Origin of the sequence: Bacillus mobilis, from assembly GCF_001884045.1 — a bacterium.
Lineage (GTDB): Bacteria > Bacillota > Bacilli > Bacillales > Bacillaceae_G > Bacillus_A > Bacillus_A mobilis.
In genome coordinates this window covers 1-57,671 of the sequence record NZ_MACF01000082.1, presented here as the reverse complement: position 1 = coordinate 57,671, position 57,671 = coordinate 1, and the positions used below count along the sequence as shown (strand labels likewise).

Sequence of the window (57,671 nt, the reverse complement as noted above, 5' to 3'; positions counted from 1 at the left end):
ATTTAGGAAATGAATACATCGCAAATAACTATAATGAATTCAAAAATAAAATGCAGCAACGTTATAAAGAAAAGTCACCAAAGATTGAAATTCTTTATAAACAATCAATGGATGGTGCATTGCAAGATGTGAAAAAAGTAATTGGAGAAATCGGTTATCCGCAAGGGGCGAGCCGTGTTTCTTATAAAGCTGAACCGTATAATGCGAAAGAAGGATATTCTTTAGTGACGATTACGTTTATGTAAAAAAGCAACCTAGATTCCATGTTGGATCTAGGTTGCTTTTTTTTAACTTAATTTGACATATACAGTCTAACTGTATAAAATCAAACTATACAGTCTAACTATATAGTTTAGCTATATAGTTATCGTTACATTGGAGGTCTTTATGAATAGAGATAAAAATTTACCATTAACGGAAACAACGTATTACGTTCTTTTAGCGTTATTAGAGCCAGCTCATGGATATTTAATTATGCAAAAGGTGGAGGAACTGAGTAACCATCAAGTGAAAATCGCAGCGGGTACATTGTATGGTGCGGTTGAAAATTTATTAAAACAAGGGTTAATTGAATCGGTAAAAAGTGAAGATAAACGAAGAAAAGTGTATGTCATTACGGAACGCGGGAAAGAAGTATTGCACTTAGACTTTATGAGAATGCAGCAGATTATTGAGGTTACAAAAAGTTTATTACACGTATAGTTAGGGGGAAACGATGATGTGGAGATTGAAATTCTTTTTAGACTTTGAGAAAGAGGAAAAATGGTTAGAAGAGATGGCTTGGAAAGGCTATCAACTAGAAAGCACTACATTTGGTTATACATTCAGATATACAGAGCCGGAAGATGCGACGATTAGAATAGACCATAGAGTATTTAGTAGAAAAAGTGAATTTATTAATTACTGCACGTTATTTGAAGATAGCGGCTGGGAGCATATAGCTGGTAATCGGTGGACAGGTACGTACTATTTTAAAAAGATAAATGAAGAAAGTGAAGATGACATTTTTTCAGATCAAATGTCACGAGCAGGGAAGTATAAACGTCTATCTAAAACCTTTTTAGAATTAGCGATCTGTTATTTGCCGATATTATTTCTATTTATGTATAATAACACGATTAATGTAGAAGCATTTGTAAATCCGAAAGAACTATACTTGACACCTGGATTGTGGGATAAGCAAGGCGTATCATTTATATGGTCATTCTTATTTGAAACACCATTTGCATTAATGAGAGGATTGTTTTGGACATTTATCCCCGTTGCGACATGTATGTTTTTCATTTGCTCGTATAAAGCAAATCGGTTGTATGAAGAGAGAAGATGATAGGGGGTCCCCTTAAAGCTGATGCTTTGAGGGGATTTTTTAAATTTATAGATAGAATATTTAGTAATTTTTTACATTAATTCCTTTTCTTCATGTTTGGATGTGATATAATTTTGATAATATTCCTTAGGAGGATGATTATCATTCATATACTTTTAGGTATTATTGGAGCAATTGTTTTACTTGCATTTGTTATCCACCCCGGTGTCCCAGACAAACGTGTCCCTCTAAAAAATAAACTCGCAGTAATCCTTCCATTGATTGTTATATCCGGGTTAATTTCATTGTATATATAATTTGAAAAAGTACGTACTTTAATTTAGTAAAAACCTCACTAGAACTATCACTATGGCTTCTTCACGATAATTATAAACTAATTCTTTTTTTCGGTTCCTACGTAATATATAAGATATGCAATGTAAATTTTATTGATATGTTACACTGGCTTAGCATGTAGTTTTACCTTTAATTAATAGCTTGTTCTTTTATTAATCGCTGCATGGACTAGAAAAAGATCTAATATAAAAGACCAGCATATAAACTATTGTATTTCTCAATAAATAAAACAATTTAATGTGGTAAAATAATAGTTGGATGGGAGTCCAATATATATTATTAAAATTAAGATGGTTCAAGTCGGAGGAAGGCACCTTAAGGTGTCTTTTTCTTTTTTCTAAATAAGAGTTTTTCTTTAAAGAAGATAAATTTTCAATTGATGATTCCCATGAATATATAGATAAAGTTCATCCATATATTTGTAGAAAGGGGGAATTCAAATGAAGAGAGATGATAATAAGATTGGTCATTTTACATCTGAAAAAGGAAAAAAAGACTTTCAAATTGCCTACGATGAATCAATGGTGAGTTCTCTAGCGAAGTTAATGCCAGAATCCTTGATTTTATAGAAAAATATTCTAATGATAACTAAGTTGAAAGTGGAAAATATGTTGTAATAACAATTTTATCTATTTTCATAAATATGTATAATTACATAAAAATTCAGAGGAAAAGAGAGTATACTTTGATATTGTGTAATAAAGATAAGGCCCGCCTACGGAAATAGGTGGGCTTTTTTTTACATATAAAGAAAAGACACTCACATGAATGTCTTTCCGATAGTTTTTTAGCAGAAGCAAGCAGCTCCAACGATGATTAATAAAATAAACAATACAACTAATAATGCAAATCCTCCGGCGAAGCCACAGCCCATCATAGTTCCTCCTTTTAATAGGAGGGGAAAACTAAAGGTTCACTCATGTGTTTTAACGGATTCCATCTACTTTATGCTTTTACGAATGAATGGAGCAGGTCTTTTCCAAAATAGACTTATTTATTCTTAGAAAGAGTTCAAGGACAAAATAGGAGAATCTATATTATTCATTAAGAGGGAATAAATGAAAAACAAAATATCCAAAAATACAGATGGAAATCCGCTTTTATACCTTTCATTAAAATAATACTAGCATTATATATTATAAGGAATACTTGTCCTTAATTGTAAATGAAAGGGGGGAATTGATATGAGTTATGGCTATGGTCATCCTCCTGGAAAATGTCATAAACATCACAATGAAACTTTGTCAACGGGTGTATTACGTAGACATTCCGCTACGTTGTTTCTTACTGTGGAAGCTATGAATGTTGATCCAGATGATACTCATACAGTAACTGTTGAAATGTTTGATTGGTCATCGGGTTCTCCGGTATTGTTACCATTAGTAGACCCTTCAACACAAACATTGGCACCTAATCGATATGTTACTTTTCGTTCAGCAGCTCTTCCTCCAGGAGTTTTTGCTTATGAAGTAAGAATCATTCGTTCGAAAGATAGAGATGTTGTTACGAATGTTTTTGGTCTTAGTGCAATAGTATTTAACCCACAAGAAGGAAATAATGTTTTACAACATGATTTAGCAAAATTAGACCTTAAATAGATTTTATCCCGCGTTAACGGACAGTAAAACTCCCACCTCAAAATTCAGTTGGAGCAAAGAAGTTAGGTGGGAGTCGGGCTGTCCGTAAACGTCCGATTGGTGAGGGCTAATAATCAGTGGGGATGAAGAAAACCCCCACTGATTAAAGTTTCACTTTATAAAAATTTATTTATTGGACATGATTAAAAAAGAGTAGGATGTAATCCTACTCTTTTTTAACATCAATTATATTAGAATTTTAAAAGAAATCCTTCATCATTTTCGCATCTTTAATATTCACTACCACACCTTCAACCTTATCTTTCTTCTCATCTTTAGCAATCGTAATTTGCTCCTTATTATCAACCCACACAAGAAACTCTTTTTTCGTGTCATCTTTATATGTAACGGTAATCGTAGAATGCGCGGAGTCTCTCTTTTTTTGATCTAATGTAATTGATTTAGGAGTGCCTTTTTGGACTGCTGAAACGATTGATTGTATCATTTCTTCGTTATCTGTTTGAGATTTTGAAATGTTGTTATTTTTTGTGCTAAGTATTTCGATATCTGTAATATTTGCGGAGTTTAATTGAAAGGCACTTTGTTTCTGTTCTTGTTTAGCTTGTGGAGATTTGTCTGTAGCTGAGGTACTGGCACAGCCTATTAAAGTGAAAGATAGAGCGGTTAGAGCGCATATAGATATGATTTTTTTCATAGTATCCCTCCTTATGTTTAATTATAACAATTTTCCGTTAATTTAGGTAGTTATTGTAAGTAGATTTATTCTACTAGTTTTAGGATAGAAAAAATTCACATAACTTTTTTCATATTTTATGTTTAACATTTCGAAAATGGGTGTACTACATATAATATAACAAATAATTCATTTTAAAGGAGGAAGTTAAAGATGGAAACGAAGTATAGTAAACCTTTTGTATATGAATTTATTACGGAGAAAGAGGTCATGAATGCGGCAAATGATCTAGTGAAGAAAGGAATAGACCAAAAAGATATTTACGTATTAACACATGAAAAAGAAAGGACAGATAGAATTGCAGATAATGCAGACGTGAATACAATTGGGATAAAAGAGGAGGGACTTGGGACAAGCATTATTAACGTCTTTCAAAACACGGGAGATCAGTTAAGAAATAAGATGCAAGAGTTAGGGCTTAATGAGGAAGAAGCAAACTTCTACGAAGAAAAGCTGGATGAAGGAAAAATCTTGTTATTCGTTAAGGATTTAGAAAGAGTCGGTGAATGGTTACAAGAAAGAAGATGCATGTATACTCTTTAAATCTATAAATCTATTACGAAAAGGAGATTGTAAATATGAGTGAGAACGGACTAAAAGAACAAGTTAAAGGTAAGGTTGAAAAGACAAAGGGACAAGTAAAAGAAGGAATTGGTGAAGTTACAGATGATAGAGAGCTGAAAAATGAAGGGAAGTGGGAGAAGACAAAAGGAACTATAAAAGAAAAAGTCGGAAAAGTGAAACAAAAGATAAGTGATGGATTGGATCATAAAGAATAATACATGTTTATCAAGCTTTGGTTACACACCAAAGCTTGATAAATCCAATATAAAAATAATATAGGAGGTTTAATTGTGGGACTTATTATTACGTGTATTGTAGGTGGACTTATTGGTGCGTTAGCTGGAATGATTACAGGGAAAGACTTCCCTTTAGGTATAGTTGGTAATGTGATTGCTGGATTAATCGGATCTTGGGTAGGTAGTGCGTTATTTGGTCACTGGGGTCCTGAATGGGGAGGCATTTTCGTTCTTCCAGCGTTATTAGGTGCAATCGTCTTTATTTTAATCGTTACATTCTTTTCTAGAATGCTACGGAAAGCGTAAGTATGAGAACGAATAGTAATCTTAAGTTTATTATATATAGCTATAAAGTGAATGAACTGATAAATATACATAAAAAAGCATCCAATTAAACTAATTTGGATGCTTTTTTTATGTAATCTGCATAGGAATGAGTGGAGGATGAAGAACCCCCACTCATTAAAATTACACTTTCTATTATGTATTAAGCCATCGTTACCTTTTTACAATTATTTATTCTTACGACTTGCCTTGGTTCTATATGAGATAAGTCCTCATCATTACCTATATCAACTACAATTGTATTCGTTAGTATGTTAATAATGGAACCAACTAATTTTGTAGCATGATCGTGTCGATAAGAAAATTGAACGAAATCTCCCTTTTTAAAGTTGTGCTCTTCCATAGATAGATCCCCCTAAAAATAATGTTTATACATTATACATACACAAATTTACAAGGTTTAAACATTTTGTAGTATTTTTTAAGCATGAAGCTGGGAAAGGTGTAGAAAATTTATTTATAATTAAAAAATATGTTTAAAATTAATTTTTATGGGTAATTACATAGTAAGAGTTTGAGATAAGGGGGCGGAAATAATGAATTTGGCAGTAAATATTGTGCAAAATGATTTAGGTTATACGGTACAACTTAATGGTGAGATTGATGCGTATACGGCATCAGATTTAAAAAATAAGATCATGCCTATTGCAAGCAAGAAAGAGGTTCATATTGTAGTAGATTTTACTGAGGTAGAGTATATGGATAGTACAGGTTTAGGCGTGTTTATAGCTCTATTAAAAGCGGTTAAGAAAAATGATGGCAAACTAGAATTTATTGGTGTATCTAAAAGACTAAAAAGATTATTTGATATTACAGGGCTAACAGAAATATTAAATTTGAATTCCGATTTTGAAAAAGTAGAAAGAAGGTGACTAGGGATGATGGAGAAATTTGAAAAGATAGAAATGAAAATTCCTGCAAAGGCAGAATATGTGGCTATTATTCGTCTAACAATGGCTGGTGTTGCGAATCGAATGGACTTTGCTTATGACGATATAGAAGATATGAAAATTGCTATTAGTGAAGCATGTACAAACATTGTGCAACATGCATACAAAGAAGACGTTGGAGAAATTACAATTGTCTTTGGTCTATATGAAGATCGATTAGAAATTATGGTTGCGGATAATGGGGTTAGCTTTGATTTTAGCACTTTAAAAAGGAAAGTTGGTCCGTATGATATTAATAAACCAGTAGAACATTTGCCGGAAAATGGTTTAGGTTTATATTTAATCAATACGTTAATGGATGATATACAAATTATGCATGATGAGGGCATGACAGTTTTAATGACAAAATATATACAAAGAGAGCAGGTGGAGAATGATGGAAATCCAATCTCAACCTACAAATCTTACTAAAGAAGACGTTATTAAACTAATTGCAGACTTCCAACAAACCCAATGTGATGAAGCACAGGAAAGTTTGGTTAATCACTATAAAAACCTCGTACATTCCATTGCATATCGTTATTCAAAAGGTGGGCCGATGCATGAGGATATTATACAAGTAGGAATGTTAGGGCTTTTAGGCGCAATAAGAAGGTATGATTATTCGATAGGAAATGCTTTTGAGCCGTTTGCAATACCTACGATAGTAGGGGAAATAAAGAAGTATTTACGTGATAAAACTTGGGGCATTCATGTTCCAAGGCGAATTAAAGATTTAGGCGGGAAGATTAAACTTGCGATAGAGGAGCTAACAGATCGTTTGCAGCGTTCACCTAAGATTATAGAGATTGCGGATCATTTAGGACTATCCGAAGAGGAAGTGCTAGAAATTATGGATGCGAAAAATAATTATAGAGTATCTTCCTTAGATGATGTAGTTGAAAATTCATCTGATGGAAGTTCGGTAGCGAGAATCGAATCTGTAGGTGAAGTAGAGCAAGGATATGAAGAGACAGAAAGGCGTCTCGTTTTAAAGGATATTTTTAACGTATTAAATGATACGGAAAAGAGTGTTATTCATTATATATTTGGAGAAAATTTAAATCAAAAGGATACAGGGGAACGGTTAGGTATTTCACAAATGCACGTTTCTCGTATTAAAAGACAAGCGATAAGTAAATTGAAGCAAGCAGCATTTTTAGATACATAAAAATTTAAAAGAATTATGTTTAAAGCATGAGAAACGGGGTAGTTATTAAGTATAGGAGGAGATATAAAAATGTCACACGATGTGAAAGAACTAATCGAAGGATTGAATGAAGATTTAGCAGGAGAATACTCGGCAATTATTATGTATAACCATAATGCAGCTACAGTTTCTGGTATATATAGACAAGTTTTAAAACCTTTCTTTGAATCTGAAATTAGTGATGAACAGGGACATGCCCTATATTTAGCGGAGAAAATTAAGACGTTAGGTGGTACACCTACTACGATCCCTTTACCAGTGAAACGAGTAGAAGATGTTAGAGAAATGTTAGAAGAAGCTAGACAATCAGAATATGAAACAATTAAGCGCTATGAAACGAGAAAAGAACAGGCAGCGAAATTAAATATGACAGAGTTAGTTGTAAAGTTAGAAGATATGATCGCAGATGAAACAAATCATATGGAAGAATTTCGTCTTTTAAGTGACAAAGCAATGGTGTTAAATTAATTTATAGAGTGAAAGAACAAACTCTCATTTCTAGGGGGTTTGTTCTTTTGCTGTATAAATATGTTTGAGTAGGAAATTTTCATTTTGTAACTGAGTATGCAATACTAGAAAAATAGAAAATGATAATCGATTTATATTTTAAATAAGAAAAGGGGAAATAACTTGTGTCCATTTTAATTGTCGATGATAATCCGGTGAACATCTTTGTAATTGAAAAAATTTTGAAACAAGCCGGATATCAGGATCTTGTATCGCTTAATTCTGCACAAGAGCTTTTCGAATACATCCATTTTGGAAAAGATTCTTCCAGGCATAATGAAATTGATTTAATACTATTAGATATTATGATGCCTGAAATTGATGGACTTGAAGTTTGTAGGCGATTACAAAACGAGGAGAAGTTTAAAGATATTCCTATTATTTTTGTAACAGCTTTAGAAGATGCGAATAAATTAGCTGAAGCGCTTGATATAGGCGCAATGGATTATATTACGAAACCGATAAATAAAGTTGAATTGTTAGCGCGTATGCGTGTAGCATTACGCTTGAAATCGGAATTAAATTGGCATAAAGAACAAGAAGAAAACCTTCGTAATGAACTAGATTTAGCTACACAAGTACAAAGAAACTTATTAAGTAGCCCATTAAGGGAAGATCATATAAAAATTGAAGCAAGTTACTTACCTTCATTCAAACTAGCTGGAGATATGTATTATTGGTATAAAATCGATGAAAACCGCTACGGTATTATATTATTAGATGTGATGGGACATGGTATATCTGCTTCATTAGTTTGTATGTTTATCTCGTCTGTATTACGTGAAACGATTAAATCTTTAATCGATCCAGAACTTGTTATTAAAGACTTAAATAAATATATGACTCTTTTACATAATGAGAATGACAATATTCCATATTATTTTACAGCGATATATTTAGTAGTAGATACAGAAAAGAGAACGATTGAATATGTGAATGCAGGGCATCCTTCTGGATACGTTTTAGTTGATGAAGCGAATGTAGTGGAATTAAATCGAGGAAGTTGTGCAGTAGGATTTTTTGATGAAATAAAAGTTAAAAAGACCGTTATACCTTTTGAGAAGAACGCTCAAATCGTATTGTTTACAGATGGTGTTCTTGAAGCAATTGCAAATGATGAATTTGAGGCTGAAGAGAAATTACGTGCTTTTACAGAAAGAAAATGGGGAGATTTAGAAGAAGAGATAGAAGGGTTTTACAAGGAAGAACAGAAGAAAGCACAATCAGATGATATGTGCCTCATTATGATACAAGCGAATGCGAAATAAAAAGCGTATGAAATCCAAACAGAGGATTTCATACGCTTTTATTGTATTTTTTGATAGATTTGTTCGTTCGGATTAAATTGGATATAATGCGGCATTATATGTGAGAAACGGAGAGTTTCTTTATTTCCTAAACATAGGAATCCATTGTGACCTAAACTTTCATAAAATAGTTGCTGTACTTGGTTTTGAAGTTGACTCGTAAAGTAAATTAAAACGTTACGGCAAAGTATAATATGAAATTCATTAAAAGATTGATCAGTTACTAAATTATGCTGCGCAAAAATAATGTTTTGTAAAAGAGATGGATTAAAATAAGCGAAACGATTATCTGTTGAATAATAGTTAGAAAATGCTTGTGTACCACCAGCTTGTAAATAGTTTTTCGTATAAGTTTGCATTTTATTTAACGGAAGGATACCCTGTTTTGCTTTCTCTAACACATCTGTATTCATATCTGTTGCGTAAATAACAGCTTTTTCACTTAATCCTTCTTCGTGAAGTAAGATGGACATGGATAATACTTCTTCACCAGTTGCGCATCCAGCGTGCCAAATTCTAATTTCAGGATACTTTTTTAATTCAGGAATCACATGCTCTCTTAGTGCTTTAAAAAAGTTAGGGTTACGGAACATTTCAGTTACGTTAATGGAGAAATCATTTAATACCTGTTCTAAAAATCCTTCCTCATGAATTACTTTTTCAATTAATTTTGAAATGGTAGGGATATTAGAGAGCTGCATTCGATTACAAATTCTTCTATAAATAGATGTGCGAGCATATTGGCGAAAATCGAAGCCAGATAGTTTAAATACTGCTTCCAATAGTAATTCAATTTCTAAGTTCGTACGCTTATCCATATCTACAGATGGATCAAAATTATAATACTTATTTTCCACTTAAACTAAACCTCACTTATTTTATTAACCATACACTCATTACCGAATAGAGTTGATGTAAATTTAATGGTTTACTTATATAATCTGAAGCGCCAGCAGATAAACATTTTTCTTTATCATTTGGCATTGCTTTAGCAGTTAATGCGATAATAGGTATTTCATGTAACCCTAAGTTCATTCGGATATGTTCCATCGTTTCATAACCGTCCATATTCGGCATCATAATATCCATTAAAATAAGGTCAATATTTGTATTGTTTTTTAGTATGTCTAAACACTCTATGCCGTTTTGTGCAGTAATAATGTTGGCATGTTGTTTTTTTAATGCATTTTGTAATGCAAATATATTGCGATGATCATCATCGACAATTAAAATAGTTTTCTCTTGGAAGACGTTATTTGTTTCTGGCGTCAAGATAGTTTCCTCGACAACTTCAGCAGGAATAACATCTTCTATCGTTGCTGCGACTTCTAGGTTGGATACTTGTATATCAGTTAACCCATTTGGAAGGTTAGGAATATATACGGTGAAAGTACTGCCTTCTCCTACATTACTCTCTAACGTAATCCAACCACCTAACAATTTAGCAAACTCTTTACAAATAGATAACCCTAAGCCTGTACCACCATATTTCCGAATCGTTGCGCCATCTGCCTGTTGAAAGGCTTCGAAAATGAGTTGATGCTGTTCTTTTGCGATACCAATACCAGTATCTTTTACCGAAATTGTAATCCAATCATTACTTATAGACTGCATATCATGACTTAAATTAGTTGTTTCTATCGAATCGAAATGTAAAGAGACGGATCCTTTTTCCGTGAATTTAAATGCATTGGATAATAAGTTTTTAATAATTTGTTCAATCCGCTTTGCATCTGTATAAAACAAATCAGGAATAATATCACTGTCTTTAATAGTAAATTCGACATTTTTTTGTGCAGCTATATGTAAAAAGTTTTGATGCATATTTGCTGCCATATCACTTATGTTCGTTGCTTCAAAAATGATGTCTAGTTTGCCGGCTTCTACTTTAGATAAATCTAGTATGTCATTAATTAAAGTAAGTAAATCTTTTCCTGATGAATGAATAACAGTTGCTAATTCAATTTCATCATCGGATAAATGATTATCATGATTTTCTCTTAACATTTCGGATAATAGTAAGATACTATTTAATGGTGTGCGTAATTCATGTGACATATTTGCTAGAAATTCTGATTTGTATTTTGAGCTACGTAATAACTCACTTGCTTTTTCTTCTAATTCTGATTTAGTAATTTGTAAGTCAGCTGTCTTTTGCTCCGCCTCTTCCGTTCTAGACTCTAGTTGTTCATTCGTTGTTCTTAATTCTTCGGCTTGCATTTGTAGTTCTTCAGCTTGTGTTTGCAATTCTTCTGATTGAACTTGCAACTCTTCTGTCATTGCTTGTGATTCATGTAAAAGAGTTTGAATTCGCATACGTCCCATAATACTATGGATTGTTAAACCTAGGTTATCAACAGTTTGTTGAATTAAGTCTTGATGTAAGTCTGAAATCTCAGTTACACTTACTAACTCCATTACTGCGATCACTTCATCTTCAAATAAGATAGGGATAACTAATAGGTTTTTAGGGCGTATTTCTAATAATCCGCTAGTAACATAACGAAATTCTTCTGGTATGTCTCGAAGAATAAAACTTTGTTTTTCTAAAGCACACTGCCCAATTAAACCTTCCCCCATTTTAATGGATTGTTTTCCAACATCAGAACTTTGATCGGCGAAAGAAGCTTTCTTCACATAGTAGACAGTGTCTTCAATTTCTTCACGTACATAAAATGCACCGCAAGAAGTTTGCGTTTTTTGTATCATTCCACTAAGAATTTTGTTACCTAACATTTCAATAGAAGATACACCTTGATACTTTAAAATTAACTCTGCAAGCTCAGTTTGTAGCCACTCTCTTTTCGATATCTCGTCTAGTAAATGGTTCGTTGTATGAGCCAAATCTTTTATTTCATCATGGCTGTTCACATGAATTCTTTCCGTAATTTTTTCTTTAGAAGAAATGGATTTAATAGCTTGAATTACATTTTTAATCGTTTTTGTAATGGAATTCGAAATATAAAGTGAAATGATAATAGAAATACAAGAAAGTAAGAACAATAAACTGTATAACCAAATCTCTAATTTATTATTTTCGGTATCTAATTGTGCAGCTCTTTTCTTCGTTAGTTGCTCCTCAACACTACGAAAGTTCGTTACCTGCGATTGTAGTGACTGAATTTGAGTCGTATCGATTGCTTGTACGTTATTACTATTGTGATTTGTAATGAGTGGGTGGATCTCTTTATTAATCCAACTAGTAATGTTTTCATTAATCTGTTTTAACTTTTCTTGCTGAGAGGGGTTATCCTCTAATAGAGCTAAAAGATCTTGATAATGTTTTTCGTAATCCTTTTCCGCAGCGTTAAGGGATTGAACGTAATTTGCATCATTAGAAGTGATAAATCCTTTCGCTTTATTTTCAATTGTTAACAATTCTTTCTCCACTTGATTCGTTAAATTAAGTACTTTGAAATCGTGCTCAATAATAAAATTACGAGATTTTTGTAAATTAGAAATCTCATTGTTTAACATAATGAAAGAAATAAGTAAGAACAAAATGATAACTAAATAACCAGCCATAATTTTGTAGCGAATACTAAATTTTGCTTTCGAGTTCATTAAAAATTCCTACCTTCAAGGTTATTAAAAGTTTTCAATTGTAAAGAATAAAAAACGTAATATATATTATATCAGTTTTCGTAAGGCCAAACTAGAAATCCCCCTATTGTATTAGGGGGTCTCTTTTTGAATTGAGGAAATCATTTTGAAATATAAAATTATATATGAAAAGTAACAATCGAGGGAATAGGGGGATCATAAAACTTTTAAGAAGGAAAGAGTGTTCTTAAAGCTTTTTTTGCATCTATTCCTTCAAAGATAAATAATACAAGTTCTTTCTTTTTGACAGTAAGGAAAAAAGATACTAATGTGCTTAAGTTTTTAATGGAAGTAAGTGTTCCGTGTTTACTTATAAATAAATTCGTTTGAAAGCTTGTCATTAAAGCGTAAAAATGATGAATCTGCGTTATTGTAGGTGTTTCATTATAAAGAATAGTGGTAGATTGGATTGCATTCATTGAAATATTCCTTTCCATATAATAAGCATAACAATATAAACATACCCGTTTTAAAAAATGTTAAACATATAAATAAGAAAAAATATAATTATAGTTTTTTATGTTTAGAAAGGGTTACGAAGGGTATACATAAACTACAAAGAGATTGACTGAAGATGAATTGTAAGATTTCTAGTCTATAAAAATATACTTTTACTTTAAATAAAAAGGAGTCTGGTATACATGAATGAACTGATGATTGATATTACATTTGATTTAATTTACTTGTTAAGTAGTTCGCTTGTACTGCTTTTACTATTCGCTTTTTTCATAAATGGTTATGTTAATAAGAAGATTAGTGTATACAGAAATGAAGAAAGATAAAGATACATGATATAAAACTTTAGGAGGTTAATAGTTATGAATGTAGATAGAAAAATAGTAGGTGTTTTTAGAACCATCGATGATGCGGCATTCGTTATTAATGAATTAAGTGATAAAGGATATCCAGCTGATAATATTTCAGCTATTGCAAAGGATCAAAAGGAAATTGAACATCTGGAAGAAAAATCGGGTGAAAAAGTGAATCATGAAACCGCACATAAAGCGGATATCTTTTCAGCGACAGGACTTGTGGCAGGAGGAGTAGCAGGCGGACTCGGAGGTTTATTAACAGGTCTTGGTGTACTTGCCATTTCTGGAATGGGTCCAATCGTAGCGGCAGGACCTATCGCAGCAGCTATTGGAGGAGCCGGTATTGGCGGAGGAGCTGGAAGTTTAATAGGAGCATTTATCGGCTTAGGAATCCCTGAGGAACATGCTAAGAAATATGAAGAATACATTTATGATGGAAATATATTAATTTTAGTAGATGCAAAACTAGATGATAAGTTAGAAATTTATAAAATATTTGATAAGCACAATGCGTATAACTCGGATTTCTTTAAATAATATGTACGTCACATATTAAACATAGTGAATATCGTTTTTTGATCTTACAACTTTGGCGCGGCCGAGGAGTCGTATGACTATAAGAGAGGAAGGGCTTATAGTAAAAGATCAAGTTCTATTACGTTACCCCGCTATTTGTGGGCAGTAAGCCCCCCACTGATTAAAGTTTCACTTTATTGAAAAGGAAAGAGGTGTCTTTTCGTGATTGTAAAAATAGTAAAGGATAGTAGTAATAGTTTCCTTTGTACGGTTCAAAACAAAAATGGAGAGAAGTATGTGAAGAAATGGTTTAATAAACAGGAAAATAAGGGGGAATTAGGGCGACCAACTTTTAAAGAAGTAGAAAAGGATTGGAAAGAAAATAGAGAATCGTTTATGTATCCAAATATTAAAGCGCTTTATTAAACATAATAGACGTTTTATTCTTACAAAATTGTCACACTCCTGTAAGGTAATTCAATAGATTAGATACTTTTTCCATGGCATAATAAAGACATAAGAAAGCTTATTCAAACTACAACTTATTAGGAGAGTGTCAGTCATGATTGTAACAACAACGTCTGGAATTCAAGGTAAAGAAATTATTGAGTATATCGATATTGTAAACGGTGAAGCTATTATGGGTGCAAATATTGTCCGCGATTTATTCGCTTCTGTTCGTGATGTTGTCGGTGGTCGTGCTGGTTCTTACGAAAGTAAGCTAAAAGAAGCTCGTGATATCGCAATGGATGAAATGAAAGAACTTGCAAAACAAAAAGGTGCGAACGCTATCGTTGGTATTGACGTAGATTACGAGGTTGTTCGTGATGGAATGTTAATGGTTGCTGTAAGTGGTACAGCTGTACGTATATAAGTAAATAAAAAACAGGCTCACCCCTTGAAGCTTATGCTTTGAGGGGTTTTTTTTGTTTTATGACTAACGTTGACAAGAAATTATAATTACATATGTTCAAAGTGGGCAAAACGTTATTGTAAAAAATGCTAGGATTGCTCCTAGCATTTCGTGAGGGGGTATTGCACGGGAATTTAGGTAATAAGCAGACACACTTGCTTATTTCAAATGTAGTATATATTGTTTTCAAAGGGAAAAGTAAGAAATACAACAATCTTTATATATGTTTAACGAAGGTGCTAATTATATGACAAATAATAAAATTGTTATTTGAGGTAAGAAAAGGTGTATAGGATGTGGAAGGTAAGTTGATAGCATTGATGCAAAAATAAAGGACAGTACATATTGTATATGACTACTATGTACTGTCCTGATTATTCTTTTTGGATTATGAAAAGTTATCTCCTGTCTTACTATAAATTTCATAGGCGAAATAACCAAATAAATAGCCTATTCCAGATCCTAAACTAACTGAAAGCAGGGAGAAGTCCGGGAAAAACATGCCGAAAATCAAACCGATTATACAGCCGACAAGCATTCCTATAGGTATGAGACTATCTAATAAGTTTTGAGCTTCTTTTGATTTTTTCTTACCTAATTTTCCGTTCTTATATTTATGTTCCAATCTTTTAATTACAAATACTACAATTCCTCCTACTATTAAAACAGGCGCAATTGCCGTAATGAGCCACATGTTAGAAGCTCCTTTCGTTTTTAATTAAATTATACCATATATTAACATTTAGAATTTAAGCGGAGACAAGATCTTCTGCATTTCTTTTCCTTTTGTTCATAGCTAAAGTTAATAGGAATAAAATGAAGCTTAAAAGTGCCATTATAATAAAAACTTGCGTATAACCATTAAAGTAGTCACGAGCGATTCCTGCTAGGACAGGAATGAATCCGCCCATAATATATCCTCCTGACTGCATCATAGCAGTCCATGCACTTGCATCTTCTGAAGTTTTTGTTTCATATAGCGGCAGCATGAGAGCGAGTGGAAATACGCCACCGAGCCCGATGCCTAGTAGGATAGAAGGGATCCATGGTGTAGTTAATGGGTAAATCATAAGCAATAAACCTACGAGTACAAAGCATATACTCCCTAATAACCAAAGTGTTCGGTTTTTATAAATATCCGCTAATGTTGGAATTAAAAAGCTACATATCATTTGGATCACTGTAAAAACAGTTATAAGAGTACCCGCTTGTTCGCTGCTCACACCCATACTTTGATTTGCTGGCGCAAGCCAAGTCGTAATGGAATAAAAGATTCCTGATTGTAGCCCGAAAAAGATTGTGAATAACCACGCTTTTTTATTTCTTAAAGGTAAGCTATTATTCTTTTTATTTTGTGTACTCGTATTCTTTTTTCGTTTCATAACAGGATACCAAAACATAATAGCGACAATAGTTAGTACACCCCAAAAAGCGAGTGCCATATTCCAAGATCCTTTTAATACATGTTGTAAAGGAATCGTTAACCCTGCACTTAAAGAAGCACCAGTTCCCATACCTACTGAGTATATGCCAATCATTAAGCCGATTTTCGTAGGGAATTTTTCTTTAATAAACCCTGATAGTAACGGACCTGCAAGTGCAATTCCAATACCGATAAATAAAGCGCTCACGAATAATGTGGAAATGGAAAAGGTAAAAGCTCTCACACATGTTGCCAAGCCAATTAAAATAAGACAAGCCATAATTGATTGTTCTGCCCCGTATTTTTTAATTACCTTCCCAGTCAGTAAGGCGAATGTCCCCATACAAAAAACAGGAATAGCTGTTAAAAAACTAACGGAGAAATTGCTTATGTGTAAGTCTTGTCGGATTGTTTCTAGTAAAGGTGAAACAGATGTAATTCCGATACGTAAATTAATGGAAACAAAAAATAGTGCTAGTATATACAAATAAGTTCGTTCTTGATGTTTCAATTTCATTTTCTCCTCTCTTAAACATCAGATGTTATTGGGTATATCATCTGATGTTTGTGTGTAATAGATAAGGAGCTTATTTCAGCTCCAAATTTTGAATAGCGTATGTTCGTGCCTCTTCAGTATTTTGTTTTAAAATAGCTTGGAATAACTTTTCATGAATGTCAGAGTTATCTTCATAGTTCGCTGTATTTAATATGAATTGGCTTAAAATGTGGCGAAGGGCAGGTACGAAGGATTGATACAAATCAAGTAGAACTTCGTTTTTACTCGCCTTTGCAATGGCTAGATGAAACTGAATGTCTGCATCTATGTATGCTACATAATTTCCTTCTTGAAGGGCATTTTTTCTTTTACTCAAATGTCCTTTTAAGTATAAAAGATCCTCGTCACTTCGGCGCTGTGCCGCTAACATTGCTACTTCTTTATCTAACATATTTCGTGCTTCATACACATGATGTATATTAGCTGCTTGCAGTCGTTTTTCAAATGAATCTTGCGTTGTATTGAGTGAGATAATACGAGTGCCTTGTCCTTGTCGAACTTCTAATATGCCAGCATGTACTAATATCTTTATGCTTTCTCGCAGCGTTGAACGCCCTACCCCTAACTCTTCCATTAATTGCGGCTCTGTAGGGAGGCGATCGCCAACTTCATACTCGCCAGAAAAGATTTTCTCTTGTAGACGTTCCAACACTTCATCGACTAATTTCCGCCGAGAAACTTTTGAAAAAGATTTCTTTTCGTTCATATTCATCTGCTCATCTCCTGTTATATTCGTTTTTATGATAACCAATTTAAGTTCGGTTGACAATGTTATTTTTTAGGTAGTTGAAGTCAGGATACTAAAGTAGGATTTATTAGACATAAAAAAATCTATTTTGAGAAAATCAATCAAAATAGATTCTTCAATTGCATTTAATAACTAGTCAAAAACACTTTCCCTTTCATTTTCTCAGCAGACTGCACAACATCAACTGCCGCTTTCACATCCGCTAAGTCATATGTAGAATGGACTTTCATAAAACATAATTGCTTATTTTCCACTAAGCGAATTAAGTGACGAAACGTTTCTTGCCATTTATATGGTGACACTTCATTATTCCAATGTCGTAAATGAAATATGTTCGCGTGCACTTTTGCTTTCGTGACAATCTCTGCCCAGTTCACTTGTATTCCTGATAGAAGACCGATCGTTAAAAAGTGACCGTTTGGACGTAAGGAGAAAGCTAATGCATTTCCATCTGGTCCTCCGATAGAATCAATCGCAGCATCTGCACCAATCCCGTTTGTTAATTCCATAACGGTTTCGTAAAGCGGGGCAGTGGAAGTATCAATTACATGTGCAGCACCAAGGCGCAGTAACTCTTCTGTATGCTTATTATTTCTTGTAACAGCAATTAATCGGAAGTTTAAAATTTGTGATAACTGCGCAAATAGATGTCCAATAGCGGACCCACAAGCATTCACTAATAAAACGTTATTACTCTGTAAGTTTAGCGTTTCTGTACATGTAACCCACGCCGTAAGAGGATTAATATACATTTGTGCCGCTGTGAAATCATCAATGGAATCTGGAATAGGGACTACAAAATCAGCTGATGTCTTCACATACTCTTGCCAAGTACCTTCTCCGCGTAACGGTAAAACACGTTTACCGATAAGGTCTCTCGTAACGCCCACACCTATATCTTCTACAATACCAACACCTTCATAACCAGGTATGTTAGGTAACGGAATTCTATGTGCGTACGCTCCGGTGACCGGAATTAAGTCAGATGGATTAATCGGCCTAACTAGCATACGGACTAAAACTTCATTATCTTTTAATGGTTCTATATGTTTATGTTCAACTTGTAATACATCTTTTGGGTTGCCAAACTTGTGAAATTGAATGTGTTTTCCGTGCACGATAAATGTTCCCCCTTAGTGTAGTTAAGTGTATTATAGCATTTGTATTTCAATTGCTTATTTAATTTGAACGAATGAATTTCGATTAGGAGAAATGTTTGGTGCTCTCGTATTCAAGATAATTCACCCTTTACTAGTCGGATTTATGAGAAAATATCGTTTAGTTAACGCCTTTTGAGACGGATACTTTTTTGTTGTTATTCGACAAGATATGACAAAGGGAAGATAGCACATCTGATATGATGAAATTGTAAATCTTACATATTATCATTAATAGAAATGTTTAATAGGTAAAATTTTTGATTTTGGGATTAATTGCTTTAATTTTAGTTTCATGATGGAAAAGGAAGTTAAATTAAAAGCTGAATAGTTAAAAGCACTCAAATGAGTGCTTTTATTTTGCCTTCCCAAATACAATTTAACAATTACGCATAAATGGAGGAATCAGCATGAACAAAAAGGTAATCGGAGGAATTTTAGGTGTTATTGTAATCATCATAGCTCTTGTGAGTATGAACGTATTACAAAAAAACGCTAAAGAAGCCGAAGAAAAAAAGAAGCGTGAAGCTAGTTATGTTCAAGCAGCGGCGGAATTTTATGATAATATCGGACTAATGGGATTTGTTGCTGATCATGTTTTACCACAATATTCACAGGCCTGGTCTAAAGCTATTGATGATCGCCGAGATTTTAATATAGCTGTAAATGCTAAGAAAAAATCAAATGATACAATAATTTCCCAAGCATCTGTAATATATAATGATATGGAAGGGCAATTAAAAACTGTTTCTGAAGCTGCAAAAGAAAATCCAGATAAGTATAAAGAACTTTATGATGAATACAAAAAGATGTATGGAACCATTACATCTTTAAAGGAACAAACTGAATCACCTAGTGGGACCTTAATGACATTTAACCAAAATGCAAATATGTTATTTCAGGAATACAAGAAGTATAAAGGAAATATCGATGTGGTTGTATCTGAGGATATAAAAAGTGAAGTTGAAAAGTTAAAAGAAAAAAACAAGAAATAATTAAAATCGTAATTGAAGTTTTCAAAAGCAAGAAGCTACTTTAAAAGTAGCTTCTTCTATTTTTTATTAAGCCGAAGCTTTCTTCATTCTCTCAAGTAAACTAGATAACACATGTGTACGATATGATTCTAGTTTTTTACCTTCGTAAGTACGAATACCTAATTTTTTAAGTTCTTTTACATACCAACCTTTGCTTCCGAAATACATGTGATCACTCCCCTTCAACTTTGTTTTTATTTGTTCTGATTGTACTTGGAGGTACAGGTAATATAATGAAGGAAATGAATTTCGCGCGAAAATGGTTAACTTTGTTGCAAAAGACATATATACTAAGGATAGTATATAACGAGGTGGGCAAGATGTGATTATAGAGAAGCACGAAATTCAAATTGACCAAATTACGAGCGGTAAAGTGAATATCTTTACTTTCTATAGAAATAGAAAGCAAGTTGATGATTATTTTTTACGATTGCAAGAACCATCGCTTACAGCAAACTACTTCTTCCATTTTCATTTTGATGCAGAGAGCTTACATCTACTGCAGGAAGAGTTTCCAAGCGTATATCCGTACGACGGTAGTGAAACGATTCACAACTGGACGGAAAAGATGAAAGCAGAATTGCAACATCAGATCCAAACAGGAAAATGGAATAAGCGCGTACGTATCGGTAATCGCATTCTAGATGTGGCGTTTACGTGGTGTGACGAAGATATAGTAGAGTGAAAAAGAAGCGGATGACGCTTCTTTTTTTAGCGCTGGAATAAAACGAGCTTACCTGCAGAAGATGTGCAGCGATGTGTTTTTTCATACAATCCTTTTTCTTGTAAAATAGATTCACCTTTTGCTTTCGCTTCTTTTTCAGTTGCCGCCTCGAATGATTCATCTAATGCTTTAGAACCATCTTTTTCAAAGACTGTTAGAACGTATACTCCCATGAAAATTCCCTCCAATAATAAAAATCAGAATCTTATAACTATTTTGGCATAAATCACTAGAATATGCAAAGAAATATATGACATTGCGTGGTACAATAAGGTGAAACTTTAATAAGCGGGGGTGTCTATTCATTCCTACTTATTAAAGTTTTCAGCAATTTTAATGTTGATAAAATGAAACTTTTGAAACATAGAAAGGATCGTTATTTGTGAAACAAGTGAAGTTTATACATGCGGCTGATTTGCATTTGGATAGTCCGTTTAAAGGAATGGAGATGAATGTTGCGCAGTCTGTTTGGGAAAGAATGAAGCAAAGTACGTTTGAATCGTTCGAACGTATTGTTGATAAAGCGATTCAAGAGCGCGTTGATTTCGTATTACTAGCCGGGGATTTGTATGATGCGGAGACGAGAAGTTTGAGAGCGCAAGTGTTTGTGCGCGAGCAAATGAAGAGACTTTCGCAGTACGATATCCCTGTTTTTATTATTCACGGTAACCATGATCATTTAGGGGGAAGCTGGGCAGCAATTGAGTTTCCGGAAAATGTTCATGTGTTTACGGAGCCTTATGTAGAAGAGAAATCGTTTTATAAAAATGGTGAGCTAGTAGCTTCTATTTACGGGTTTAGTTATTTGCAGCAAGCGGTAACGGATAATATGACAGCGCAGTATACGAAAATGAGTGATGCGCCTTTTCATATTGGCATGCTTCACGGAAGTGTGGAAGGAGATGCAGAGCATAATCGCTATGCACCGTTTCAAATTCGTGAGCTAAAAGAAAAGCAGTTTGATTATTGGGCTCTCGGCCATATACATAAACGTGAAATTTTATCAGAAGAGCCGTGCATTATTTATCCAGGAAACATACAAGGGCGTCATCGTAAGGAGACAGGGGAAAAGGGTGCGTACTTGATTGAACTTACGAAACAAGGAACGCAATGTTCATTTTTCCATACGGCAGATGTTTTGTGGGATGAGATAGAAGTGAGTATCGATGGGATTGAAACTGTCGATGAACTTATGACTGTGATATCAAGTGCGATGAATGAATGCCGAAGAGAAGAAGAAGGGACGCTTTTAACTGTCGTATTTACAGGGCAGGGACCACTTTCTCCTTATTTACGTGATGAAAAACGTGTAGAAGAGATTTTTCATATTTTAGCAGCTGGCGAAGAGCGAAAAGACTTCGTATATGCGATGAAATGGAAAAATGAGACGGTTTCGTTTGCAGAAATCGAGCGTTTGAAAGAAGAAAATCATTTCGTCGGTAGTGTGCTAAAAGAGTTAGAAGCTTTCACTAATATGGATGGCGTGTTGCGCACAATTTGGACATCTCCTGTAGCGCGTAATAGTATTGAATCTTTTACAGAAGAAGAGAAGAAAGAGATTCAAAAGGAAGCAGAAAATATTATTTTAGAGCAATTATTCCAGCAAGAGAGGGATAAAAAATGAGAATTGAAAAACTCCATATTTATGGGTACGGAAAATTAGAAAATGTGGAAATGGATCTTTCATTGCTGACTGTTTTATATGGTGAAAATGAAGCGGGGAAATCGACAATTCGCTCATTTATGAAAAGTATTTTATTCGGTTTTCCGACGAGAGGACAGCGCCGTTATGAGCCGAAAGAAGGCGGAAAGTATGGCGGTGCGATGACTGTGCAAACAGAGAAGTATGGCCGTTTGAAAATTGAACGATTGCCAAAGACGGCAGCTGGTGAGGTGACCGTTTATTTTGAGGACGGGAAAACGGGCGGCGAAGAAATTTTACACGATATATTAAGCGGGATGAATGAAAGTTTATTTGAATCGGTCTTTTCATTTGATATGCACGGCCTTCAAAATATTCATCAGCTCGGCGAAGCGGATATCGGAAATTATTTATTTTCAGCAAGCGCAGTCGGAAGTGATGCGTTATTACAGCTAGATAAAAAGCTAGAAAAAGAAATGGATCAGCGCTTTAAGCCGAGTGGTCGTAAACCTGAAATTAACGTGTCACTGCAAGAGATGAAGAAGCTTGAAGAGAAGATGAAAGAATGGCAAGGGAAAATTGGCACGTATGAAAAGCAAGTGGAGCAGTTAAAAGAAAGTGAAGAGAAACTTGCTGCTGTTCGCTTTGAAAAAGAGAGTGCAGAAAAGCGAAAGCAAGATTATGAAATATTAGCAGTGCTCGAACCACTCGTTATTGAAAAGCGTGCGCATGAGAAAGTGTTAGAAAACGAGAGCGGGCAGTTTCCTGTAAACGGGATGGCACGTTATGAAGCGATTAAGGCGAAGATGGAGCCGCTTCAATTACAAGTGGATTCACTCTATAAAAAAATAGAGACTGTGCAATCGGAAATGGAATCGATTCAAATAGATGAAGCGTTTTTACAAAAAGAAAGTTATGTAGAAGAACTTCGTATGCAGCACATGTCTTATGAAAATGCACGTCAAGAAATGCGTGATGTGACAGGAACGATTACGAATATAAAAGAAGAGCTGGCAGAACTAGAGCAACAAATCGGTGCTACGTTTGAAAAAGAAACAGTCCTGTCGTTTGATATGAGTTTGGCAACGAAAGAGTTAATTACGCAAGCAGTGCAAAAGGCGCGTGAATTAGAAACGCAAAAAGCACAGCTCGATGATCGTTTTAAAGTAGCGCAGGAGCAATTAGAAGAACAAGAAGAAAACATAAGACAGATTAAGCAACAAATGTTAGCAGATGAAGAGCGAAATGCGTTAGCTGAGAAAGAGAAGTCGTTCCAAGATGCGGCATTTATCGGCATGGGCGCAGAGAGAATGAAGCGTAAGTACGAGGAAAAAGCAGGAGCGGCTATGCAAAAGAAAAAGCAGTGGCAAAAAGTTTGTCTTCTGTTACTTCTTATTAACACAGTCGTTTTATTCACAAGCTTATTTATAGACAATCGCCCGCTCTTATTTATTAGTGTCATTATTTTTGTGGGAATTGTTCTTGCCCTCGTTTTATATAAAGATCCGTCAAGTGGATTACAAGAAGAGCTTCTTACTCTTCAGCAAAGTGCTGGCGGGAGACATAGTGAAGAAGCGATGTCTGTGCGCTATGAGTTAGAAAAAGATGAAGAGATTCGTAAGCTATTTGAGCGTGAGTCATATAAGTTACAACAAATGGAGCGAGCGTATGATAAAGTCGTTTCATCCTATGAGGAGTGGGAGCGAGAAACGTTCCGCATTAGCGAACAAGTAAATGTGTATAAAATGCGCTATACGTTCCCTGAATTTTATACGTATGCGCACATATTGCCGGCGTTTGAGCGTATGGAAAAAATGCAGCAATTATATCGTGATTTAGAGAAGAAAAGTGAGCGCAAATCTTCATTATATGAAATGATTTCGCATTTTGAACATAAACTAGAAACTGTTATCGGTAGTGCAGAGTATAGTAAGCTGCACGAGGCACAAATCCGTATGCAAAATGAGAAAGAAAAGCGCCAAACTTGTAAGCAGCTAAAAGAGAAGCTCACGGAATGGCAAGAAGAGTATGAGTTCATGCAAGAGCAATTAAAACAACTGTTAGTAGAACGAGATGGATTATGGCATATCGCACATTCTACAGATGAAGAGATGTTTTTAGAAGCGGGTAAACTATCGGAAAAACGTGAAGATGCTGAGAAGCAAGTAGGGCGTTTATTACCGCAAATTGATCTATTAGAACAGCGTTTAACGAGTTTATCATTAGCTGAACATTATGAGGCTGACGGTTATGATGAGAAATTAAAGCAAGAAATGACAGCCGCGCAAAACTGTCTTACAAAGGAAAAAGAACTGACAGAGCGCATTGCGAAGCATCGTATGGAAATTGCGAATTTAGAAGAAGGAAGTACGTACGGTGATTTAATGCACGAGTGGGAAATGAAAAAAGCGCAAGTGCGTGAACAAGTGAAGAAGTGGGCTGCGTATGCGGCCGCAAAGACAGTGTTAACGAAAACGAAGCAATATTATCACGAAGTACATCTTCCTCGTATTTTACAAAAATCAGAAGAGTACTTTGTGTATTTAACAGGCGGACGATATAGTAAAATCTTTTCACCGTCAGAGGCAGAGCCGTTCATCGTTGAACGTAACGATGGTATGCGTTTTTACAGTCATGAGCTAAGCCAAGCGACAGCGGAGCAGTTATATTTATCGCTGAGATTTGCATTAGCGAAAACATTTGAGCATGATTATCCGTTTATTATTGATGATAGTTTCGTGCATTTTGATGCGGTAAGGACGAATCGTACGATTGAGCTAATAAAGGAAATTGCGAAAGACAGACAAGTCATCTTCTTTACATGTCATGCGCATTTACTAACGTATTTTACAGAAAAACAGATTATAAAATTAGTGCGTAAGCGTAAAGAAAATGAGTTGTAGTGTGCTATACTAAAAGTAACTGATATGGTGGAGGAATTCGAATGAAAAAGAAAATTGCAGAATATGAAGTTGGTGAACAAGTCGATGTTTTCTTGTTAATTAAAACAGCGACAAAAGGTCTAGCAAGCAATGGAAAGCCGTTTTTAACAGTAATCTTACAAGATCCAAGTGGAGATATTGAAGCGAAGCTATGGGACGTATCACCAGAAGTTGAGAAACAATATGTAGCGGAAACAATCGTTAAAGTAGCTGGTGACATTCTAAACTACAAAGGACGTATTCAATTACGTGTGAAACAAATCCGAGTTGCGAATGAAAATGAAGTAACGGACATCTCAGACTTCGTAGAAAAAGCGCCAGTGAAAAAAGAAGATATGGTCGAGAAGATTACGCAATACATATTTGAAATGAGAAATCCAAATATTCAACGTCTAACAAGACATTTATTAAATAAGCATCAAAATGAATTTTTAGAATATCCAGCAGCGACAAAGAATCATCACGAATTCGTATCTGGATTAGCTTATCACGTCGTATCGATGCTTGATTTAGCGAAAGCTATCTCAAATCTATACCCATCTTTAGATAAAGACTTACTATATGCGGGTGTTATTTTACACGACCTTGGTAAAGTAATCGAATTATCTGGCCCAATTTCTACAACATACACGTTAGAAGGAAATTTATTAGGCCACATTTCTATTATGGTGAACGAAATTGGTAAAGCGGCAGATGAGCTGAACATCGATGCAGAAGAAGTATTAATTCTTCAACACATCGTCCTTTCTCACCACGGAAAAGCAGAATGGGGTAGCCCAAAACCACCGTTAGTAAAAGAAGCAGAAATTCTGCACTACATCGATAACTTAGATGCAAAAATGAATATGATGGACCGCGCATTAGGACGCACAAAACCAGGCGAATATACTGAGCGTGTCTTTGCACTTGATAATCGTTCGTTCTATAAACCGACGTTCCATAATTAATAATGTGAATCAAATGGCCTCATTAAGTGTTAATACGCTTAGTGGGGCTGTTGTATAATGATAATAAAGTTATTGAATTTTGATTATTAAAAAGCTAAGAGCCTTACTACATTCTACGTAGCAAGGCTCTTTAAAGTTGTTTCAAATTACATCCATCTGTCCGTTTAAGTGTAACTATTCGTAATTATTTGATATTATACAGGTGAATAGAAAGATATATTAAAATTTAGTTTCGTAGTTGTAAAAGGAGGTTATTTATCCAACATTAACGGGCAGTAAAACTCCCACCTCAAAATTTGGCTGGAGCAAAGAAGTTAGGTGGGGCTCGGGCTGCCCGTAAACGTCCGATTGGTGAGGGCTGATTATAGGTTCACTTTATATTATTCTCTTATAATTTTCCAAAAAGGAGAGTTTATGAAAAAGATTATTGTTTTTGTATTAACGATATTTATATTAATCTCAGGATTCGCAACACAAAGTTATGCGTTGTCAGATTCGCAATCTGCGGCAATACAAGCGTTGCTAGATGATGCCTGTCGTATATCAGGTGTGCCGGGAATGTCAATCTCAATACTTGCTGATGATGAAGTGTTCTACTTTTCTTCAGGGTATGCAGACCGTGAAAAGGGGTTGTCTACAAGTGAAAATACACTCTATGAGTTAGCCTCGGTCAGTAAAGCTTTTACCGGTATGGGTATTATGCTATTGGAAGAGCAAGGGCTGCTCTCAATGACTGACCCTGTCCAAAAATATTTACCTTGGTTTACATTAAAGTATCAAGGGAAACCTGTTGATATGCAAAGTCTTACACTAAATAACTTTCTTCACCATACCAGTGGTCTAACAAATATTAGGCATACTCAAAATATTCCACAAGGCAATACACCGGATATGTTGCAAAAGACTGTGGAAATGCTCGTGGATGCTGAATTGGCGTTCCCTCCCGGTGAACAGTATAACTATGGAACCGTTAATTATGACGTATTGGGTTTGGTTATTGAGATTGTGTCGCGACAAAGCTATGAAGACTTTATGAAGGAGCAGGTATTTCAGCCGTTAGGTCTTCACCAGACGTATGTTTATAAAGAAGATGCTCAAGCCACTGGACAGTTGGCACAGGGCTACCGTTCTTCCTTTTTTATGACAACTCCATTTAAAGCTCCGGATTATGCTGGGAATAAACCCGCAGGCTACATCATTTCTAATACAAAAGATATGGCGCGTTGGATGGGCATACAGATGGGTATCGTGCAGGACATACCCGAAATATTTCACACGGTTATCGAAAAATCACATAGGGGTGATATGTCTGTTTCGGCTGTCAACGGTATGTATTATGCGGCAGGCTGGTCCGTAAACGCCGAACAAACGATTATAGAACACACTGGGGGCAATCCAAATTTCAGAACCGAAGTAGTCATACTGCCAAATGAACGAACAGCCGTCTCCTTGCTGAGCAACGGCACAAATACCAATACAAACATGGTACTAAAAGTTAAAGATATATTAGAAGGCAATCTAACTCAGTCATATGAAATAAGCGGCACACAGCTTTTGGATATCATTTTGTCGTCTATCACAATTATTCTTTGCCTATTGGCCGTTTTGCTATTTCTCTTAGGATTACGCAGAAGGAAAACGAATAATCAGCAGCCAATGACAAAAAAGAGAATAACCGTAACAGTTATTTTCCTGACCGCTACGATTGCCCTGGGTATACTGTGCTGTGCTTTCGATTGGTCAACAATACTTATGTGGCAAACATATAGTCTTCTTACAGCTTTGATTTCGTCAGCATTATTAACAGCAAGCATTACATGGTTTGTGTACACTCACCGATAAAATACCTCGCTCCTAAGATAAGCATAATGTTAAGTAATTAAATTTCGATTTATCCCGCTTTAATGAGCAGTAAGACCACATCTCCAAATTCAGCGAAAGCAAAGAAATTAGGTGGGGGATCAACTGCCAAACCCCCACTGATTAAAGTTTCACTTTATTTAATATTAAAAGTTTGTTTACCTAATTTATCGCCACCAACGCCTTGTGTAGCAATTAATGTTACAGGTGTTTCTGAATCATCTAATTCATAAGCTATTGCATTTTTAACTGTACCATCTTTTTTTATTGTTTCTAATTGAGAATCGAGAAATTGGTCATCTGGAAGTCCACCAACTTCAAGAGTATTGACTGCATTAGGATTATTGTCTTGTACTGCTTTAAATACTGCCACCCATCCAGTGGTAGGGTTAATTTCTTTATCACTTAAATTAGTTGTTTCATACCAAATTGCAAATACAGGTTTTTTACCATATTCATTTCCTTTTTCACCAACTTGAATAACTTTAGTTTCTGTAATTTTAATTTTTAAGTCATTTAATTTTGCTTCATTATCTTTGAAATAAACTTTATTATTCGTCTCTTTTTTTTCATTTGTATTTTCTGTAGTTGCTTCTTTATTTGCAGAATTAGAACCATTTTTCGTTCCTTCGTCTTGATTGCTACAACCAGCAATTATAGATAGTGTTAGTGCAGAAGTTAATATTAAAGCTTTTTTCATCATGTTACATTTCTCCTTATGTTTTAATTTGATTATTATTAGTATAACTCGTTTTCTGAATGTAGATTCAATGTTTTTTATAATGTCTCCAAACCAAGAACTTCGTGTATTTTTAGTCAAAAATGTTATCCAATAAAAAAATATCTCGAATTTGAGATAAATTACTTGCTTTTTAATCACTTGAGTTGTAAAGTGATAGTAACGAAAGCGATTGAGTCATATGAAAAACATATACTCAGTTGCTTTCGATTAAAAAAACGAAGTAACTTATTCAGTAAAAACTAAGATGAATTTACAAAAACATAATGAGAATAAATTGAAAAGCTAAGAAGCATATTATTTTTTAGATATCACTTGACTAGTAAAATGAAACGGAGGAATTATCAATGTATGAAATTAAAGGGCATCATCACATTTCAATGGTTACAAAAAACGGAAGTGAGAATAATCATTTTTATAAAAACGTACTTGGTTTACGTCGTGTGAAAATGACGGTAAACCAAGATGATCCATCGATGTATCACTTATTTTACGGAGATAGAACAGGAAGCCCAGGTACGGAACTATCATTTTTTGAAATGCCTTTAGTAGGAAAAACGTACCGTGGTACGAATGCAATTACTCGAATCGGATTACTCGTTCCTTCAGAGGAAAGCTTATATTACTGGAAAGAACGATTTGAGAAATTTGATGTAAAACATAGTGAAATAACAACATATGCAAATCGTCCTGCTTTGCAATTTGAGGATGCGGAAGGTCTTCGTCTCGTGCTACTCGTTTCAAACGGGGAGAAAGTAGAGCACTGGGAAACGTGGGAGAAATCAGAAGTTCCTGCACAGCATCAAATTCAAGGAATGGGTTCAGTGGAAATGACAGTGCGTAGACTTGATAAACTGGCGAGTACACTTACAGATATATTTGGTTATACAGAGGTTAGCAGAAGCGATGAAGAAGCGATTTTCCAATCTATTAAAGGAGAAGCCTTCGGAGAAATCGTTGTGAAATATTTAGATGGTCCTACTGAAAAGCCGGGCCGTGGTAGCATTCACCATTTAGCAATTCGTGTAAAAAATGATGCAGAGCTAGCTTATTGGGAAGAACAGGTGATACAAAAAGGTTTCCATTCTTCAGGCATTATCGACCGTTTCTACTTTAAAAGCTTATACTTCCGTGAATCAAATGGAATCTTATTTGAAATTGCGACAGATGGACCAGGATTTACAGTCGATGGCGATGTAGAACATTTAGGAGAAAAACTTGATTTACCGCCATTCTTAGAAGATCAGCGAGCAGAAATTGAAGCGAAATTAGCACCTATTGAAGAAAAATAATAGAAGAGAAAATATAAATTTAAAAACCCACTGGAGGAATATAAAATGAACCAATTAAAAGGAATTCACCACGTTACAGCAATTACAAGTAGTGCAGAAAAGAACTATGAGTTTTTCACTCACGTTTTAGGAATGCGTCTAGTTAAAAAAACAGTAAACCAAGATGATATTCAAACGTATCATTTATTCTTCGCAGATGATAAAGGTAGTGCAGGAACAGATATGACATTCTTTGACTTCCCAGGTATTCCGAAAGGGGTACACGGTACAAATGAAATTTCAAAAACTTCATTCCGCGTGCCAACTGATGAAGCATTACAATATTGGGTGAAACGTTTTGACCGTCTTGAAGTAGAACATACAGGCATTAAAGAGCAATTTGGTAAGAAAACTCTTTCTTTCGTTGACTTTGATGATCAACACTATCAATTAATCTCAGATGAATTAGATAACGGGATAGAATCAGGTACACCGTGGCAAAACGGTCCAGTTCCATTAGAATATGCGATTACTGGCTTAGGACCTGTATTTATTCGTATCGCAAACTTTAGTTTCTTTAAAGAAGTGTTAGAAAAGGTTCTATTATTTAAAGAGGTCGCGCAAGAAGGAGAATTCTATTTATTTGAAGTAAACGAAGGTGGAAACGGTGCTTCTGTCATTGTAGAACATAATACGGTTCTTCCAGAAGCAAGACAAGGTTTTGGTACAGTGCACCATGCTGCATTCCGCGTAGAAAATCGTGCTGTATTAGAAGAATGGATTGAGAGAATCGGTAGCGTTGGTCTTCCGTCATCTGGATATGTAGATCGTCACTTCTTCGAATCATTATACGCAAGAGTAGCACCGCAAATTTTATTTGAATTTGCAACAGACGGCCCAGGATTTATGGGAGATGAGCCATACGAAACACTTGGTGAAAAATTATCATTACCTCCATTCCTAGAGCCAAAACGTGAAGAAATTGAAAAATTAGTTCGTCCAATTGATACAGTAAGAAGCACGAAGGAATTTATTAAAGAGTAACAATAGAGATAATAGGTAGGAGAGCAAGTAGTTTTAGCTGATCGCTGGAATTGCTTGCTTTTTTTTATTTTCGCTTTATAAGTATTTTGCTAAAATGAATGTAAAACTGATGGAGGAATAGAATGACGAAAATAAGTGGGTATACTTGTAGATGCTGCGATACATATCATGAAGAAATTCCAACGAGCTATGGATCAGCAGCTCCTTTTTATTATTATGATGCTGAACCTGAAGAGCGAGAAGATAGATTTGAAATGAACGATGATTTATGCGTGATGGATGGAGAACACTTCTTTATGAGAGGGAGTATTGAAATTCCTATCATTGGTACAGATGAACATTTCATATGGGGGGTATGGGTTTCATTAAGTGAGGCGAATTTTGATAAGGTGAATGAATTTTGGGATAAACAAGAACTGTTAGAGCCAATGTTTGGGTGGCTTTCGACGGATTTACCATATGAGCTGGAAACAGTAAGTTTAAAAACGATGCTTCACCCAAGAGCCGATGGCATTCGTCCTTATATTGAACTGGAACCGACAGACCATCCTCTAGCTGTGGAATTTAGAGAAGGAATAACGATGGAACGGGTCCAAGAAATAGCGGAACAACTGTGTGTAAATAACGAGGATGATGAGGAAGAGTGCTGATATTTGTTCAGTGCTCTTTTTATTATATGGAATAAAATAATTGACTTACTTTTCGTTCGTAACTATAATGGTTACAAAGAAACTGTTAGTAATAGCAGTGAGTAATATTTTTTTAATATAATTGTAACTATTATAGTTACAATTAAAATTAATCATAAAACAACCAAATAATGTAAAAACTTTAAATAGCAACAAGAGAAAGGAGACGGGAATGTTGAAACGGTTTAAGTTTTATTTAGTTAGCGGTATTGTGCTCGTTTTGTTAATTGTATGTAACTTCGTTGATAAGCCGATTGCGAAGGTTGGAGAAGTAAAAAACACTGTTATGATGAAGCTGAATACGAAAGAGAGTATGGCGCAGATTGATGGACAGACGATTTATTTTAAGCAAATTGGTGAGGGGAAGCCGCCGTTACTTATGCTTCACGGGTTTGGTGGTTCATCTGATGGGTTTAGTGACATTTACCCGGAACTTGTAAAGGACCACACGATTATAGCAGTTGATATTTTAGGATTTGGACGTTCTTCGAAGCCCGTTGATTTTCAATATTCGTTTCCTGCGCAAGTGAATTTATATTATAAGTTAATGAAGAAACTCGGATACGATCAATTTGCAGTACTTGGTCATTCGATGGGCGGAGAGATGTCTCTAAATTTAGCGTATTTATATCCGGATGCAGTAACGCATCTCATTTTAGCGGATTCTACAGGGATTGAGTCTTTCCAGCAAAAAGAAAGTTATGAAGTGCCGCCGCTATCAACAGACTTACAAACTGTAACAGAGATTACGGATTATAATAAAAATGCAGTGAAAAATAGTCGCGACGATAAAGAACATTATGATCAGTTGACGAAGATGAGAGAGCGCCGCATCGCGATGGAAGCAGACAAAATTAAGGTGCCGACTTTAATTATATGGGGACGTCACGATAAGAGCGTTTCTTGGAAAAATGGTGAACTGTATCATCAACTATTTACGGATAGTACGTTCCATATCATTGAAAAAGGATACCACGCACCGTTTCGCCAGGAACCAATAGAGTTTATGGAATATGTGCAAGCGTTCTTCGCGAAGAATCCACAATAAAGTGAAACTTTAATCAGTGGGGGTTTTCTTCATCCCCCCACTGATTATCAGCCCTCACCAATCGGACTTTAATGGGCAGTTGATCCCCCACCTAAATTCTTTGCTTTCGCTAAATTTTGAGCTGGGGGTCTTACTGCCCATTAAAGCGGGATAAATTTTAAGCATAAATCCACTTCTTTCCTCATACAGTGAAACTAATAAGGCTTGTCTAAGGAAAGGAATGAAGTACAGTGGAAACTTTACCATGGTGGGTGTATCTTGTAATCGTCGGGATCGTATTAAGTGGCTACATGGTTTTATATACTTCAAGAAAAGAGCAAGAGATGGATAATGAGTTTATCGAAAAAGAAGGCGAAGTGTATATGAAGCGTTTAGAAGAAGAGCGAGAGAAGCGGAATCAGGATAGTGATAAAGATTCGGTATTGCTTTAATAGAAATTTTGAAAGACTACCATCTAGTAGAACTTTACATCTAGGTGGTAGCCTTTTTTCTTTTTGGGGAGCATGTATACGAAATTCATCATGAACCTTTACTGATGGTATTTATATATTTTTTTCTCATAAGAATGGAACTAGCGCGATATTTACTGGGGGGGATTAACAATGCATAGGGATGAAACATCATTACATCCTGATACAGGTGTTACGTCTGTAATGTTTGTTGAGCGTTCATTAAATGAAATTCGTTTTTGGTCTAGAATCATGAAGGAGCATTCTTTTTTTCTTCGCTTAGGGTTTAGATGCGAGGATACGCAACTAATCGAAGAGGCGAATCAATTTTATCGATTGTTTGAACATATTGAACAAATAGCGCATTCCTATACAAATGAAACAGATCCTGAGCAAATAAAAAGATTTAATGCAGAAGTACAACAAGCCGCGACTAATATTTGGGGATTTAAACGAAAAATTTTAGGGTTAATTCTCACATGTAAATTGCCAGGACAAAATAACTTTCCGCTGTTAGTTGACCATACAAGTAGAGAAGCTGATTATTTTAGAAAACGTTTAATACAATTAAATGAAGGGAAATTAGATGCTCTTCCTGATGCTATTATTAAAGAAAATGTTTTCTTTTTAAGGATTATGGCAGATCACGCTAAATTTATTGGTCATCTTCTTGATCCATCGGAAAGAAAGCTTGTAGATACAGCTCGGAATTTTAGTAATGATTTTGATGAATTGATGTATCAAGCAATTGACTTAGAATCTATGAAACCACAATCCCAAACGGTCCCTCTTTTAGATCAATTTTTAGATCAAAATCGTGTGTCGGTTACATCTCTTCGGGATTTTAAGAAAACAGCACGCGATTTAATTGAGCAATGTAAAATAAAGAGTATCATTCATCCGTTATTAGCAGACCATGTTTTCCGTGAAGCTGATAGATTTCTTGAAATCATTGATATGTTTGATGTTCATCTTACAAATATTCAATCCCAAACTAGATATTAGAAGATAAGGAAAGATACTATTTTACTTTCAGCTGAGAAGTTAACAATGTATTGTTAGCTTCTTTTCTTTGTGATTAAAATTTCTTTTCGTTTAATAAATTTCCCTGTAAAGACTACATAAATCCCTTTGACCAAATATGTAATTCTCTGTAAAATGATATATGGAAAGATTATGAATATACAGGAAATATACGGATAGTAGATGCTGATAAATTATTTGGGAGAATTTATTAGTTAAGTATATTAACTTGTTTGTACTACATTTTACAAATAAAGGGGTATTAGTAATCATGAAAGCAAAGAAATTAGTAAGTTTAGCGTTACCAGTTATGTTATTGAGTGGTTGTATTACAATTGAAACGGATGGTAAGAAAGCTGAACCAAAGAAAGAAGAAACGCAAAAAGTAGAGAAAGAGAGTAAGACTGCTGAAAAAGAGAGTAAGTCAACTGATAGCAAGAAAGAGGATAGCTTATCTGTAGCGAAAGGTGAAGGTACAGATAGTAGTTCATCAAGTAGTCAACAAAGTTCTTCTTCAAATAATTCAACTGCTTCTAGTTCTTCAACTGGTAAGGTAACTGGCTCAGATGTTGAAAGGTACAAGGCAGATATTATAAACAGTGCTACTCAAATTGAAGATACAATGAAATTAATTGAAGGAATAGCAGGTTCAGATGTAAAGTCATACAAACAAAAGAAAAGTGAAGTACAACTGAGTTTAGGTGGAGCAAAGGCAACAACGAAGAAACTGAAGAATCTACAAGCACCTCCTGAATTACAGGGAGAACAGGCGAAGATAAAGCAATCGATGGAACTGTATGCGGATTGTTTCCAACTTCTCTTTGATGCATTAGACCAAGAAGACGAGAGCAAAATGCATCAATCATTAAGTAAAGCACAAGAAGGTTCAAAACTGTTTGAAGAGGCAGCGAAGAGTATCGGTAGTAAAACTAACTAAGAATAAATGACTTAAAGGGGTATGAGGTATGAAAGTAAAGAAACTAATAGCTGCTGCAGTTCCAGTTGCCATATTATTAAGTGGCTGTGTTACAGTAAAAGATTCGGCAAATAAAGAAGAAAAGACAGAAGAAACAAGTAAATCTAAGGCTGCTGAAACGAAAGAAAAATCAACTAATTCGAAAGAAGAAAGTAAAGATGTTCAAAAGGTTCGAGTTTTAGATGAAGATTATGCACAGTATTTATTAGACATTGAACAGGATATGTTAAGACGATTTGATTACTATGATGCTTCTGTAAAAGATTTGAGAAATGGAAGTAAATCAAAAGCTGAGGTATTAGATAGTATTAAAGACATCTATAAAGTATTTGATAAGATAGAGAAGATTTACGCACCGCCAAAACATAAAGAAGATCAAAAAGAGATTGAAAGAGCGACAAGTAAACTAAGAGAAACATTCAGTGAAATAGAGAAGTTATTCAACGATAAAGGATTCAGCTTAGAGACTGATAAGGAAATCTTAAATAAAGCAAATACAAAGCTAGAGGAAGCAAAACGTATTTGGAAACCTACATTCGATAAGTTAAGATCCGAAATAAAAGGTGATACAGCCAAAGAAAAATCTACTAGTACAACAAGTGATTCTACATCGACAAACCCAACTACTGGTAGTCAGGCTCAAACAGATAAAAGCCAAGCTAAAACGGGAGTATTTGTAGGTACAGTTGGTACAAGTGAAGAGTTAGGAATTAATTATGGAAACATGGAGAAAAACATCAAAGATGGTACTGAGATTATTGGGAATTGGGGTATTGATTACGGTAGTGGCATAAAAACTACGTTAGTACTAAAAGGTGATAAAACATTTGAGTCCTATGCGAATGGTTCTTATCCGAATAAAGATAACTACTTAACAGGAACATATGCGGTAGATGTTCCGTCATTCCAGTTATCTTTAAAAGTAACAAAAGCAGTTAAAGACGGTCAAGAAGTAAAGTTAACAAATGATAGTATGATGTATAAATTACAAAACTATGATGGAAACACATTACAAATTTATCATATGGACGATAATGTTCGTATTCGTTATGCGAAACAATAAATAATTGGCAAAAAACCCTGTAATAAAGTGAAACTTTAATCAGTGGGGATTTTCTTCATCCCCCACCGATTATTAGCCCTCACCAATCGGACTTTAATGGGCAGCTGATCCCCACCTAACTTATTTGCTTTCGCTGAATTTTGAGGTGGGGGTCTTACTGCCCATTAAAGCGGGATAAATTTTACAGGGGTTTTTGTTCGTTCTAATTTTATCTCTTCATTATTTTCCCTAGTGCTATCCATATTAGTATAAGTTGAGAAATCAACAAAACGATTTGAATGATATAGATTCGGTTTTATTATAACTAGAGAAAAGTGGATAACGTATTGTTATCCACTTTTTTATTTCCTAAAATATATCAACGATTTTTCAAATATATCGAACACAACTGGGAATATATCAACGATTTTTTCAATATATCGACGATTCGACATAGAATATCGACTTACCGACACGAAACGACAATATTAAGAAGCACAATTATTGTTCGGGAAATTATTATAGAAGAAAAATATATAAAATCGAAACACTACATAGCGACATTACAACCTGTAACGCACAAGTTGCACCACCTACGCAACGACAACTCGCTTTACTCTTCAACAGTTATTTGATCATACTAGGCATAGAGAGGTGATAAACACAGTATGATTTTTAGTGAACGTTTAAAAGAAGAACGAGAAAAACGAAATTGGTCGCAACATGATTTGGCTGAAAAAATTCATGTAAGTAGGCAATCTGTTTCGAAATGGGAGACGGGAAAGAACTATCCGAGCATTGAAATTATTATTCATTTAAGTGATTTGTTCGGTATTACAATTGATGAACTGTTAAGGAGTGATGAAGAGTTGACGCAAAAAGTAATTGAAGATAGTAAAAAGTTAGCGTATCCAAAATGGAAGGTGTTTTTCGATAGTCTATTCATGCTAGGCGTATTTTTGTTTCTTACCAAAATCGTTGTATGGATGTTAAATAAGTTTGCCGGGGTGAGCATTACACTTGTAGCAGATGCACCGTATGTAATGAATTTTTTACCTCTCATCTTAATGGTCATAGGTGGTATGGGATCTGATAAGTTGAAGAAAATATATAGATAGAGGAAATAATTCCCCGCACTAGCTGTTCTTTCTACTCAAATTGTGTACTATAAAGGATAGGATGACATAAAGAAGGGGACATATAGAATGGAATTTCATGAACAGAAGATTTTGCCGGCAGTGAGGCAAATTAAAGATTTGGAGAAGTTGTTACATAGTTCGTATGAGTATATCGTTATTTTAGATATTCATGTCGGTCAATTGAGAAGTGTTATATCACTTGCGAAGCAATATTGTAAAAAGGTATTTTTACATGTGGATTTAATTCATGGTTTGCAGAGTGATGGGCATGCGACGGAGTATTTATGCCAAGAGTTTAGACCGTACGGGTTACTTTCGACAAAGGCGAGTGTAATTATGAAGGCGAAGCAAAAGGGTGTTGTTTCCATTCAACGCATCTTTTTAATTGATTCTAGCGCGATGGAAAAGAGCTGTAATTTGCTAGAAAAAACGAAGCCGGATTATATAGAGGTGCTTCCAGGTGCGCTAACGGATGTGATTGCTGAAGTGAAAGAGCGTACTGGTGTCCCGATTTTAGCGGGTGGTTTCATTCGTACTGTGGAAGATGTTGAAAGAGCGTTAAATGCTGGTGCGACAGCAATTACGACATCAAAACGCGAACTATGGAAACATTACCAAAAAAAGTGACGAAAATGTGAAAAAATTCTGTTGACACCGCTTTCATGAGAGGTTAACATTATAGACAAGTTAATAAACGTGACGGAGAAAAGAAGAGATCCACATTTCATTGTTTCTATATAAATTTATATAGAAGCGTGCAAAGCTGTGGGTCTTTTTCTTTTTACAAAAACGAATGGCCATTCATTTTACCTCTATCACATTTGGAAGCGTTTAAATTGATTGTGGAGGGATACTATGTCAGCATTTTTAGGAGAGTTAGTAGGGACTGCGTTGTTAATCTTACTTGGTGGCGGCGTTTGCGCTGGTGTAAGTTTAAAGAAATCGTTTGCGAAAGATTCTGGTTGGATTGTCATTACAATGGGCTGGGGCTTAGCAGTAGCGGTTGCAGCGTATGCAGTTGGATCAATTAGTGGGGCACATTTGAATCCGGCTTTAACGATTGGGCTTGCTTTTAAGGGAGCGTTCCCATGGAGTGACGTACCAGGTTATATCGCAGCACAAATGATTGGGGCAATTATCGGGGCAGTTCTTGTATATTTACATTACTTACCACACTGGAAAGAAACAGAAGATCCAGGAACAAAATTAGGTGTATTTGCAACAGGTCCAGCAATTCCGAACACATTTACAAACCTTTTAAGTGAAATGATTGGAACATTCGTTTTAGTATTTGGTATATTAGCAATTGGAGCAAATAAATTTGCAGATGGTTTAAATCCATTTATCGTAGGTTTCTTAATCGTAAGTATTGGTTTATCATTAGGTGGAACAACAGGATACGCGATTAACCCGGCTCGTGATTTAGGTCCGCGTATCGCACACTTCTTCCTTCCGATTGCAGGAAAAGGCGGTTCAAACTGGAAGTATGCATGGATTCCAGTAGTTGGTCCAATTTTAGGTGGATCACTTGCAGGATTATTCCATCAAGTTGTATTTGAAGGAAAACAAAATGCAGCACTTATTTATGTGATTATTGCAACTGTGATTGTACTAGCAATCTCTTATATGACAAGTAAAAAAAGTGAAAGCAATACAAATAGTAGAAAAGTAGCATAGGGGGAAACCGATATGAAAAAATATATTCTTTCTTTAGACCAAGGAACAACTAGTTCACGTGCAATTCTGTTCAATAAAAAAGGTGAAATTGTTCATTCAGCTCAAAAAGAGTTTACACAACATTTTCCAAAGCCAGGTTGGGTAGAGCATAACGCGCAAGAAATTTGGGGATCTATTTTAGCAGTTATCGCAACTTGCTTAAGCGAAGCAGATGTAAAACCAGAACAAATCGCTGGTATCGGTATTACGAACCAACGTGAAACAGCGGTTGTTTGGGATAAAACGACTGGAAAACCAATTTACAACGCAATCGTATGGCAATCTCGTCAAACAGTTGAAATTTGTGATGAGTTAAAAGAAAAAGGGTATAGCGAAATGGTTCGCGAAAAAACAGGTCTTTTAATTGACGCATACTTCTCTGGTACGAAAGTAAAATGGATTTTAGATAACGTTGAAGGTGCAAGAGAAAAAGCAGAAAACGGCGATCTATTATTCGGAACAATTGATACGTGGCTTGTATGGAAACTATCTGGCGGTAAAGCGCACGTAACAGATTACTCAAATGCATCACGTACATTAATGTTTAACATTCACGACTTACAGTGGGATGATGAGCTTCTAGATATGTTAACAGTGCCAAAGAGCATGCTTCCAGAAGTACGTCCATCATCTGAAATTTACGGAGAAACAATTGACTATCACTTCTTCGGTCAAAATGTACCGATCGCAGGTGTAGCTGGTGACCAACAAGCAGCATTATTTGGACAAGCTTGTTTCGGTGAAGGTATGGCGAAGAACACATACGGAACTGGTTGCTTCATGTTAATGAACACAGGTGAAAAAGCAGTAGCTTCTGAGCATGGCCTATTAACAACAATTGCATGGGGAATAGATGGTAAAGTGAACTACGCATTAGAAGGAAGTATTTTCGTAGCAGGTTCTGCAATTCAATGGTTACGTGACGGAATGCGCATGTTTAAAGATGCAAGTGAGAGTGAAGTGTACGCATCACGCGTTGCATCAACGGAAGGTGTATACGTTGTACCAGCATTCGTAGGTTTAGGTACACCGTACTGGGATAGTGAAGTACGCGGCGCTATGTTTGGTGTAACGCGCGGTACGACGAAAGAGCACTTCATTCGTGCAACACTAGAATCTTTAGCATACCAAACGAAAGATGTATTATGCGCAATGGAAGCAGATTCAGGTATTGAACTGAACACATTACGCGTAGATGGCGGAGCTGTTAAAAATAACTTCTTAATGAAGTTCCAAAGTGATATTTTAGATGTTCCTGTAGAGCGTCCAGTGATCAATGAAACGACAGCTTTAGGTGCAGCGTACTTAGCTGGTCTTGCGGTTGGATATTGGAAAAACCAAGATGAAATTAAAGAACAGTGGCATATGGACAAACGCTTTGAACCAACGATGGAAGCGGAAACAAGCGAAGAGCTATATGCTGGATGGAAAAAAGCAATTGAAGCAACAAAAGCTTTCAAATAATCATAAACAGTGTTATAATGGTGACAAGTTAATAATTCGGTAGGAGATTTGGAGAGACCACAACGCGCTATAGAGGCGAAATCTATAGCGGAGTTTGTGGTCTCTTTTTTCGTTATCAAAGGGAGGAATTACCATGAAATTTTCAAGTAAACAACGTAAAGACGTATTAAACGGAGTAAATAAACAAGAGTTAGATGTGATCGTAATTGGTGGAGGTATTACTGGTTCTGGTATTGCATTAGATGGAGCAACACGCGGGTTATCAACAATTGTGTTTGAAATGCAGGACTTTGCAGCAGGTACATCAAGTCGTTCAACGAAGCTTGTACACGGTGGTCTACGTTATTTAAAACAACTTGAAGTGAAAATGGTAGCAGAGGTGGGGAAAGAGCGTGCGATCGTATATGAGAACGGTCCCCATGTAACAACACCAGAGTGGATGTTACTTCCGTTCCATACAGGCGGTACGTTCGGATCATTCAGTACATCAATTGGTCTTCGTGTATATGACTTCTTAGCAGGCGTAAAACGAAGCGAGCGCAGAAAAATGTTTAACCGTGAAGAAACATTAAACAAAGAGCCTCTTGTAAAACAAGAAGGATTAAAAGGCGGCGGTTACTACGTAGAATATCGTACAGACGATGCGCGTCTTACAATTGAAGTAATGAAAGAAGCAATTGAACACGGTGCGAAAGCTGTTAACTACGCAAAAGTAGACAGTTTCTTATATAAAGATGGAAAAGTATGCGGTGTACGTGTAATCGATTTACTAGATGGAGAAGTATATGAAGTGTACGGTAAGAAAATTGTAAACGCAGCTGGTCCTTGGGTAGATACACTGCGTGAAAAAGATAACTCGAAAAAAGGAAAAGTACTTCAGTTATCAAAAGGTGTGCATTTAGTAATTGACCAAAAACGTTTCCCGTTAGGCCAAGCGATTTACTTCGATACACCAGATAAACGTATGGTGTTCGCGATTCCTCGCGGCGGAAAAACATACGTAGGTACAACAGATACGTTCTATGATAAAGACGCAGCTGTACCGCACATGACAACAGAAGATCGCACATACATCATTAACGCGATTAACTACATGTTCCCGAGCGTAAAAATTACGGAGAAAGACATTGAGTCAAGCTGGGCTGGTGTACGTCCGTTAATTTATGAAGAAGGTAAGAATGCATCTGAAATTTCTCGTAAAGATGAAATTTGGACTTCTGAATCTGGTTTAATTACAATCGCAGGTGGTAAATTAACTGGATACCGCAAAATGGCTGAAATGGTAGTAGACTACGTAACGAACCTACTACAAAAAGAAGGTCATAGTGCATATCCGAAGAGCGACACGAAACATATGCCAATCTCTGGTGGACATGTAAGTGGTTCACACGGATTCCCAGCATTCGTTGCGAAAAAAGCAGACGAAGGTACGAAATCTGGTTTAACGAAAGCACAAGCAGAAGAATTCGCGAAATTCTACGGCTCTAACGTAGACGTACTATTCGACTTAGCGAAAAAACATAAAGACGAAGCGAAAGAATACAACATGCCGCTAGACGTTCTAATCCCACTTGTATACGCAATGGATTACGAAATGACAGCAAAACCAGTTGACTTCTTCGTACGCCGCAGAGGCGCTGTGTTCTTCAACATCCACTGGGTATACGAGTGGAAAGAAGCAGTAATCAACTACATGGCTGCGAAACTTGGCTGGAGCAAAGAAGAGCAAATGAAATACACAGCAGAACTAGAAAAAGCATTAACAGACGCTGTCATTCCTGTAGATCAACAAGAACAAGCAGCTGCGTTAGCGTAAAATAGAAACCACCTGAAGGGGAGCCTTTAGGTGGTTTTTTTGTGTGTTATGTATCGGTTTTGATATAATCAAGCCATTTTTGTATGGTCATGAAATATTAGATTTTTTAAGTGAGCGTTAGAAAGAAGGAGGATTCGATTAAATCGGTTCTCTTTTTAATGTAGCGATGAGGGGAATTTTGACGATAGAAAACTAAGACACAACCCTTATTGCAAACTTAAAAAGCGCCTTGGGAGAGAGGCGCTCTTTAAGTGAATGTATTGTAACGACTATTCGGTTTATTATATGTAATTTGCTGAGGAAATGTTTTATAAAAAATGTTAATTTAAAAAGAAAAGGGCAGCTGATGGGAGTAAGAACTCCTACGGTTACTGGTTAATTAATCACGTATTTTTTCAATGGTCGCATCAGGTGCAATTGGTGGTGTAGATTTAGTCGTTACTCCGAAAGATATAGCGAGTTTATCCCCTGATTGATAATTCTTATTTTTTTCTATTGGAAGTTTTAATAGTTTATTTGGAATAAATTTCATTGCTTCCATCTCTGAGTAGGAAAGGGCTTCCTTTTTTGTAGGGGTATCTGCAACGAGTATGTATACAGTGTCAATTGAAATAACATATCCTGTGAAAGTCTCCGTTTTTAGGGGAGTAGTACTAGTTTGGTTGGGGGAATCTAGTGCTACTGTGCATCCGCAAGCTAATGTTAAGGTGGTTAGTAAAGTTATGATTTTTTTCTTTGGCATTATTATTTTGGGCCTCCGTATAGTACATCTTTCGTATTATGATATTTGAATGTCTAGAGAAATGAAATTATACCATGAGAAAGTGAATGTAAGTTATATATAGTATAAGTGCGATTTAAAATATTATGTGGAAGTGAAAATGAGCTTGAACTTTTAGATGGAGATGGAGTAGTACTTATAAATAAGTGACTGTTTCCCATGCAGAGTTTAAAGGGCTACATGGATTTTATCCCGCATTAACGGGTAGTAAAACTCCCACCTCAAAATTCGCTTGGAGCAAAGGAGTTAGGTGGGAGTCGGGCTGCCCGTAAACGTCCGATTGGTGAAGGCTAATAATCAGTGGGAGATGAACAAAATCCCATTGATTATAGTTTCACTTTATGAAATCAAGAGTACTTGAAATAAAGGTTAAACAAAACGGCACGGACATTGCCATCCTTATTTTTTATAAATTTATAAAACTTTTCCATACAGTGCGTCGTCTAATATATGGGAAGGAGGAAATGATGTGGATGAATTAACGGTAGAAGCGTTTGAAATAGAAGATAAGGAACTCCTTATCGATGAAATTATGAACAAATATGGACAAGAAGTCTTACAGCTTGTGTATTCATATGTGAACAATAAAGAGGTTGCAGAGGATGTAACGCAAGATATATTTGTGAAGTGTTATAAATCTCTTCATACATACAAAGGGAAGTCGAATGTGAAAACGTGGTTATGGAGAATTGCGATTAATCAATGTAAGGACTATATAAAAAGTTGGTATAACAAAAAGGTGATCGTGACAGAGGATGACGCTGCTTATATGGGGGTTCAAAATGATAGTGTCGAACAAACTGTCATTCAAAATGCGGAGGACCGTGAGCTCGCTTCTGCAGTAATGAATTTACCGATAAAATATCGAGAAGTCATTTATCTATTTTATTATGAAGAATTATCAATTAAAGAGATTGCTATTGTAATAGACGTGAAAGAGAACACGATAAAAACGAGACTGAAAAAAGCGAAGGAGCTTTTGAAGAAAGGATTGGAGGAATAATCAAATGGAAGATCGATTAAAAGGCCTGCGAAAATCAATGGAGAATACAACGTTTAAACATTTGAGTTTTTCTGATCAACATCGAAAGCAGGTGCGCGAAAAAATCAATGCTTCAAACGAAAAGGAAGAGGACATCTCTTTAGCAATTTTACAACTCCTCAGTAATGAAAAAACAGGATACGAATTGTCACAGCTGCTACGAGGGCGAGGGATTCGGAAATTCGAAGGAAATGAAGGGTTTTTATATACCGTATTACATCGTCTAGAGCAGAATCGTTTTATCCAATCTAGCTGGGATCATGCAGGAGCGAAATATTATCAATTAAATGATAAAGGAAGAAAGATGCTGCGAAAGGCAGAAAAAAATGCTACGAAGGCACAATTTATATTAAAAGGCTTAGTACAGGAGTGAGGCGAAATTGAATAAAAGAGGGGATCGTTTTGTAAGCGAGGTTACGAATCATATTAAATCAAAAGAAGCAAAGAGATTTGTAGCAACTGAACTAGAGTTTCACTTAAAACAGGCGAAGAACACATGGATAGAAAAAGGTTTAAGTGAGGAAGTTGCTGAAAATAAAGCTGTGGAACAAATGGGAAGTCCGGTTAAACTAGGGCAGGAACTTAATAAACTGCATAAGCCAAAGGTGGATTGGTTCTTACTTATTTTATTGGTGGCTGCGATGGGATTAGGTTTTTTGCCGGTTATAGCCTTTGGATATATGAATGATTTACTAATGGATAAGGTGATAGCTGTTGTTCTTGGCATTGCAACAGCTGTAGGGATGATGCTGATTGATTATCGGAAGTTAGAGAGATTTGGGTGGTTGTTTTATACAATTGGGGTACTTATTTTGTTAATACTATACGGCTTTCCGAATGCTGGGATGCTTGGAGAACCGATAATAAAAGTTGGTCCTATTGCAATTGACCGTTTAATGGCAGTGCCGTTCTTTTTTCTAGCTTGGGCTTCTTTTTTCAATAATAGTAGGATAAAAGTAATGCATCTTGTGGCTCTGTATTTATTTTCTTTGTATTTATTCTTAATTGGCGCAGCTTTTTCAGTGATTTTTATTTATATCACGATGGTATTCGTTATGCTTTGGTGGAGTAAGTTAGGAAAGAAAACGGCATTAATTATTACAATTGTACCAATCTGTTTATTGATTATAAGGGCGTCTTTTTCCTGGTCCTCAGTAAAAGGATATCATTTGGATAGATTTTTAGGGTATTTGAATCCAGAGCGTGATGCACAGGGCGCAGGCTTTATGTATATACGTTTAAAAGAGGTAATGTCGTCAGCAGGTTGGTTTGGTACATATGGAGATGTAAAGAGCATCCCTAATCCGGATACTGATTTTGTATTTGCAAGTTTGACTTATTATTATGGATATGTGCTAGCACTGATTCTTGTCTTAATTCTTTCTCTTTTTGTAGCACGGTTAATGTTCATATCTTATACAATAAATGACCGGTATGGTAAATTGCTTCTCGTTGGAGGAATGACTCTTTTCGTAGTTCAATTCATTTATAACGTTGGTATGATTTTAGGTTTATTACCGATTACTGCTATATCACTACCTTTTATTAGTTATGGATTAACACCAACTGTATTTCATGCGCTTGTAATGGGAATCGTACTAAGTGTATATCGACGTAAAGACATTCCAGTGAGAAAATCAGCTTAAAAAACAAACCACCTAGTCCCTATATTTTTTAGGGTGTAGGTGGTTTTATTTACACACTTAACAAGTTTTTCCGTTCTCAACTTCTCCGCATGAATCTGGAATTTGCTTATCTTTTATTAATTGTAATAAAAGCTCAAAAAACTGTTCACGTTGCTCTAATGTGAGGTTTTTCAGAATATCGTCTGCGACTTTGTCTTGGAAAGCGAGCGCTTTTTCCATATTAGAGTGCGCGCGTTCAGTAAGTTGAATTAATGTAGCCCGGCGATCAGTTGGATCTTGTATACGAATGAGGAGCTTGTCTTGTTCGAGTGCATCAATAAAATCGGTAACTGTACGTGCTTTGACACCTAGTTTAGCAGCTAATGCATTCATTCGAATCGGGCCGTTTTCAGAAACGGTAGATAGAACGCGTAGCCTTGGTCCTGTTAGATGGTAAGGTGTGTCAAGGGATGATAATTGGGATTGAAATTCTCTTTGAACATAGTTGGTCGATTGCATTAAGGTGTGGATGACATCTATTGCAGCTGGATAATTTGATTTCATGAGTGGAATGACCTCCTCAGTATTTTTTAGTTCATTTTTGCACGTTTCATAAATCTATTGTATATTATTAGTGAGTAACCTCTCTATATTATGAACAATTAGTGAGTAACCTGATTATATCGCATGCTCATAATGTGTAATTGCCGATAATTCGAGAATCATTACCATTATAACTGATGCTGGGATCTATAGAAAATGATTATAGAGCGAGGTGGATCTATGTAAGTCGTTTCATGATTCAATAGCAATACTTTAAAAACATATATAACGGAGGATTGTACATGACTATTGTAGCACTAGTACTTCAATGTTTATTAATTTTTGCATTTTTCTTTTCAAGTGTTAGTAAAATTGCGGGAGCAAAAATGCAAGTGGAAGCTTTCGCTCATTTAGGTTTACCGCAATGGTTCAGAATTGCGACAGGTTGGATCGCTTTAGCAGGAGTGGTTGGATTAATTTTTGGTTTTTGGAATGAGGTAATACTCGTTTTAGCAGCATTATGGATTGCTTGTATTATGTTAGGAGCTGTATTGTTCCATATTCGTGCTAAAGATTCAATCGGTAAAATGATGCCGGCAGCAGTGCTTATGATTGTAGCGCTAATTGTTGCGTTCGTTCATTCTTCAGCATTAACAGGACTTTTGTAAAACGAATTGTAGATTAGTAGATTCGGTTGAGTAGAGGCAGAAACTGAGCATGTACGATGAAAATGATATCCTCATTATAATAAAATAGTGAGGATATTCATTATGTTGATACTCATTTAATTTTGTATAGATTACCGGAAAGAAAAAAGGAGGTCTACACTATGGTAGATAAATCATCACAAAACGCGGATAAATTGCTAGGGGTTTTAGTCGTTACGCTAATATTCTCGGTTATGAACGGTACGATGTTTAATGTAGCTCTTCCTGAGATAGGTAAAGAATTTAACCTTGTTCCTTCAGAGGTTAGCTGGATTATGACTAGTTATATGGTCGTTTATGCTGTTGGTTCCATCGTGATGGGAAAACTGGCGGATACATATCGGCTAAAGGATCTATTAACGTATGGATTACTTATTTTCGCTCTAGGTTCCTTGCTTGGTCTACTTGCTACTGAGTATTGGGTTATCATTTTGGGGCGTATCATTCAGGCAGCAGGAGCTTCTGTTCTTCCTGCAACAGCGATGATTATTCCGGTGAGGTACTTTGCGCCAGAGAAAAGGGGGCGTGCGCTTGGAACTTCAGCAGTTGGTTTAGCACTTGGTAATGCTTTAGGTCCAGTTGCCGCTGGATTAATTACGAGTTTTGGAAGCTGGAGACTCATGTTTGTTCTTTCTTTACTACCGCTTCTGACGCTACCTTTCTTTAGAAAGTATTTAGACAATGCAAAAGGGAAGGCGGGGCGTATTGATATTCTTGGTGGAGGTCTATTAGCTGTGTCAGTCGCGTTCTTCTTACTTGCGATTACGCAAATGCAAGTATTGCTATTCCTTGGAGGGGGTGTTATGTTAACCCTCTTTATTCTTCGGATTAGAAAAACTACGGAACCTTTTATTAAACCGGCTCTGTTTAAAAATAAGAATTTTTCGATTGGGTTGCTCCTTGCTTTTATGACGACAGCAATGAGTTTTAGTATGACATTCATGACGCCGCAATTTCTATCGGCAGTAAATGGATTGACTCCTTCGAATATCGGCTTTGTTCTAGTTCCAGCAGCAATTGCTTCGGCGATTATGGGCAGAAAGGGAGGGAGGATCGCTGATACGCGAGGCAATTTCGCGCTTGTTTTTATTGCTTCGGTATGTATATTCATTGCTTTTTCATTATTATCTACTTTTATTGGAGTTTCGGCTTTTGTCATTGCATTTATTTTAATTTTTGGGAATGTAGGACAAACCTTTATGCAGATTTCGATGTCTAATACGATTTCACAAACGTTGTCAAAGGAGGAGACAGGTGTTGGAATGGGGTTACTGTCGATGGTTAATTTCATATCCGGCGCGATGGCTATGAGTGTTGTCGGGAAATTACTTGACCGTGGTTCTATTTCACTGCAGCTCAATCCTTTTATTGCAAATCATGCTGCAAATATGTATAGTAATATTTTCGTCGTTATGTCAGTGCTGATTATAATTGTAGTTGCACTGTATCGTTTTCAATTTGGTACGGGTGGTTCTACTTTAAATATGACTAGCAAAGGAAATACGAATTTGTAAAAGAATACGAGGAGGTTTATGTATGAATACCCAAACTGCGTCTGTTTCTTCGCAGTCAAAGGAGTTTGACAATGTGAAAAGACTCCCAATTTTAATATCGATGATCATTGGAGCGTTTTTCACTATTTTGAATGAAACATTATTGAACGTTGCTTTTCCGCAATTGATGATTGAGTTGAATGTAACACCGTCGACTCTTCAGTGGCTTTCAACAGGGTACATGCTTGTAGTTGCCGTACTAATTCCAGCTTCTGCTTTATTAGTACAATGGTTTACAACAAGACAAGTATTTATAGGGGCTATGGTAGTCTTTACTTTAGGTACATTTGTAAGTGCAATTGCACCTGGATTTTCTATATTATTGCTTGGTCGTTTGTTACAAGCAGCAGGTACAGGATTAATGATGCCCGTCTTAATGAATACGATTCTCCTTCTATATCCTCCGGAAAAGAGGGGGGCGGCAATGGGGAGTATTGGGCTTGTAATAATGTTTGCTCCTGCCATTGGACCGACACTTTCAGGTATTATTTTGGAAACGTTGAATTGGAGATGGCTATTTTATATCGTCCTTCCGTTCGCAATTTTTTCCATTGTTTTTGCGTTCATTTATTTAAAAAATGTCTCTAAGCCTACGAAACCAAAGGTAGATGTGTTATCTATTCTTTTATCTACAATTGGATTTGGCGGGATTGTGTATGGATTTAGTAGTTCAGGTGAAGGTTGGGATAGTTTCCAGGTGTATGGAATCATCCTAATTGGTCTTGTAGCAATTCTCTTCTTCGTACTCCGTCAATTGAAATTGAAAGAGCCATTACTAGATCTTAGTGCATTTAAGTATCCGATGTTTACGCTAACGACAATTTTATTGACGATCATGATGATGACGATGTTTTCTACAATGACGTTGTTACCATTTCTATTTCAAGGTGCTTTAGGTTTAACGGTCTATGCAACTGGTCTTATCATGCTTCCAGGTAGTCTGTTGAACGGTATGCTTTCCCCGGTTTCAGGGAAGCTCTTTGACAAATTTGGTCCAAGAGCACTTATTATTCCTGGTACGATATTATTAGCAGGTGTAATGTGGTTCTTTACGCAGGTAACGGCAGATACGTCTAAGATGGCTTTCATCTTATTACATGTCAGTATGATGGTATCCATTTCAATGATTATGATGCCGGCGCAAACGAACGGTTTGAACCAACTTCCGCGAAGGTTTTATCCGCACGGAACAGCTATTTTGAATACTTTATCGCAAGTAGCTGGTGCGATAGGAGTGGCTTTCTTTATTAGTGTTATGACTTCCGGACAAAAGAAATATTTAGAGGCGTCTTCAAATCCAACTGACCCAGCTCAATTAACTGAGGCAATGGTTTCAGGCGTGCATAACGCTTTTACGATTGGCTTTGGTTTGGCACTACTTGCGGTCGTGGTAGCTTTGTTTATAAAGCGTTCGGAGACCTCAGATAGTTAATAGAAGGTTTTTGCTAATTGATAAACAAGATTTTAATCTATTTTTTGTTCAACATTCATTTTTCGAGGGTTATGATAAATAACCCTCTTTTCGTGTTTAAATAAGTGTACTAGCCATAGATTGGAATTCCTAACATTTATATTGATGAATGGAAAGTATTTTTCGGTAGGATTATCAATGGTTTTAAGATAATATTTCACTTAGAAGCTATTTCATCCGTGTTTATAGATAGAGGATAAGTTCCTCCGGAAAAGCATAATAAAATGAGTAGGAGTAAGATATGGAAGATATTTTTTTTATGGTACTTTGTTTTTTTATATCCTGTGGAATTATATTATTTGGGATTAAAATAGATAAAGAAACTTTTAAAGAGCATCGTATGAATTCACTCATATTCTCTTTATTAACACCGTTTCCAATAGTACTGTCTTTAAGTTTTTATTTGTTTAAAATTTTTGCGATCGGTGTGGGATTAGCGATATTATATTCAATTTTTTATGATGTTTATAGTTATTTTTGGTTTTAAGGTGTAAATCCTGCACAAAAAAAGAAACACCTTGAATCATCAAGGTGTTTTCATTATAACCTCAAAACTCTCCGAATCAGCCCCAAGTATAAAAGGACTAACCTCGCCAACGCTATAAAGTTGCAATTCGTGCATTGCGCGCGTACAAGCTGTGTAGAACAATCTACGGACGCTCTCGTCGCTGTACACATCTTTAGAAGCATTGTAAATAATAACAGCATCAAATTCGATACCTTTCGCTAAGTAAGCAGGGATCACGACAATGCCTTGCTCATACTCGGCCGAGTTACTTTTCACAAGTTTAATATTCTCGATATGACGAAGTGCTTCGTAGGCAGCGGCGCTTTCAGCTGCAGATTTACATATAATTGCGATCGTATTATGCTGCTCTTTTTGTAGTGCAGCAACTTTGGCAGTAATATGCGCGTGCAGTTCGCTGTCACTGGATACTTTCGTCACTGTAGGTTTCTCGCCGTCACGTTCAAAGGCGTGAATGTTCTTGCCTTCCGGTACGAGAGCACGTGTAAATTCAATAATTGGTTTTGTTGAGCGATAGCTACGAGTTAAGTTGATGCCGTTCGTTTCATCTGGTCCGTATAAGCTAGTAAGTGTGTTGAAATTCACTGCTTCACTCGCATGGGCAAATATCGCTTGGTTAAAGTCTCCGAGTACAGTCATTCTTGCAGCAGGGAAGAGACGTTTTAAAAACTCAAATTGAAACGGTGAGTAATCTTGCGCTTCGTCTACGAGTACGTGTTTAATCGATCTATTCGTTTGGAAGCCTTCAATTAATTCTTTTAGAAGCAAAAATGGAGTCGCATCCTCGTAATATAGCTTTCCTTCATCAAGCATGTTTACTGTTAATGAGCAAATGTCATCCCACTCTTTCGGTCTTTCCCCAGTAACCCACGATGCATCTGTGAAGAGTTGTTTATATATGCCTGTGAAATTGATGAAGCGTAATGTTTGAACGCCTTTACGAAGTGGCTTCAATTTTTTACGGACAATCATACGTCCAAGTACTTTCGTTTCTTTCTCAAAATCATGAAAGGAGTTGTCGTCAAACTCGCCTTTTTTCTGTAAATATTTATAAGCCTTTTGGTATTCATCTTTACTAAGTAATTCAATTTCTTCTTCTACCCAAGGTTTTTTTAGTTCTGCTTTTTCAATTGCATCTATTTGTTTGTTTAGCCAATCCGTTAACTTTTCAATTCGATTATGGAAGCGGAGGGAGGAGTCAGTGTTATAAAACTGCTCTGTAATTTCTTTAGCAGAAACAATTAATTTTCCTCTAAATTTCATTCCTCTAAATAGCATGCCTGAAGATTCAAGAGATTGTCTGTACGTTCTAATCATCTCAAAAAATTGAGTAGATGCTTTAAATCGAATGCTCGCATTTCTCGTTTTATAGGTAGGGCTATCCGTTTCCGTTAACATATATTCTAATTGTTCATAAGGATCTTCAACGTCAAATGACTTGCTTAGTCTATGGTTTAAATATTCTTGGAATGTCACTTGCTGCATATTTTCTTCACCGAGTTCAGGTAGTACGTTAGATACGTAGCTGTTGAACATAGAGTTAGGGGAGAAGAGAATAATTTGATCAGCTTTTAGCCATTCACGATATTTATATAGTAAGTAGGCGATTCGCTGCAGGGCAGCTGACGTTTTACCACTGCCAGCAGCTCCTTGCACGATAAGGAGTCGGCCTTCATCGTGACGGATAATTTCATTTTGCTCGCGCTGAATCGTAGCAACGATACTTTGCATATGTTTGTTCGTACCTTTTCCGAGCGCTTGTTGCAAAATTTCATCACCAATTGTAAGACTCGTATCGAACATAGAATCAATCTCGCCATTTTGAATAATATATTGTAATTTTTTCTCCACATTACCGTGAATTACGCCGCCTGGTGTACTGTATTCAGCTGGTCCTGGTGGATAATCGTAGTACACACTCGAAATAGGTGCGCGCCAGTCATATATAAGAAAGTTTTCTCCGCTTGCATCAGTAAGTGTAGCGACGCCGATATAAATTTGATCCGCAGCAGATTCTCCTTCTTCTTTGAAATCAATTCGTCCGAAATAAGGTGCTTTATGCATACGTCTTAATGCGGCAAGTCGATTAAAGGTGTGCTTATGGGTAATTTGTGTGACAGCTAGTGACTGAGCTTGTTGTCTTAAGTTGATAACTGTTTCAAGATAATCATCGAAAGTATCAGTATTCACTTTCACGTCATCCCAAAAGTGTTTACGAATATGGATTACTTCTGCCCGGCGTCTGCCAGTTTCGTTTTCCAGTTTATCAATTTGCTCCGTAATCGTTTCTATTACGGTATCCAATCGCTTTTGCTCTAAATCAAGTTTTTTGTTCATACGTAAGCACTCCTTTAAAAGTGAAAAATAGAGGTTGACTGAAGATGTATTTTGGTGTACAATTAAGATACGGATAAATACGTTCTCTGCATTTTATAAAACGTGTTTCTGTACTAATTTAACATAGTTTTTTCATTTAATCAATGATTAATGAGACAAGACTCTAATTTCCTGTATAGTTTGAGGAGGTTAGGGTCTTTTTTGTTTTTTAGTGGTTGTATTCTGCATTAAATGCACGTACAATCCTGATTGGTGCTGCTAATGATGAGGGGACAAAGCTCACCTGATTCAAGGGTCACTTTATTGTATGTTCGAGTACTTAGTTATATTTTTTTTTGTAAATAACATTTTGTATTCTTTATATATGGAAAGATAGTTTTATTGTTAAAAATATAAAAAAATAGCTTATTAAAATTAAATTCCTATTATATACTAAAATATGTATGGAAATGTAATATTTATTTTATACAAGGCTTGCCTTGGGAGGAGAGAGAGAAGTGAAAGAATGTCCAATATGTTTAGATGGGGTGGAATATCCTAAAAATGTTGGGGAATGTCCGAAGTGTAAAAACTTTTTAAGGATGAAAACAAAATCAGCGAATACTACGGTAAATGATGATTTTGCGGATGTATTTGATAATACTTTTTATGAAGAAAAGAAGCCCACACCCCCTAATAAAACAACTGACCCATTTGAATCTACATATACGGAGCAGCAAACAAGTGCAGCGAGAGAAACAATAAAAGTAAGTAAGGCTAAAAAGAATGGATCGATAAAAGGGCAGGTAAGTAATTTTCAGGAAGATGTAATACCAGGTAAAACGCTTGGAAGATGGTTTGATGCATGTATAAAAGGAATTCCATTTATGAAGGATGGATATATGAATACATTCCAAGTGTATGATCAAGATGGTGAAGGACATGAAGTAGTTGTATATGGAAAAATTGTAAGAGGGAAGATTGGAGATCATAATTTAGTTCAAGTGTTTGGAAAGCGAGATCGTCATGGGACAGTAGTAGCTAAGCATATTGAAAATTTAAATAGCAACACGACAGTTTCAGTCAATAGTGGTATGTCAGCAAATAGTGTAAGATTTTTGACGGCAATTATTATGTTTTTATTATATTCTATTATTAATTTTGTTATTTCTTTTGACTGGATTGGGCTTGTTAATTTAGTTGTATCTGTCATTTTGACTTTCTTATCAAATATATTTGTTGCCATATTACCGTTAATCATTGCTCTTTTTGGAATTTGGATAATGATTAAAAAGGTTTTTCGTTAAATAGATTATGAAAATGAGCACTCAAAAGTATGAGTGCTTTTTTATGCAATCTTTAGTTTATTAATGGGGGGATTTCTTTGCGCTTACATAACATAGATACAGTAGAAATAAGAGAAAAAGATCATTTACTGAGAAAGTCTTATTTGGATAAATCGAATTTAAATCCGGATTTAAATATGGAATCATTGGGACAACTTAGTTTCGTTAAAATAAAAGGTCTTGCAAATTTTTGGGAGGGAAAGGACGAAAAGGATTTTGACTTTGATGCCATTATGAGCGATGTGCTTAGTGGTTTCTCATCTTTACAGTCAACATTTACATTTTTACTGATTGGTAGTCCGAAAGAAATAGGCGTTTATGTTGGAACGGATCAATCCAATCAGTCCATTTTATCTTCTTCATTGCACGCTTCATATCCTTATGCCAAATTGCAAGAAGTTGAAATGGATGAGATGTCACAGAAGTTACGTTCCATCGGGAATAACGGAGGAATTATTACAGGTATCCCGACTAATAAAACTTTTGGGGAAAGTAAGAGTCAACAAATTGAACGTTTATGTACCGGGATGTATGGGAGTTCTTGGGCGTATATTGTGGTTGCGAAGTCGATGAGTCCTTTTCAAGTAACGTTAGCGCATGAAAGGGTATTGAATGAAATTGATAACGTAAGTAAGTTTATTAAAGTATCAGAATCAGGTGGAAGTCTAGGTAAGGAATCTTGGGAAGTAACGAACTTCACCATTCAAAAGTACGTGGATAACCTTAATTCATTAGAAGAGAGCATGGATAGTGGAAGAACGATGGGAATGTGGAGAGTTGCTGGATACTATTTGGCGGATCAATTCATAAATGCAACGAAACTACGAAACTTAATTACTTCTGTTTATAATGGTGAACAATCCAAACCGGAAAAAATAAGAACTTTACCTGTAGATAACATTTTATACTATGCGTCTAATTTTCAATTTCCAGCGAATGAATTACCACGCCAGAAGGCTATGAAGCATCCGATAGGAGTATGGGATTTACATGGTGAAGGAATTACGAAGGAGGTTCATTGTTATAAGTACTTGTATCAAACGATTTTGCCGACCGGAGAGCTTTCAACTTTATGCCAAATCCCACGGAAAGAAATGCCAGGTTTTTATATTGATCAATATGTGGAGTTTGATGTTGCGAACCGTCGTTCAATCCAGGATGAAAGTAATAATTTTACAGTAGGGAAGATTATTAATGGTAATGAAGAAATAAAGTCGTATGAAAAATTAGAGCCAAGTAATCTCATCTATGATATGGATTTAATGGATTTAAGTCGACATGGTTTAATTGTAGGAATTACTGGTGGAGGTAAGTCCAATACGTCTAAAGGGCTACTTCGTAATTTATGGAATAAGCACCACATTCCTTTTATGGTAATTGAATCAGCTAAACGGGAATATTGGGAAATGTATAATATGGAAGGTTTTGAAGATGTATTAGTCTTCACCTTGGGAGCGGAGGATGAAAATTCTGTTCCGTATCGAATTAACCCATTTGAAAAAATAGAAGGTGTTCCATTACAGACTCATATTGACTATGTGCTATCAACTTTTAAGGCGAGTTTTGAGCTTTATGCACCAATGCCGCATGTTTTAGAAACTAGCATTTATCAAATATATGAAGATCGAGGCTGGGACATTTTAAGTAATCGAAATAAATACGGTGCAAATGTTTTTCCGACTTTAGATGACTTATATTACAAAGTAGATGTTGTTGTTGATAATTTAGGGTATGATCAACGCTTGAAATCAGATATTACAGCAGCACTTAAGGCAAGAATTCACTCATTACGTGTTGGTGGCAAAGGTGCCATGTTAAATACAGATAAGTCTATTCCAATTGCAGATCTATTGTCCCGACCTGTCATTTTGGAACTAGAAGATATAGGCGATGATGATGTGAAAGCATTTATGATGGGAATTATTTTAGTTCAATTGTATGAATATAGAAGGACGAAGCTTACTAGAAACAAAGGATTTGAACATCTTATTTTAATTGAAGAAGCTCATAGATTGTTAGCTAATGTATCAAGTGGTGGGGAAGGGAATGTTCGTGCGAAATCAGTAGAATTTTTCACGAATTTATTAGCCGAAATTCGTAGTTATGGACAAGGTTTTTTAATTGCGGATCAAGTTCCGACGAAACTAGCACCGGATACATTAAAAAATACAAATTTAAAAATTGTACATAGAATTGTTATGCAAGAAGATCGGGAATTAATTGGACAATCTATGAATATGACACAAGAACAAATTGAATATATTAGTTCTTTAAGAAGAGGATTTGCTGCTGTTTATGCAGAAGGAGATATGCGGCCAAAACTTGTACAAATGCCTTATATAAAGGAAGATTTTGATTATCCAAGAAGAACTGTTATTCAAAATGTGAAAGATACAGTGAAAAATGAATTTCATCACTATGATAGAAAATATGATTTTGGGCCTGCTTGTGCTTTTTGTATGGATAAGTGTAATCGCCGTGAAGAGATGGGGAAAATAAAGGAATTTATTGTGAAGCAAAATTGGTTAAGCGACATGTTAGATGACGCTAAAAATGCAGAATTTAAACCAGATTGGTTTGAGGGCTTGTTTGAAATGTTAGAAAAGAATGGAATGAGCTCACTCCGAAATTATCATACGAGATTATGTACTTTAAATGTCTTTTTAGGTAACAGGGATTTAGAAGAAAGCTATAAACGAGAAGCTGTTATAAATTATATGAAACATAATCTATTAAAGGATGAATGAATATGAAAGATTTCGATCGAAAAGACCATGTTGATAAAGTAGAGGAAGAAGACAAACTTGAAGAAAAGAAAGAAAAAAGTATAGAGGAAGAAAGCAAGAAGGAGCAGGCTTATAATTTTGATAAATATAATGAACGATTTGAGGGGCGTAAGCAGGAAATAATTGAAGATGAACTTGCTGAAAATAATCGAGATATTAGTTTTGATAAATATCAAAAGCAATTAAATAAGGACATAACAGAACAACAAAATGAACAAGATGAAATAAATCCTGAGGTAGATTCTCCGGAAGTTATGGAAGCCAAAAAAGTTGAAAAGGAAAATGTTGAGACCGAAAAGCGACTTGAGAATATGGAAGAAAATGCGGAAGAAATAAAGGAAGCAAAAGAATCTCTAGAAGAAACAGATGAAGGAAAGAATCCAGAGCGAGTAGAAGAAAAGCCGAAGCAAGAAGAAATAGATGAAGACAAGAAACTTGATCAGTTGGAAGAAACAACAGAAGAAGCTGGAGAAAAGAAACCAGAACAAGTAGAAGAAAAGCCGAAGCAAGAAGGAGCAGATAGAGAAACCCAACTTGATCAGGCAGGAGAAACTGGAGGGAAGAATCCAGAGCAAGTAGAAGAAACGCTG

60 protein-coding genes and 2 pseudogenes (1 of these 62 running past the window's edge) are annotated in these 57,671 nt (G+C 35.7%); 46 read left to right on the top strand and 16 right to left on the bottom strand.

All coding sequences use genetic code 11. The annotated features are described in order from the left end of the window. The 4 genes and pseudogenes from BAQ44_RS14830 to BAQ44_RS14815 form a co-directional block, all read left to right on the top strand. Positions 1-245 carry the end of an S-layer homology domain-containing protein gene (locus tag BAQ44_RS14830; protein ID WP_071722119.1) on the top strand. The gene continues 1,492 nt to the left of window position 1, outside the view, so only the last 245 of its 1,737 coding nucleotides appear in the window; its start codon lies beyond the left edge, outside the window; the stop codon is at positions 243-245. Positions 246-387: 142 nt separating this feature from the next. Then, positions 388-702, top strand: coding sequence for a PadR family transcriptional regulator (locus BAQ44_RS14825; protein ID WP_071722117.1), 315 nt, complete (start codon positions 388-390; stop codon positions 700-702). 13 nt (positions 703-715) lie between these two features. Further along, positions 716-1,327, top strand: coding sequence for a DUF2812 domain-containing protein (locus BAQ44_RS14820; RefSeq protein ID WP_071722115.1), 612 nt, complete (start codon positions 716-718; stop codon positions 1,325-1,327). Between the two features lie 776 nt (positions 1,328-2,103). Further along, positions 2,104-2,187 (top strand): annotated as a pseudogene (locus BAQ44_RS14815) (carboxylesterase); the annotation flags it as partial. A gap of 263 nt (positions 2,188-2,450) precedes the next feature. Here the strand turns inward: BAQ44_RS14815 and BAQ44_RS14810 are convergent. Next, entirely contained in the window at positions 2,451-2,540 is a 90-nt protein-coding gene (locus BAQ44_RS14810; protein WP_071722112.1) for a YjcZ family sporulation protein, read from the bottom strand. A gap of 307 nt (positions 2,541-2,847) precedes the next feature. Here BAQ44_RS14810 and BAQ44_RS14805 point away from each other — a divergent pair, with 307 nt between their 5' ends. After that, positions 2,848-3,261, top strand: coding sequence for a hypothetical protein (locus tag BAQ44_RS14805; protein ID WP_000120201.1), 414 nt, complete (start codon positions 2,848-2,850; stop codon positions 3,259-3,261). Between the two features lie 238 nt (positions 3,262-3,499). Here BAQ44_RS14805 and BAQ44_RS14800 read toward each other — a convergent pair whose 3' ends face one another. After that, the gene (locus BAQ44_RS14800; protein ID WP_071722110.1) at positions 3,500-3,955 is read right to left on the bottom strand and encodes a lipoprotein; all 456 of its coding nucleotides are present in this window, start codon (positions 3,953-3,955) and stop codon (positions 3,500-3,502) included. 192 nt (positions 3,956-4,147) lie between these two features. Between BAQ44_RS14800 and BAQ44_RS14795 the strand changes: the two genes are divergently transcribed. The 3 genes from BAQ44_RS14795 to BAQ44_RS14785 all read left to right on the top strand — a co-directional run bounded on the left by BAQ44_RS14795 (position 4,148) and on the right by BAQ44_RS14785 (position 5,100). Beyond that, positions 4,148-4,537 (top strand): YflT domain-containing protein, encoded by a 390-nt coding sequence (locus tag BAQ44_RS14795; protein ID WP_063260039.1) that lies wholly within the window; start codon positions 4,148-4,150, stop codon positions 4,535-4,537. Positions 4,538-4,572: 35 nt separating this feature from the next. Further along, positions 4,573-4,773, top strand: a complete 201-nt coding sequence (locus BAQ44_RS14790) for a CsbD family protein (RefSeq protein WP_063260038.1) — start codon at positions 4,573-4,575, stop codon at positions 4,771-4,773. Between the two features lie 75 nt (positions 4,774-4,848). Next, positions 4,849-5,100, top strand: a complete 252-nt coding sequence (locus BAQ44_RS14785) for a GlsB/YeaQ/YmgE family stress response membrane protein (RefSeq protein WP_000522903.1) — start codon at positions 4,849-4,851, stop codon at positions 5,098-5,100. Positions 5,101-5,281: 181 nt separating this feature from the next. Here the strand turns inward: BAQ44_RS14785 and BAQ44_RS14780 are convergent, their stop codons facing one another. Further along, positions 5,282-5,482: a hypothetical protein gene (locus BAQ44_RS14780; RefSeq protein WP_063260037.1), complete on the bottom strand. Its 201-nt coding sequence runs from the start codon at positions 5,480-5,482 to the stop codon at positions 5,282-5,284. Between the two features lie 193 nt (positions 5,483-5,675). Between BAQ44_RS14780 and BAQ44_RS14775 the strand changes: the two genes are divergently transcribed. The 5 genes from BAQ44_RS14775 to BAQ44_RS14755 all read left to right on the top strand — a co-directional run bounded on the left by BAQ44_RS14775 (position 5,676) and on the right by BAQ44_RS14755 (position 9,053). Then, positions 5,676-6,011 (top strand): STAS domain-containing protein, encoded by a 336-nt coding sequence (locus BAQ44_RS14775; RefSeq protein WP_071722108.1) that lies wholly within the window; start codon positions 5,676-5,678, stop codon positions 6,009-6,011. Positions 6,012-6,017: 6 nt separating this feature from the next. Continuing rightward, positions 6,018-6,500 (top strand): anti-sigma B factor RsbW, encoded by a 483-nt coding sequence (gene rsbW, locus BAQ44_RS14770; RefSeq protein ID WP_000970213.1) that lies wholly within the window; start codon positions 6,018-6,020, stop codon positions 6,498-6,500. Beyond that, entirely contained in the window at positions 6,463-7,239 is a 777-nt protein-coding gene (gene sigB / locus BAQ44_RS14765; protein ID WP_071722106.1) for an RNA polymerase sigma factor SigB, read from the top strand. Before rsbW ends, sigB begins: the two co-directional genes overlap by 38 nt. A 69-nt stretch (positions 7,240-7,308) precedes the next feature. Then, positions 7,309-7,746, top strand: a complete 438-nt coding sequence (locus BAQ44_RS14760; RefSeq protein ID WP_071722104.1) for a ferritin-like domain-containing protein — start codon at positions 7,309-7,311, stop codon at positions 7,744-7,746. A gap of 164 nt (positions 7,747-7,910) precedes the next feature. Further along, on the top strand, positions 7,911-9,053 hold the full coding sequence (locus BAQ44_RS14755) for a fused response regulator/phosphatase (protein ID WP_071722102.1): 1,143 nt from the start codon (positions 7,911-7,913) through the stop codon (positions 9,051-9,053). Between the two features lie 38 nt (positions 9,054-9,091). Here BAQ44_RS14755 and BAQ44_RS14750 read toward each other — a convergent pair whose 3' ends face one another. From BAQ44_RS14750 to BAQ44_RS14740, 3 genes are all read right to left on the bottom strand, one after another. Continuing rightward, on the bottom strand, positions 9,092-9,949 hold the full coding sequence (locus tag BAQ44_RS14750) for a CheR family methyltransferase (RefSeq protein ID WP_063260031.1): 858 nt from the start codon (positions 9,947-9,949) through the stop codon (positions 9,092-9,094). A 16-nt stretch (positions 9,950-9,965) separates the two neighbouring features. Then, on the bottom strand, positions 9,966-12,656 hold the full coding sequence (locus tag BAQ44_RS14745; RefSeq protein WP_071722100.1) for an ATP-binding protein: 2,691 nt from the start codon (positions 12,654-12,656) through the stop codon (positions 9,966-9,968). Between the two features lie 206 nt (positions 12,657-12,862). Next, positions 12,863-13,114 (bottom strand): hypothetical protein, encoded by a 252-nt coding sequence (locus tag BAQ44_RS14740; RefSeq protein WP_071722098.1) that lies wholly within the window; start codon positions 13,112-13,114, stop codon positions 12,863-12,865. Between the two features lie 222 nt (positions 13,115-13,336). Between BAQ44_RS14740 and BAQ44_RS31060 the strand changes: the two genes are divergently transcribed. The 4 genes from BAQ44_RS31060 to BAQ44_RS14725 all read left to right on the top strand — a co-directional run bounded on the left by BAQ44_RS31060 (position 13,337) and on the right by BAQ44_RS14725 (position 14,897). Continuing rightward, positions 13,337-13,477 (top strand): hypothetical protein, encoded by a 141-nt coding sequence (locus BAQ44_RS31060; RefSeq protein ID WP_081110292.1) that lies wholly within the window; start codon positions 13,337-13,339, stop codon positions 13,475-13,477. A gap of 36 nt (positions 13,478-13,513) precedes the next feature. Further along, complete coding sequence (locus BAQ44_RS14735) at positions 13,514-14,044, top strand: general stress protein (protein ID WP_061678684.1); 531 nt, start codon at positions 13,514-13,516, stop codon at positions 14,042-14,044. Positions 14,045-14,245: 201 nt separating this feature from the next. After that, on the top strand, positions 14,246-14,449 hold the full coding sequence (locus BAQ44_RS14730) for a DUF4028 family protein (RefSeq protein ID WP_071722095.1): 204 nt from the start codon (positions 14,246-14,248) through the stop codon (positions 14,447-14,449). 136 nt (positions 14,450-14,585) lie between these two features. After that, positions 14,586-14,897: a YbjQ family protein gene (locus BAQ44_RS14725; RefSeq protein ID WP_000637510.1), complete on the top strand. Its 312-nt coding sequence runs from the start codon at positions 14,586-14,588 to the stop codon at positions 14,895-14,897. 427 nt (positions 14,898-15,324) lie between these two features. Here the strand turns inward: BAQ44_RS14725 and BAQ44_RS14720 are convergent, their stop codons facing one another. From BAQ44_RS14720 to BAQ44_RS14705, 4 genes are all read right to left on the bottom strand, one after another. After that, positions 15,325-15,630: a hypothetical protein gene (locus BAQ44_RS14720; RefSeq protein ID WP_071722090.1), complete on the bottom strand. Its 306-nt coding sequence runs from the start codon at positions 15,628-15,630 to the stop codon at positions 15,325-15,327. Positions 15,631-15,685: 55 nt separating this feature from the next. Continuing rightward, positions 15,686-16,876 carry an MFS transporter gene (locus BAQ44_RS14715; protein ID WP_071722088.1) on the bottom strand — a complete coding sequence of 397 codons (1,191 nt, stop codon included), beginning with the start codon at positions 16,874-16,876 and terminating at the stop codon, positions 15,686-15,688. 70 nt (positions 16,877-16,946) lie between these two features. Beyond that, positions 16,947-17,627, bottom strand: a complete 681-nt coding sequence (locus tag BAQ44_RS14710) for a FadR/GntR family transcriptional regulator (protein ID WP_071722086.1) — start codon at positions 17,625-17,627, stop codon at positions 16,947-16,949. A 161-nt stretch (positions 17,628-17,788) separates the two neighbouring features. After that, a complete protein-coding gene (locus tag BAQ44_RS14705; protein WP_071722084.1) occupies positions 17,789-18,784 on the bottom strand; it encodes a zinc-dependent alcohol dehydrogenase family protein in 996 nt (331 codons plus the stop codon). 446 nt (positions 18,785-19,230) lie between these two features. On the opposite strand from BAQ44_RS14705, the gene BAQ44_RS14700 reads away from it, so the two are divergent. Beyond that, positions 19,231-19,815: a hypothetical protein gene (locus tag BAQ44_RS14700; protein WP_071722082.1), complete on the top strand. Its 585-nt coding sequence runs from the start codon at positions 19,231-19,233 to the stop codon at positions 19,813-19,815. Positions 19,816-19,881: 66 nt separating this feature from the next. Here the strand turns inward: BAQ44_RS14700 and BAQ44_RS14695 are convergent, their stop codons facing one another. Next, positions 19,882-20,022 (bottom strand): YflJ family protein, encoded by a 141-nt coding sequence (locus tag BAQ44_RS14695; RefSeq protein WP_000273536.1) that lies wholly within the window; start codon positions 20,020-20,022, stop codon positions 19,882-19,884. Positions 20,023-20,176: 154 nt separating this feature from the next. Here BAQ44_RS14695 and BAQ44_RS14690 point away from each other — a divergent pair, with 154 nt between their 5' ends. Beyond that, positions 20,177-20,539, top strand: a complete 363-nt coding sequence (locus BAQ44_RS14690) for a hypothetical protein (RefSeq protein WP_071722080.1) — start codon at positions 20,177-20,179, stop codon at positions 20,537-20,539. A gap of 26 nt (positions 20,540-20,565) precedes the next feature. Here the strand turns inward: BAQ44_RS14690 and BAQ44_RS14685 are convergent, their stop codons facing one another. Beyond that, positions 20,566-20,751, bottom strand: a complete 186-nt coding sequence (locus BAQ44_RS14685) for a YhzD family protein (RefSeq protein WP_000539551.1) — start codon at positions 20,749-20,751, stop codon at positions 20,566-20,568. Positions 20,752-20,960: 209 nt separating this feature from the next. Here BAQ44_RS14685 and BAQ44_RS14680 point away from each other — a divergent pair, with 209 nt between their 5' ends. The 4 genes from BAQ44_RS14680 (at position 20,961) to BAQ44_RS14665 (ending at position 27,951) form a co-directional block, all read left to right on the top strand. Then, positions 20,961-22,202, top strand: coding sequence for a metallophosphoesterase family protein (locus BAQ44_RS14680; protein ID WP_071722078.1), 1,242 nt, complete (start codon positions 20,961-20,963; stop codon positions 22,200-22,202). Further along, a complete protein-coding gene (locus BAQ44_RS14675; protein ID WP_071722076.1) occupies positions 22,199-25,123 on the top strand; it encodes an ATP-binding protein in 2,925 nt (974 codons plus the stop codon). Before BAQ44_RS14680 ends, BAQ44_RS14675 begins: the two co-directional genes overlap by 4 nt. Before the next feature lie 41 nt (positions 25,124-25,164). After that, positions 25,165-26,109 (top strand): 3'-5' exoribonuclease YhaM, encoded by a 945-nt coding sequence (gene yhaM, locus BAQ44_RS14670; RefSeq protein WP_000726650.1) that lies wholly within the window; start codon positions 25,165-25,167, stop codon positions 26,107-26,109. A gap of 414 nt (positions 26,110-26,523) precedes the next feature. After that, a complete protein-coding gene (locus tag BAQ44_RS14665; RefSeq protein WP_071722073.1) occupies positions 26,524-27,951 on the top strand; it encodes a serine hydrolase domain-containing protein in 1,428 nt (475 codons plus the stop codon). A 154-nt stretch (positions 27,952-28,105) separates the two neighbouring features. Here BAQ44_RS14665 and BAQ44_RS14660 read toward each other — a convergent pair whose 3' ends face one another. Beyond that, complete coding sequence (locus BAQ44_RS14660) at positions 28,106-28,672, bottom strand: DUF5067 domain-containing protein (RefSeq protein ID WP_071722071.1); 567 nt, start codon at positions 28,670-28,672, stop codon at positions 28,106-28,108. 383 nt (positions 28,673-29,055) lie between these two features. Here BAQ44_RS14660 and BAQ44_RS14655 point away from each other — a divergent pair, with 383 nt between their 5' ends. The 13 genes from BAQ44_RS14655 (at position 29,056) to glpD (ending at position 42,385) form a co-directional block, all read left to right on the top strand. After that, a complete protein-coding gene (locus tag BAQ44_RS14655) occupies positions 29,056-30,000 on the top strand; it encodes a ring-cleaving dioxygenase (RefSeq protein ID WP_071722069.1) in 945 nt (314 codons plus the stop codon). A gap of 45 nt (positions 30,001-30,045) precedes the next feature. Then, positions 30,046-31,023 (top strand): ring-cleaving dioxygenase, encoded by a 978-nt coding sequence (locus tag BAQ44_RS14650; protein WP_071722067.1) that lies wholly within the window; start codon positions 30,046-30,048, stop codon positions 31,021-31,023. A 122-nt stretch (positions 31,024-31,145) separates the two neighbouring features. Next, positions 31,146-31,673 (top strand): DUF2199 domain-containing protein, encoded by a 528-nt coding sequence (locus tag BAQ44_RS14645; protein ID WP_071722065.1) that lies wholly within the window; start codon positions 31,146-31,148, stop codon positions 31,671-31,673. Positions 31,674-31,887: 214 nt separating this feature from the next. Next, on the top strand, positions 31,888-32,760 hold the full coding sequence (locus BAQ44_RS14640) for an alpha/beta fold hydrolase (protein ID WP_071722136.1): 873 nt from the start codon (positions 31,888-31,890) through the stop codon (positions 32,758-32,760). Between the two features lie 230 nt (positions 32,761-32,990). After that, positions 32,991-33,191: a sporulation YhaL family protein gene (locus BAQ44_RS14635; protein ID WP_063262039.1), complete on the top strand. Its 201-nt coding sequence runs from the start codon at positions 32,991-32,993 to the stop codon at positions 33,189-33,191. Between the two features lie 171 nt (positions 33,192-33,362). Beyond that, on the top strand, positions 33,363-34,214 hold the full coding sequence (locus tag BAQ44_RS14630; RefSeq protein ID WP_071722063.1) for a DUF2935 domain-containing protein: 852 nt from the start codon (positions 33,363-33,365) through the stop codon (positions 34,212-34,214). A gap of 289 nt (positions 34,215-34,503) precedes the next feature. Continuing rightward, positions 34,504-35,169 carry a DUF7018 domain-containing (lipo)protein gene (locus BAQ44_RS14625; protein WP_071722061.1) on the top strand — a complete coding sequence of 222 codons (666 nt, stop codon included), beginning with the start codon at positions 34,504-34,506 and terminating at the stop codon, positions 35,167-35,169. 28 nt (positions 35,170-35,197) lie between these two features. Next, positions 35,198-36,271, top strand: coding sequence for a DUF3994 domain-containing protein (locus tag BAQ44_RS14620; protein ID WP_071722059.1), 1,074 nt, complete (start codon positions 35,198-35,200; stop codon positions 36,269-36,271). Positions 36,272-36,918: 647 nt separating this feature from the next. Then, complete coding sequence (locus BAQ44_RS14610) at positions 36,919-37,368, top strand: helix-turn-helix domain-containing protein (protein ID WP_071722057.1); 450 nt, start codon at positions 36,919-36,921, stop codon at positions 37,366-37,368. 87 nt (positions 37,369-37,455) lie between these two features. Beyond that, a complete protein-coding gene (glpP, locus tag BAQ44_RS14605) occupies positions 37,456-38,016 on the top strand; it encodes a glycerol uptake operon antiterminator GlpP (RefSeq protein WP_071722055.1) in 561 nt (186 codons plus the stop codon). Positions 38,017-38,244: 228 nt separating this feature from the next. After that, positions 38,245-39,066 carry a glycerol uptake facilitator protein GlpF gene (gene glpF / locus BAQ44_RS14600; RefSeq protein WP_060629826.1) on the top strand — a complete coding sequence of 274 codons (822 nt, stop codon included), beginning with the start codon at positions 38,245-38,247 and terminating at the stop codon, positions 39,064-39,066. 12 nt (positions 39,067-39,078) lie between these two features. Beyond that, positions 39,079-40,569: a glycerol kinase GlpK gene (gene glpK, locus BAQ44_RS14595; RefSeq protein ID WP_063262033.1), complete on the top strand. Its 1,491-nt coding sequence runs from the start codon at positions 39,079-39,081 to the stop codon at positions 40,567-40,569. Positions 40,570-40,702: 133 nt separating this feature from the next. Further along, positions 40,703-42,385: an aerobic glycerol-3-phosphate dehydrogenase gene (gene glpD, locus BAQ44_RS14590; RefSeq protein WP_063262032.1), complete on the top strand. Its 1,683-nt coding sequence runs from the start codon at positions 40,703-40,705 to the stop codon at positions 42,383-42,385. A gap of 379 nt (positions 42,386-42,764) precedes the next feature. Here glpD and BAQ44_RS14585 read toward each other — a convergent pair whose 3' ends face one another. Then, a complete protein-coding gene (locus tag BAQ44_RS14585; protein ID WP_071722053.1) occupies positions 42,765-43,127 on the bottom strand; it encodes a DUF3221 domain-containing protein in 363 nt (120 codons plus the stop codon). A gap of 508 nt (positions 43,128-43,635) precedes the next feature. On the opposite strand from BAQ44_RS14585, the gene BAQ44_RS14580 reads away from it, so the two are divergent. From BAQ44_RS14580 to BAQ44_RS14570, 3 genes are read left to right on the top strand one after another with little or no spacing between them, the layout of a single operon-like run. Next, a complete protein-coding gene (locus BAQ44_RS14580; RefSeq protein ID WP_071722051.1) occupies positions 43,636-44,169 on the top strand; it encodes a sigma-70 family RNA polymerase sigma factor in 534 nt (177 codons plus the stop codon). 4 nt (positions 44,170-44,173) lie between these two features. Next, positions 44,174-44,581, top strand: a complete 408-nt coding sequence (locus BAQ44_RS14575) for a PadR family transcriptional regulator (protein ID WP_071722049.1) — start codon at positions 44,174-44,176, stop codon at positions 44,579-44,581. A 7-nt stretch (positions 44,582-44,588) separates the two neighbouring features. Continuing rightward, positions 44,589-45,854 carry an FtsW/RodA/SpoVE family cell cycle protein gene (locus BAQ44_RS14570; protein ID WP_071722047.1) on the top strand — a complete coding sequence of 422 codons (1,266 nt, stop codon included), beginning with the start codon at positions 44,589-44,591 and terminating at the stop codon, positions 45,852-45,854. Between the two features lie 57 nt (positions 45,855-45,911). On the opposite strand, the gene BAQ44_RS14565 is transcribed toward BAQ44_RS14570, so the two are convergent. Further along, positions 45,912-46,397: a MarR family winged helix-turn-helix transcriptional regulator gene (locus tag BAQ44_RS14565; RefSeq protein WP_071722044.1), complete on the bottom strand. Its 486-nt coding sequence runs from the start codon at positions 46,395-46,397 to the stop codon at positions 45,912-45,914. Between the two features lie 281 nt (positions 46,398-46,678). Between BAQ44_RS14565 and BAQ44_RS14560 the strand changes: the two genes are divergently transcribed. From BAQ44_RS14560 to BAQ44_RS31275, 4 genes are all read left to right on the top strand, one after another. Further along, a complete protein-coding gene (locus tag BAQ44_RS14560; RefSeq protein ID WP_071722042.1) occupies positions 46,679-47,044 on the top strand; it encodes a DoxX family protein in 366 nt (121 codons plus the stop codon). Between the two features lie 161 nt (positions 47,045-47,205). After that, a complete protein-coding gene (locus tag BAQ44_RS14555) occupies positions 47,206-48,597 on the top strand; it encodes an MFS transporter (RefSeq protein WP_071722040.1) in 1,392 nt (463 codons plus the stop codon). A 22-nt stretch (positions 48,598-48,619) separates the two neighbouring features. Continuing rightward, positions 48,620-50,068, top strand: coding sequence for an MDR family MFS transporter (locus BAQ44_RS14550; RefSeq protein WP_071722038.1), 1,449 nt, complete (start codon positions 48,620-48,622; stop codon positions 50,066-50,068). A gap of 280 nt (positions 50,069-50,348) precedes the next feature. Then, positions 50,349-50,594 carry a protoheme IX farnesyltransferase gene (locus BAQ44_RS31275; RefSeq protein ID WP_071722036.1) on the top strand — a complete coding sequence of 82 codons (246 nt, stop codon included), beginning with the start codon at positions 50,349-50,351 and terminating at the stop codon, positions 50,592-50,594. 39 nt (positions 50,595-50,633) lie between these two features. On the opposite strand, the gene helD is transcribed toward BAQ44_RS31275, so the two are convergent. Beyond that, positions 50,634-52,970, bottom strand: a complete 2,337-nt coding sequence (gene helD, locus BAQ44_RS14540; protein WP_071722033.1) for an RNA polymerase recycling motor HelD — start codon at positions 52,968-52,970, stop codon at positions 50,634-50,636. Between the two features lie 497 nt (positions 52,971-53,467). On the opposite strand from helD, the gene BAQ44_RS14535 reads away from it, so the two are divergent. The 3 genes and pseudogenes from BAQ44_RS14535 to BAQ44_RS14525 all read left to right on the top strand — a co-directional run. Further along, complete coding sequence (locus BAQ44_RS14535) at positions 53,468-54,256, top strand: SLC41A family transporter (RefSeq protein WP_071722031.1); 789 nt, start codon at positions 53,468-53,470, stop codon at positions 54,254-54,256. A 77-nt stretch (positions 54,257-54,333) separates the two neighbouring features. Beyond that, on the top strand, positions 54,334-57,042 hold the full coding sequence (locus BAQ44_RS14530; protein ID WP_071722029.1) for an ATP-binding protein: 2,709 nt from the start codon (positions 54,334-54,336) through the stop codon (positions 57,040-57,042). A gap of 2 nt (positions 57,043-57,044) precedes the next feature. Continuing rightward, positions 57,045-57,671 (top strand): annotated as a pseudogene (locus BAQ44_RS14525) (hypothetical protein); the annotation flags it as partial.

Coding starts and splice junctions, on each gene's coding strand:
- BAQ44_RS14710 (WP_071722086.1), bottom strand. CDS start 17,627: ATGAATATGAACGAAAAGAAATCTTTTTCAAAAGTTTCTCGGCGGAAA.
- BAQ44_RS14715 (WP_071722088.1), bottom strand. CDS start 16,876: ATGAAATTGAAACATCAAGAACGAACTTATTTGTATATACTAGCACTA.
- BAQ44_RS14645 (WP_071722065.1), top strand. CDS start 31,146: ATGACGAAAATAAGTGGGTATACTTGTAGATGCTGCGATACATATCAT.
- BAQ44_RS14805 (WP_000120201.1), top strand. CDS start 2,848: ATGAGTTATGGCTATGGTCATCCTCCTGGAAAATGTCATAAACATCAC.
- BAQ44_RS14745 (WP_071722100.1), bottom strand. CDS start 12,656: ATGAACTCGAAAGCAAAATTTAGTATTCGCTACAAAATTATGGCTGGT.
- BAQ44_RS14825 (WP_071722117.1), top strand. CDS start 388: ATGAATAGAGATAAAAATTTACCATTAACGGAAACAACGTATTACGTT.
- rsbW (WP_000970213.1), top strand. CDS start 6,018: ATGATGGAGAAATTTGAAAAGATAGAAATGAAAATTCCTGCAAAGGCA.
- BAQ44_RS14780 (WP_063260037.1), bottom strand. CDS start 5,482: ATGGAAGAGCACAACTTTAAAAAGGGAGATTTCGTTCAATTTTCTTAT.
- glpF (WP_060629826.1), top strand. CDS start 38,245: ATGTCAGCATTTTTAGGAGAGTTAGTAGGGACTGCGTTGTTAATCTTA.
- BAQ44_RS14555 (WP_071722040.1), top strand. CDS start 47,206: ATGGTAGATAAATCATCACAAAACGCGGATAAATTGCTAGGGGTTTTA.
- glpP (WP_071722055.1), top strand. CDS start 37,456: ATGGAATTTCATGAACAGAAGATTTTGCCGGCAGTGAGGCAAATTAAA.
- BAQ44_RS14800 (WP_071722110.1), bottom strand. CDS start 3,955: ATGAAAAAAATCATATCTATATGCGCTCTAACCGCTCTATCTTTCACT.
- helD (WP_071722033.1), bottom strand. CDS start 52,970: ATGAACAAAAAACTTGATTTAGAGCAAAAGCGATTGGATACCGTAATA.
- glpK (WP_063262033.1), top strand. CDS start 39,079: ATGAAAAAATATATTCTTTCTTTAGACCAAGGAACAACTAGTTCACGT.
- BAQ44_RS14560 (WP_071722042.1), top strand. CDS start 46,679: ATGACTATTGTAGCACTAGTACTTCAATGTTTATTAATTTTTGCATTT.
- BAQ44_RS14565 (WP_071722044.1), bottom strand. CDS start 46,397: ATGAAATCAAATTATCCAGCTGCAATAGATGTCATCCACACCTTAATG.
- BAQ44_RS14700 (WP_071722082.1), top strand. CDS start 19,231: ATGAACAAAAAGGTAATCGGAGGAATTTTAGGTGTTATTGTAATCATC.
- BAQ44_RS14740 (WP_071722098.1), bottom strand. CDS start 13,114: ATGAATGCAATCCAATCTACCACTATTCTTTATAATGAAACACCTACA.
- sigB (WP_071722106.1), top strand. CDS start 6,463: ATGATGGAAATCCAATCTCAACCTACAAATCTTACTAAAGAAGACGTT.
- BAQ44_RS14650 (WP_071722067.1), top strand. CDS start 30,046: ATGAACCAATTAAAAGGAATTCACCACGTTACAGCAATTACAAGTAGT.
- BAQ44_RS14790 (WP_063260038.1), top strand. CDS start 4,573: ATGAGTGAGAACGGACTAAAAGAACAAGTTAAAGGTAAGGTTGAAAAG.
- BAQ44_RS14620 (WP_071722059.1), top strand. CDS start 35,198: ATGAAAGTAAAGAAACTAATAGCTGCTGCAGTTCCAGTTGCCATATTA.
- BAQ44_RS14820 (WP_071722115.1), top strand. CDS start 716: ATGATGTGGAGATTGAAATTCTTTTTAGACTTTGAGAAAGAGGAAAAA.
- BAQ44_RS14695 (WP_000273536.1), bottom strand. CDS start 20,022: ATGTATTTCGGAAGCAAAGGTTGGTATGTAAAAGAACTTAAAAAATTA.
- BAQ44_RS14655 (WP_071722069.1), top strand. CDS start 29,056: ATGTATGAAATTAAAGGGCATCATCACATTTCAATGGTTACAAAAAAC.
- BAQ44_RS14760 (WP_071722104.1), top strand. CDS start 7,309: ATGTCACACGATGTGAAAGAACTAATCGAAGGATTGAATGAAGATTTA.
- BAQ44_RS14725 (WP_000637510.1), top strand. CDS start 14,586: ATGATTGTAACAACAACGTCTGGAATTCAAGGTAAAGAAATTATTGAG.
- BAQ44_RS14675 (WP_071722076.1), top strand. CDS start 22,199: ATGAGAATTGAAAAACTCCATATTTATGGGTACGGAAAATTAGAAAAT.
- BAQ44_RS14660 (WP_071722071.1), bottom strand. CDS start 28,672: ATGATGAAAAAAGCTTTAATATTAACTTCTGCACTAACACTATCTATA.
- BAQ44_RS14550 (WP_071722038.1), top strand. CDS start 48,620: ATGAATACCCAAACTGCGTCTGTTTCTTCGCAGTCAAAGGAGTTTGAC.
- BAQ44_RS14630 (WP_071722063.1), top strand. CDS start 33,363: ATGCATAGGGATGAAACATCATTACATCCTGATACAGGTGTTACGTCT.
- BAQ44_RS14735 (WP_061678684.1), top strand. CDS start 13,514: ATGAATGTAGATAGAAAAATAGTAGGTGTTTTTAGAACCATCGATGAT.
- BAQ44_RS14720 (WP_071722090.1), bottom strand. CDS start 15,630: ATGTGGCTCATTACGGCAATTGCGCCTGTTTTAATAGTAGGAGGAATT.
- BAQ44_RS31275 (WP_071722036.1), top strand. CDS start 50,349: ATGGAAGATATTTTTTTTATGGTACTTTGTTTTTTTATATCCTGTGGA.
- BAQ44_RS14775 (WP_071722108.1), top strand. CDS start 5,676: ATGAATTTGGCAGTAAATATTGTGCAAAATGATTTAGGTTATACGGTA.
- yhaM (WP_000726650.1), top strand. CDS start 25,165: ATGAAAAAGAAAATTGCAGAATATGAAGTTGGTGAACAAGTCGATGTT.
- BAQ44_RS14810 (WP_071722112.1), bottom strand. CDS start 2,540: ATGATGGGCTGTGGCTTCGCCGGAGGATTTGCATTATTAGTTGTATTG.
- BAQ44_RS14585 (WP_071722053.1), bottom strand. CDS start 43,127: ATGCCAAAGAAAAAAATCATAACTTTACTAACCACCTTAACATTAGCT.
- BAQ44_RS14795 (WP_063260039.1), top strand. CDS start 4,148: ATGGAAACGAAGTATAGTAAACCTTTTGTATATGAATTTATTACGGAG.
- BAQ44_RS14610 (WP_071722057.1), top strand. CDS start 36,919: ATGATTTTTAGTGAACGTTTAAAAGAAGAACGAGAAAAACGAAATTGG.
- glpD (WP_063262032.1), top strand. CDS start 40,703: ATGAAATTTTCAAGTAAACAACGTAAAGACGTATTAAACGGAGTAAAT.
- BAQ44_RS14625 (WP_071722061.1), top strand. CDS start 34,504: ATGAAAGCAAAGAAATTAGTAAGTTTAGCGTTACCAGTTATGTTATTG.
- BAQ44_RS14665 (WP_071722073.1), top strand. CDS start 26,524: ATGAAAAAGATTATTGTTTTTGTATTAACGATATTTATATTAATCTCA.
- BAQ44_RS14685 (WP_000539551.1), bottom strand. CDS start 20,751: ATGGGAGTATACGTTCTAACAGTCTTTGAAAAAGATGGTTCTAAAGCA.
- BAQ44_RS31060 (WP_081110292.1), top strand. CDS start 13,337: ATGAATGAACTGATGATTGATATTACATTTGATTTAATTTACTTGTTA.
- BAQ44_RS14575 (WP_071722049.1), top strand. CDS start 44,174: ATGGAAGATCGATTAAAAGGCCTGCGAAAATCAATGGAGAATACAACG.